The following is a 57014-nucleotide window of genomic DNA, read 5'->3' as shown; positions in this document are numbered from 1 at the left end:
CTGCTGGTGGCGCTGTTCTTCTACAAGATGCCGGTCGACCGCGCGCTGGCCTCCGTCGTCTACGGTTTCTTCTACGGCCTGTGGCCGATTGCGTGGATCATCATCGCCGCGGTCTTTGTCTATAAAATCTCGGTAAAGACCGGGCAGTTCGACATCATTCGTTCGTCGATTCTCTCCATCACCCCGGACCAGCGCTTGCAGATGCTGATTGTCGGCTTCTCCTTCGGGGCGTTCCTTGAAGGCGCGGCAGGATTCGGCGCACCGGTGGCGATCACCGCCGCGCTGCTGGTCGGGTTGGGCTTTAACCCGCTGTACGCCGCTGGCCTGTGCCTGATTGTGAACACCGCACCGGTGGCGTTTGGCGCGATGGGGATTCCGATTCTGGTGGCCGGACAGGTGACCGGGCTGGACAGCTTTGAGATCGGCCAGATGGTTGGCCGCCAGCTGCCGTTCCTGACCATTATCGTGCTGTTCTGGATCATGGCGATTATGGACGGCTGGCGCGGCGTGAAGGAGACCTGGCCTGCGGTGATGGTGGCAGGCGGTTCGTTCGCGATTGCCCAGTATCTCAGCTCAAACTTCCTCGGCCCGGAACTGCCGGACATCATCTCTTCCCTGGTGTCGCTGGTCTGTCTGACGCTGTTCCTGAAACGCTGGCAGCCGGTGCGTATCTTCCGCTTTGCGGACATGGGCGCGTCGCATGTGGATCAGACCCTCGCCCGCACGGGCTATACCGCAGGACAGATCGTCCGCGCATGGTCGCCGTTCCTGTTCCTGACCGCCACCGTGACGCTGTGGAGCATACCGCCGTTTAAAGCGATGTTCGCTCCCGGCGGCGCGCTGTACGACATGGTGATTAACATCTCCGTGCCGTTCCTCGACAAGATGGTTGCCCGCATGCCGCCGGTCGTGCACGACGCCACCCCGTATGCGGCAGTGTTTAAGTTTGACTGGTTCTCCGCCACCGGTACGGCCATCCTGTTTGCGGCACTCCTTTCCGTGGTGTGGCTGCGCATGAAGCCTGCCGCCGCGGTACAGACTTTTGCGGCAACGATTAAAGAGCTGATGCTGCCGATCTACTCCATCGGCATGGTGCTGGCGTTCGCGTTTATCTCGAACTACTCCGGCCTGTCGTCGACGCTGGCGTTAGCGCTGGCCCACACCGGCCACGCATTCACCTTCTTCTCGCCGTTCCTCGGCTGGCTGGGGGTGTTCCTGACGGGTTCAGATACCTCGTCTAACGCCCTGTTTGCCGCCCTGCAGGCGACGGCTGCGCAGCAGATTGGCGTGTCGGACGTGCTGCTGGTCGCCGCGAACACCACCGGCGGCGTGACCGGCAAAATGATCTCCCCGCAGTCCATCGCCATTGCCTGTGCGGCGGTGGGACTGGTGGGCAAAGAGTCGGACCTGTTCCGCTTTACCGTGAAACACAGCCTGATATTCACCTGCATGGTGGGCGTGATCACCACCCTGCAGGCCTATGTCTTAACCTGGATGATCCCATGATAGTGATGCCCAGACGCCTGTCCGACGAGATTGCCTCTCGCGTGCGGGCGCTGATTGAAGAACAACAGCTGGAAGCGGGCATGAAATTGCCCGCCGAGCGCCAGCTTGCCGCCCGGCTTGGCGTATCGCGTAACTCATTGCGCGAGGCGCTGGCGACGCTGGTCAGCGAAGGCGTACTGGTGAGCCGTCGCGGCGGCGGCACCTTTGTGCGCTGGCAGCATGACGACTGGTCCGAGCAAAACATCGTTCAGCCGCTGAAGACGCTGCTGGAAAACGATCCGGACTACAGCTTCGACATTCTTGAAGCGCGTCACGCCATCGAAACCAGTACCGCATGGCACGCAGCGATGCGGGCAACCGAAGCCGACAAAGAGAAGCTCAAAGCCTGCTTCGAAGCCACGCTGAGCAGCGACCCGGACATCGCCTCCCAGGCGGACGTGCGTTTCCATCTGGCAATCGCCGAGGCGTCGCACAACGTGGTGCTGCTCCAGACCATGCGCGGGTTCTTCGACCTGCTGCAATCCTCCGTGAAGCAGAGCCGCCAGCGCATGTATCTGGTCCCGCCGGTCTTTGCCCAGCTGACCGAACAGCACGAGGCGGTGCTCAACGCCATTCTGGCCGGCGATGCCGAAGCCGCGCGCAAGGCGATGATGGCGCATCTCGGCTTCGTGCACACCACCATTAAACGATTTGATGAAGACCAGGCCCGACAGGCGCGTATTACCCGTCTGCCTGGCGACAGTGATATTTCCAGGGAGAACAAAGCATGATTATTTCAGCAGCCAGTGACTATCGCGCCGCGGCGCAGCGCATTTTGCCGCCGTTCCTGTTCCACTACATCGACGGTGGGGCGTATGCCGAATACACCCTGCGCCGCAACGTGGAGGATCTGTCAGAAGTGGCCCTGCGCCAGCGCGTGCTGAAGAATATGTCTGACCTGAGCCTTGAGACGAAGCTGTTCAACGAAACGCTTTCCATGCCGGTAGCGCTCGCGCCTGTCGGCTTATGCGGCATGTACGCCCGCCGGGGCGAAGTGCAGGCCGCCGCCGCGGCAGATGCTAAAGGCATTCCGTTTACCCTCTCTACCGTCTCGGTCTGTCCGATTGAAGAGGTCGCCCCGACCCTCAAGCGCCCGATGTGGTTCCAGCTGTACGTCCTGCGCGATCGCGGCTTTATGCGTAACGCCCTGGAGCGCGCCAAAGCGGCGGGCTGCTCCACGCTGGTCTTTACAGTCGATATGCCCACGCCCGGCGCGCGCTACCGTGATGCCCACTCCGGCATGAGCGGCCCGAACGCCGCGATGCGCCGCTACTGGCAGGCGGTTACGCATCCGCAGTGGGCGTGGGATGTGGGTCTGAACGGCCGTCCGCACGATCTGGGGAATATCTCGGCCTACCTTGGCAAACCGACCGGGCTGGAGGATTACATCGGCTGGCTGGCGAACAATTTCGATCCGTCGATTTCATGGAAAGACCTGGAGTGGATCCGCGAATTCTGGGATGGCCCGATGGTGATCAAAGGGATCCTTGACCCGGAAGATGCCCGCGACGCGGTGCGCTTCGGCGCGGATGGAATTGTGGTCTCTAACCACGGCGGACGCCAGCTTGACGGCGTGCTCTCTTCCGCCCGCGCCCTGCCGGCCATTGCCGATGCGGTGAAAGGCGATATTGCCATTCTGGCCGACAGCGGCATCCGCAACGGGCTGGACGTGGTGCGCATGATTGCGCTGGGCGCAGACAGCGTGCTGCTGGGCCGCGCATATCTTTACGCCCTGGCGACGGCCGGTCAGGCGGGCGTGGCAAATCTGCTGAACCTGATCGAGAAAGAGATGAAGGTGGCGATGACCCTGACCGGCGCGAAGTCGATCAGTGAAATCAGCAAGGATTCGCTGGTGCAGGAGCTGAGTAAACTGCCGGCGGCGCTGGCTCCGCTGTCACATGGCGACGCGGCCTGATCCTCTCCCGTTACCCCACCTTTCCCATGCGTCCGATTTCCCCCTCGGGCGCTTTTTTTGTCGAAAATAACACCTGCGTAACATTCTGGATAAGAAAATTTGACACACCCCTCCCGTTCGCAATTGTATAGACAAGCAAATACAAGAACACAAAAACAACATCACATCGGAGGGGAGCGTATGACCTATTCAGGTAAGGTGGATATTCAGCAGGTGATCGACGAGAGTCCTTTTTCAGGGTTTCACTGGCTTCTTATCGTGCTGGGCTTTCTGGTTCTGGCGATCGATGGTTTTGATACGGCAGCGATGGGCTACATCGCGCCTACGCTGTCGGCGGAGTGGGGAATACATAAACAGGATTTGGGGCCGGTGCTGAGTGCGGCGCTGCTGGGGCTGTCGCTGGGAGCCCTTATTGCAGGTCCGGTATCGGACCGGATGGGACGCAAGCGCGTGCTGGTCTTCTCGTGCCTGTTCTTCGGCCTGGCGAGCCTGGGGACGGCCTGGGCGCAAAGCCTCAACACCCTGACGCTATGGCGCTTTCTGACGGGTCTCGGGCTCGGCGCCGCCATGCCTAACGCCATCACGCTGATCTCAGAGTTCGCCCCCCAGCGCTGCCGCGCCATGGCGATTAATACCATGTACTGCGGCTTCCCTCTGGGCGCAGCGGGCGGCGGGGCGATCTCTTCCTGGCTTATCCCTCACCACGGCTGGCGAAGCGTGCTGCTGACCGGCGCGATTGCACCGCTGATTTTAACCGTGCTGCTGGCGCTGCTGCTGCCGGAATCGGTGAAGTTTCTGGTGCAGCGCGGGAAAGACGTCGCGCAGGTTCGCCGCATTGCCAGCCGGTTCAGCCGCAGCACGCTGGAGAGCGTTACGGGCTTTTTCCTGGCGGAAGAGAAAGCCGCGTCTAAAAAAGGAAGCGTGGGGCAGCTGTTTTCCATGCCCTGGCTACCCGGCACCCTGATGCTGTGGGTGACTTATTTTATGGGGCTGGTGATTTACTACGTCCTGCTTAGCTGGATGCCGACGCTGATGCAGGGGATGGGTTATGCCCTGGCGGAATCCGCCTGGCTCACCTCGCTGTTTACCTTCGGCGGCACCGCAGGCATTCTGCTCGCGGGCTGGATGATGGACCGCTGGGAAGCGCACAAGGTGGTCGCAGGTGGTTTTGTGCTGACGATGGGCCTGATTCTTTTGCTTGGCCTTGAGCATAACCATATCGCCCTGTTTGGCGGGCTGATTTTCCTGATGGGGATCGCGATGAACGGCGCGCAGTCGGGCATGCAAACCCTGGCCGCCACCTTTTACCCTACCGAGTGCCGCGCGACGGGTATCGCCTGGATGCAGGGCATCGGCCGCTTTGGCGGCGTGGCGGGCACCATGACCAGCGCCCAGCTTCTTTCCATGCAGTGGCAGGCAGACAGTATTTTAATGATCCTCAGCGTGCCCGCTCTGGTGGCCGCTGCGGCAACCGTCTACAAAATGCTGTACAGCCGCTCGCAGGAACCCGGCGTCGCGTAGTTCCTCTCTTTTCTGCTATTCTGCCCCCGCAATTAAGGGGGCAGCATGCTTAACATCGTTTTATTCGAACCAGAAATTCCGCCGAACACCGGCAATATCATCCGCCTGTGCGCCAACACCGGTTTTCGTTTGCACATCATTGAGCCGATGGGCTTTACGTGGGACGACAAACGCCTGCGCCGCGCGGGGCTGGATTACCATGAATTTACCGCCGTGGTTCGCCATCACGATTACGCCGCGTTTCTGGAAGCAGAGAAGCCGCAGCGCATGTTCGCCCTGACCACCAAAGGCACGCCAGCGCACAGCGCCGTGAGCTATCAGGAGGGTGACTATCTGATGTTTGGCCCGGAAACCCGCGGCCTGCCGGCCACGATCCTGGATGCCCTGCCCGCTGAGCAGAAAATCCGTATTCCGATGATGCCGGACAGCCGCAGCATGAACCTGTCGAACGCGGTGTCGGTGGTGGTGTATGAAGCCTGGCGCCAGCTGGGTTACCCGGGCGCCATTCTCAGAAGTTAAATGCCGTCACCATACTCGAAGGTATGGTGAATGCCGTTGAAGTGCTGATCCATATCCATCGACGGCTTATCGCTGTCTGGCTTACCAACGATGCGCGCCGGTACGCCAGCGGCGGTGGTGTGCGGCGGCACGGGCTGGAGCACAACCGACCCCGCGCCAATCTTCGCGCCGCGCCCGACTTCGATATTGCCGAGGATTTTGGCGCCTGCGCCAATCATCACCCCTTCACGAATTTTCGGGTGGCGATCGCCGCTGGTTTTCCCGGTACCGCCCAGGGTAACGGATTGCAGGATCGACACATCGTCTTCAATCACCGCCGTTTCCCCGACAACGATCCCGGTGGCGTGGTCGAGCATGATCCCGCGGCCAATCTTCGCCGCCGGGTGAATATCAACCTGAAACGTCACGGAAACCTGGTTTTGCAGGAAGATCGCCAGCGCGCGGCGGCCTTCATTCCACAGCCAGTGGCCAATGCGGTACGCCTGCAGCGCGTGGAAGCCTTTCAGGTACAGCAGCGGTGTGGAGTATTTATCGACCGCCGGGTCACGGGTGCGCACGGCCTGGATATCACAGGCGGCAGAGGCGATCATTTCCGGGTCGGCGGCGTAGGCCTCTTCCACTACCTCACGAATGGCGATAGCAGGCATGATGGAGGAAGCCAGCTTATTGGCGAGCATATAGCTCAGCGCGCTGCCGAGATTTTCGTGCTTGAGTAGCGTCGCGTGATAGAAACTGGCCAGCATAGGCTCACAGTCCGCCAAAGCGCGGGCTTCGGCTTTAATGTTATTCCAGACGATATCCAGTTCTTCACACGGCATTGCTAACTCCAGACGATAGTTAATGACCAGCCAGTTCTGCGCTGGCTGGGTCATTCAGGTGACGATACTTCCCGGCTAATTGCTGCTGCGCTCGTCCTTGCGCGCACGACCTAATAGGGTCAATGCTGCCTCGCGCGCATTTTTTCCGCAATACAATACCTGATAAATTTCCTCGGTTATTGGCATTTCGACACCAAAACGGTGCGCCAACTCGCGGACTTCTTTGGTATTGCGGTAGCCTTCCACCACCTGTCCAATCTTCTCCTGCGCGCTTTTTACATCGCTGCCCTGTCCGAGCATCATGCCAAAGCGGCGGTTACGCGACTGGTTATCGGTACAGGTCAGCACCAGATCCCCCAGACCCGCCATCCCCATAAAGGTGGCCGGATCGGCACCCAGCGCTTCGCCCAGACGGGACATCTCGGTTAAGCCTCGGGTAATCAACGCCGTACGCGCGTTGGCGCCAAAGCCAATACCGTCAGACATCCCGGCCCCGATGGCAATCACGTTCTTCACCGCGCCGCCCAGCTGCACGCCGATAAAATCGGGGTTGCTGTAGACGCGGAAGCTCTTGCCGCAGTGCAGCAGTTGCTGGAGATCGTCGGAGAAAGCCTGATCGGTGGATGCCAGCGAGATCGCCGTCGGCAGGCCCGCAGCCAGCTCTTTGGCAAAGGTCGGCCCGGAGATGACCGCCAGCGGGATCTCATCCCCCAGCGCTTCGCGGGCAACGTCCTGCAGCAGACGTCCGGTTTCCGCTTCCAGCCCTTTGGTCGCCCAGACGATACGCGCATCCTGGCGCATCAGCGGCTTGATCTGATTCAGCACGTCGCCAAAGACATGGCTTGGCACCACAATCAAAATGTTGCGGCTGGCCGCCAGCGCGGTTGCAAGATCGCTTTCCAGGTGCAGGGTGTCAGGGAACGGAACGTCCGGGAGAAACGCCACATTGCAACGGTCGCGCTGCAGCGTGGCGATATGTTTTGGATCGTGGCCCCACAGGACCACGTCGTGACCATTTCTTGCCAGCGTGATGGCAAGAGCGGTGCCGTATGAGCCGGCACCGATCACAGTCATTGACGCATTAACAGTGCTCATCAGGCATCCTGATGTTGTTCGGCACCTTCGCCAGCCTGCTGCTGCAGATAGTTCATGAACAGCGCATCAAAGTTCACTGGCGCAAGGTTCAGTTGCGGGAATGTACCGCGAGAAACCAGGCTGGTGATGCATTCACGGGCATACGGGAACAGGATGTTCGGGCAGTATGCACCCAGGCAATGCGCCATCTGGTTGCCTTCGATGCCGCCGATGGAGAAGATACCGCCCTGCTGTACTTCGCACAGGAATGCAGTTTCTTCGCCCAGAGAGGCGGTCACGGTCACACGCAGTACGACTTCATACACGTCATCCGCCAGCTGGGTGGATGCGGTATCCAGATCAAGTTTAACCTCTGGCTGCCAGTCTTTCTGGAAAACGTGCGGCGCATTTGGCGCTTCGAAAGAGACATCCTTGGTGTAGATACGCTGGATCTGGAAAGTCATTTCGGTGTTGTTTTGTTCTGACATGGAAATACCCTTTTTAATTGTCCTAAAGTCTCTTAGCTCAGCAGCGGATCGAGTCCACCACGGGCGTCGAGCGCATACAAGTCATCACAGCCGCCAATGTGCTGCGCATCAATAAAAATCTGCGGAACCGTCGTACGACCACTACGTTGGATCATCTCTTCGCGTTTGATCGCGTCACCGTCAATCGGCAGTTCCTGGAACGTGACGCCTTTGCTGCTCAGCAGCGCTTTCGCACGGTGGCAGAACGGGCACGTCGCTTTGGTGTAGATCTCAATATTGGCCATGACTGAACTCCTTATTTACCGCGAACCAAAGGAAGATTTTCCCCGCTCCAGCCGGAAATCCCTTCTTTCAGTACCGTTACGTTTTCGAAGCCCGCTTTGTAAAGCGCGCTGGCAGATTCCTGCGCCTGCATACCGGTCGCATCCACAACGATAATGGGCTGGGCTTTGTGTTTCTCAAGCTCACCAACGTTGTTGGCTTTGATTTCAGCTGGCAACAGGTTGATTGCGCCGGCAATGTGACCTTTACGGAAATCGTCACGCTGACGCAGATCGACAACGACGGCATCTTCTTTGTTAATCAGACGCGTCGCTTCACCACGGGTGATAACCTTAATCTTAGACGTCAGGCTCTTAAATGTGGTGAACAGCACAGCAGCCAGCAGGCCAATCCACGCGATGCTCAGTACCGGATGGCGGCTAACGAATTGCATAATTTCTTGCATGGAGGGTAACTACTCCCGACTAAGTGATAAAAAAACCAGGACAGGAGTATACCTGTGCGTTCTGGCAAATACAGCCAGCGACCATAACCTAATCCATTTTCTGCGGCATGCCACCTAAAAAAATGCCTCAAAATGGTCCGGTCAGCATCTTGCCCCCGCGTTTTCTTTGATCTTCTGCGGCTATTTGATCGATTCAGCTGTAGTAAAATTACGCAAATTTTGACTCTTGAGCATGAGGTTGTTGCAATGTCGGTTTCTAAAAAACCTATGGTACTGGTGATTCTGGATGGCTATGGCTACCGTGAAGACAGCCAGGATAACGCTATTTTCAACGCAAAAACCCCGGTCATGGATGCACTGTGGGCAAAACGTCCGCATACCCTGATTGACGCATCCGGTCTGGAAGTGGGCCTGCCGGATCGCCAGATGGGCAACTCCGAAGTTGGCCACGTTAACCTCGGCGCGGGTCGTATCGTGTATCAGGATCTGACCCGTCTGGACGTCGAAATCAAAGAACGCACCTTCTTCGCTAACCCGGTTCTCTGCGGTGCGGTAGATAAAGCCGTTGCGGCAGGTAAAGCGGTGCATATCATGGGTCTGCTCTCCGCAGGCGGCGTGCACAGCCACGAAGATCACATCATGGCGATGGTTGAACTGGCCGCTGAACGCGGTGCGGAAAAAATCTACCTGCACGCCTTCCTGGACGGTCGAGACACGCCACCGCGCAGCGCAGAAGGGTCCCTGAAAGCTTTCGAAGACAAATTCGCTGCGCTGGGCAAAGGCCGCGTGGCCTCCATCATTGGCCGTTACTACGCTATGGACCGCGACAACCGCTGGGATCGCGTTGAACAGGCCTATGACCTGATGACTCTGGCAAAAGGGGAATTCCAGTTCCCGACTGCGGTTGAAGCGCTGGAAGCCGCTTACGCGCGTGATGAAAACGACGAATTCGTGAAAGCGAGCGTGATCCGCGCTGAAGGCCAGGCCGATGCCGCAATGGAAGATGGCGACGCGCTGATCTTCATGAACTTCCGCGCTGACCGCGCGCGCGAAATCACCCGTGCGTTCGTCAACAGCGACTTCGACGGTTTTGCCCGTAAGAAAGTGGTAAACATCGACTTCATCCAGCTGACCGAATACGCGGCAGACATCAAAGCGCCGTGCGCGTACCCACCAGCCTCGCTGGCTAACACCTTCGGCGAGTGGATGGCGAAGAACGACAAAACGCAGCTGCGTATTTCCGAAACGGAAAAATACGCGCACGTGACCTTCTTCTTTAACGGCGGCGTTGAAGAGCCGTTCAAAGGCGAAGAGCGCATTCTGATCAACTCGCCGAAAGTTGCGACTTACGATCTGCAGCCAGAGATGAGCTCTGCAGAATTGACTGAAAAACTGGTCGCGGCCATCGAAAGCGGCAAGTACGACACCATCATCTGTAACTACCCGAACGGCGACATGGTCGGCCATACCGGCGTAATGGAAGCGGCAGTGAAGGCGGTTGAAGCGCTGGACCACTGCGTTGAGCAGGTTGCGAAAGCGGTTGAGTCCGTTGGCGGCCAGCTGCTGATCACCGCTGACCACGGTAACGCCGAGCAGATGCGCGACCCGGCAACCGGTCAGGCGCACACCGCCCATACCAACCTGCCTGTTCCACTGATTTATGTGGGTGATAAATCACTGAAAGCAGTAGAAGGCGGCAAGCTTTCCGACATCGCGCCAACCATGTTGTCGCTGATGGGTATGCCGATCCCTGAAGAGATGACTGGTAAGCCGCTGTTCATCGTGGAATAATCGCTCCCCATGAGGGGAAAGGCGATTTTTTCAATCACATGGGTCGTGAAGCCGCTTAGGCTATCAGTCAGACCTCTGCTTTGCGCCAGCGCACTCAGCGCTGGCGTATTGCTGTGCGCCGCATCCGCCCATGCGGATGACCGCGACCAGCTGAAATCCATTCAGGCCGATATCGCCGCCAAAGAGCGTGCGGTACGCCAGCAGCAACAGCAGCGAGCCGCCCTGCTCGCCCAGCTTAAGCAGCAGGAAGAGGCCATCTCCGCTGCCGCACGTAAACTCCGTGAAACGCAAAACACCCTCACCCAGTTGAACAAACAGATCGACGAGATGAATGCGTCGATTGCCAAACTGGAGCGCCAGCGTGATGCGCAGGAGCGCAACCTCGCAGCACAGCTGGATGCCGCATTCCGTCAGGGTGAACACACTGGCCTTCAGCTGATCCTCAGCGGTGAAGAGAGCCAGCGCGGCCAACGTCTGCAGGCCTATTTCGGCTATCTGAACCAGGCGCGTCAGGAGACCATTGCACAGCTGAAGCAGACGCGTGAAGAGGTTTCCACCCAAAAAGCGGAGCTGGAAGAGAAGCAGAGCCAGCAGCAGACGTTGCTCTACGAACAAAAAGCGCAGCAGGCGAAACTTGAGCAGGCCCGTAACGAACGCAAGAAAACGCTGTCGGGTCTTGAGTCCTCCATTCAGGCAGGACAGAGCCAGCTGAGCGAAATGCGCGCCAACGAATCAAAACTGCGTAACAGCATTGCCCGTGCGGAAGCCGCAGCGAAGGCGCGCGCCGAAAAAGAGGCCCGCGAGGCGCAGGCGGTTCGCGACAAGCAGCAGGAAGCCTCCCGCAAGGGGACCACCTACAAGCCAAGCGAAAGCGAACGCTCCCTGATGTCGCGTACCGGCGGTCTGGGTTCCCCGCGCGGTCAGGCCTACTGGCCCGTTCGCGGCACTATTCTGCATCGCTATGGCGAACAGCTGCAGGGTGAGCTACGTTGGAAAGGGATCGTTATCGGTGCGTCTGAAGGTAGCGAAGTGAAAGCCATCGCCGATGGCCGCGTGATCCTGGCCGACTGGCTGCAGGGTTACGGACTGGTGGTGGTGGTCGAACACGGTAAAGGCGACATGAGTCTTTACGGCTACAACCAGAGCGCGCTGGTCAGCGTCGGCACCCAGGTGCGCGCCGGCCAACCCATCGCCCTTGTGGGCAGCAGTGGCGGTCAGGGCCGCCCGTCACTCTATTTCGAAATTCGTCGTCAGGGTCAGGCGGTCAATCCACAGCCGTGGTTGGGAAGATAAGTTTTGCTTCAATTTCGTCGAATGGTTCTCTTCGTCGTCAGCGCGCTGGCGCTGGCTGCACCGGTATACGCAGGTAAACTCGCCATCGTGATTGATGACTTCGGTTATCGTCCGCACTATGAAAATCAGGTGCTGGCGATGCCGTCAGCCATCTCCGTCGCCGTCCTGCCGAATGCGCCTCACGCGCATGAAATGGCCACCAAAGCGCACAATAGCGGCCACCAGGTCCTCATCCATCTTCCGATGGCACCGCTCAGCAAGCAGCCGCTGGAAAAAGACACCCTGCGCCCGGATATGAGCAGCGATGAGATCGAGCGCATCATCCGCGACGCCTACAACAAGGTGCCGTATGCCGTGGGTCTGAACAACCATATGGGCAGCGCGATGACCTCCAGCCTGTACGGTATGCTGAAGGTCATGCAGGCGCTGGAGCGTTACAATCTCTATTTCCTCGACAGCATGACCATTGGCAACAGCCAGGCGATGCGTGCCGCTCAGGGTACGGGGGTGAAGGTGATCAAGCGCAAAGTCTTCCTGGACGACTCCCAGAACGAAGCGGATATCCGCGTGCAGTTCAACCGCGCGGTACAGCTGGCGCGTCGTAACGGTTCGGCGATTGCCATCGGGCACCCGCATCCGTCTACCGTTCGCGTTTTGCAGCAAATGCTGCCGACCTTACCCGCCGATATCACCCTGGTACGCCCGAGCGATCTGCTCAATGAACCGCAGGTAGACACGTCTCGTCCAGAGAGCGCTCAACCTCCGGCAACGCAGCCGCGTAATCCGTTCCGCGGCGTGAAGAACTGCGCGCTGAAAAAGCCGCTCGAGCCGGTGCATGCAACCCGCTTCTTTACGGTCATCAGCGAAAGCGTGGGCCAGAGTACGCTGGTGCAGTACTTCCAGCACCAGTGGCAGGGATGGGGTAAAAAAGTCTCAGCGAACCAATCCCAGTGACAGGCGATTAAGGTAGAATGATGCCACAGCGACACAAAATTCTGCTCCTCGATACCGGTAAAGAGTGGGGAGGAGGCACCAACAGCATGCTCGAGCTTCTGAAGCGGATTAACCGCGAGAAGTTCGATATTACCTGTTGTTTTTACAGTGATTACAGCCGGGCCGAAGGACAAACCATCGGCCAGGTGTTGAACGGCATTGGCATCCCTTTAATTGTCATTCCGCAGCAAAAGCAGCCCGGATGGGCGAAGGTTGCAAAAGAGCTGGGCCGCAGCCTGCTGTTTTTCTCGCGCAGCGCCCGCAAGGCGTTTACCCGACATATTGACACGCTCTGGCGCATCCGGCCCAACGTCAGCAAGATCGAGACGATTTTTCGGGAAGGCGGTTTCGATACGCTGTACATGAACAACCAGCCGGGCTCTAACGAAGAGGGTTATCTGGCGGGCGCGAACCTGCATGCGCGGATAATTCAGCATTGCCGGATTGAACCGGTGCTGACCCCGCCGCTGGTGAAGCTGGTGAATGCCCACGCCACAAAAATCATCGCCGTCTCGCACGGCGTTGAACGCGTGCTTCTTCAGCATGGCGTCCGGCCCGAGCTGTGTACCACGGTCAACAACGCCATCGACATCCACCAGCCCTTGCCCGACCGACGCGCCATGCGCCAGCGTCTGAACATCGATGATGAGACGTTTGTGTTCGGCAGCATTGGGTCGCTTATCCCTCGCAAGTCCAACCACCACACTCTGGAGGCGCTGGCCCAGTTCAGCCAGAAGCATCCGCAGGCAAAATGGAAGATGGTGCTGGTCGGTGAAGGGGCTGAACGCGGCGCGCTGACAGCGCAGGCTGACGCGCTGGGGATTGCTGAGCACATCATTTTTACCGGTTTCCAGAACACGCCTTTTGACTATCTCGCCACCTTTGACGCGTTTATTCTGGCTTCGAAGAGCGAAGGTTTGCCCCGCGTCGTGCTGGAGGCAATGCTGCTGAATATCCCGGTGATTGGCTCAAAGGTAACCGGCACGGCAGAATTGATCGACCATGAGTCGACCGGGCTACTGTTCCCGTGGAGCGATGTGTCGCAACTTGCTCAACATCTGGATAATATCTGGCAGGATCCTGCTCTGCGCGCCCGGCTCGCCGCAGCCGCGCACCAGAATGTCTGCAACGTGTATGCCATTGAAAGCTATGTTAACGGTGTCGAGGCCGTTCTTGGCGCGCAATAACCAAACGAGAAGAACATGTTTAAATTCCTGAATGCTCGCTACCGCCACATTACCGGGCGTCATAACATTCCTTACGCTTCCCTTCCGGTCACGCGCGATCTCGTTGCGGTTGATTCCATCGTGATCCCTTGTACGGGCGCGGATTTCGTCGAAGAGGCGTTATTGTCAGCGACCTTTGCAGAGCGTTACGCCACCGACGTCAGCGAGATTGTTATCGTCAGCGATCAGCCTGAATCCGCTTTCGGCGAGCTTCCGCCAAAAACCCGCGTTGTGACCCTCACGCTGCCAAAACGTGAAGAGGGGTACCGCTATAAGCAAATCTACCTCAGCCGTCTGGTGAAGCTTAACGCTCCGCTTCAGGCGCGCGGAGAAGGCGTATTGATGATCGACTCCGATCTCAACCTGCTCAAGATGCCCCAGATCAACATGGCCGATATGCACATCTACTCCAGCTTCCGTCAGGGCAAAATGATTGCCAAGCTGGACGGCGCCCCCGCAGATAAAGTGCCGGCATATTACAAAGAAACGGTGCGCCCGTATCTGGTCGATCACGTTAACGGCGCGTTTCTTGCCGCAACCAAAAAGACCTGGCGTCGCATCTGCCCGCTGTGGCTGACGCTGTTCCAGGATACCTGGGAGCTGATGGACGACACGCAGCCGCCGACCGATCAGCTGCCGCTCGCTGCGCTGCTGGACATGCTGGATGTTAAAACGGTTAACCTGGGCGACTGGATGAACTGGCCGGTATCCAAGAAGATCGGCGGTCAGGAAGCCGTTGTGCCGAAAGAGGTGATTGGCGCGCACGGGGGTTTCCCGCTTTCCGAATGGCAGAAGTATCTGGAATCGCCGGATAACAAATTGCTGTTCAAAGGGCAGGACTATACCCGCAAGGTGCGCTACCTGACGGACGAAGAGAAAAAGAATCAGTAAAAAAGGGGCCTGAGGCCCCTTTTTGTTTACTTATCCCAGCTCAGGATCACTTTCCCTGACTGGCCGGAACGCATCGCGTCGAAGCCCTGCTGGAACTCATCGATGGAGAAACGGTGAGTGATAATCGGGGACAGATCCAGGCCGGACTGGATCAGCGCTGCCATCTTGTACCAGGTTTCGAACATCTCGCGGCCATAGATGCCTTTGATGAACAGCCCTTTGAAGATGACTTTGTTCCAGTCGATGGACATATCTGACGGCGGAATGCCCAGCATCGCGATACGGCCACCGTGGTTCATGGTGTCCAGCATGGTGCGGAACGCCGGCGGCGCGCCGGACATCTCCAGACCCACGTCAAAGCCTTCGGTCATGCCCAACTCTTCCATCACGTCGGTCAGGCTCTCTTTCGAGACATCCACCGCGCGGGTGACGCCCATTTTGCGCGCCAGCGACAGGCGGTATTCATTCACGTCGGTGATCACCACGTTGCGCGCGCCCACGTGCTTCGCCACGGCTGCCGCCATAATGCCGATTGGGCCGGCGCCGGAGACCAGCACGTCTTCACCTACCAGGTCGAAGGAGAGCGCGGTGTGTACCGCGTTGCCGAACGGGTCGAAGATAGAGGCCAAATCGTCAGAGATATTGTCCGGGATTTTGAAGGCGTTAAACGCCGGGATCACCAGGTATTCCGCGAAGCAGCCCGGACGGTTTACGCCCACGCCGACGGTGTTGCGGCACAGGTGCGTACGGCCACCGCGACAGTTACGGCAGTGACCGCAGGTAATATGGCCTTCACCAGAGACGCGATCGCCAATGCTAAAGCCTTTGACTTCCTGGCCGATGCCGACCACTTCACCAACATATTCGTGACCGACAACCATTGGGACAGGAATGGTTTTTTGCGACCACTGATCCCAGTTGTAGATGTGAACGTCAGTACCGCAGATGGCGGTTTTACGAATTTTGATCAGCAGATCGTTATGACCGACTTCCGGCTCCGGCACGTCGGTCATCCAAATCCCTTCTTCCGCTTTCAGTTTGGATAACGCTTTCATCACACGTCCTCAGGCAATTACGCCCAGCTGTTTGCCGATGCGGGTAAAGGCTTCCACCGCACGCTCAATTTGTTCAGGCGAATGCGCCGCAGACATCTGGGTGCGGATACGCGCCTGACCTTTTGGTACCACCGGGAAGAAGAACCCGGTGACGTAAATCCCTTCTTTCTGCAGCTCACGGGCAAACTGCTGCGCCACAACTGCGTCGCCCAGCATCACAGGAATGATCGCGTGGTCAGCGCCGGCCAGGGTGAACCCTGCGGCGCTCATTTTTTCACGGAACAGACGGGCGTTAGACCACAGACGGTCGCGCAGCTCAGCTCCGGACTCCACCATCTCCAGCACTTTGATAGAAGCGGCCACAATGGCTGGCGCCAGGGAGTTGGAGAACAGATACGGACGGGAGCGCTGACGCAGCCACTCAACCACCTCTTTGCGCGCAGCGGTATAGCCGCCGGACGCGCCACCGAGCGCTTTGCCCAGCGTACCGGTGATGATATCCACGCGGCCCATCACGTCGCAGTATTCGTGGGAACCTCGGCCGTTTTCGCCGACAAAACCGACCGCGTGAGAGTCATCCACCATCACCAGCGCGTCGTATTTATCCGCCAGGTCGCACACGCCTTTCAGGTTGGCGATCACGCCGTCCATGGAGAACACGCCGTCGGTCGCGATCAGTACGTGGCGGGCACCCGCTTCGCGTGCCTCTTTGAGCCGCGCTTCCAGCTCAACCATGTCGTTGTTGGCGTAGCGGAAACGCTTCGCTTTACACAGGCGAACACCGTCGATGATGGAGGCGTGGTTCAGGGCGTCGGAGATAATCGCATCTTCTGCGCCGAGCAGGGTTTCAAACAGACCGCCGTTGGCGTCGAAGCAGGAGGAGTACAGAATCGCGTCTTCCATTCCGAGGAAGTTTGCCAGCTTTTGCTCAAGCTGCTTGTGACTATCCTGGGTGCCGCAGATGAAGCGCACGGAGGCCATGCCGAAGCCGTGGGTGTCCATGCCGTTTTTCGCGGCGGCAATCAGCTCAGGGTGATTCGCAAGACCTAAGTAGTTGTTCGCGCAAAAGTTGATCACATGGCTGCCGTCGGCAACGGTGATGTCCGCCTGCTGGGCAGACGTGATAATACGCTCTTCTTTGAACAACCCTTCCGCACGAGCGGTGTCGAGGTCGCTGTTTAACTGTTTGTAAAAATCACCACGCATTGCAATTCTCCAGACTCGGCAAATTTTGGCACATATTACCCAAACCTATAGTTCATGACGAGATGACGCCGTATCTCTTCTCGTTTTTGCAGCATAAATCACGTGTACCCCTGCTGCATATCGGTGAATGGCTGAAGACCGGGCATTGTGATGATATGATATGAATATTAGCGTCCGGGATTGTCCCCGGGCTCAACACTTCAAAGGTTACAGTTATGATCATCGTTACCGGCGGCGCGGGCTTTATCGGCAGCAACATTATCAAGGCCCTCAATGATAAGGGCATCACCGACATTCTGGTGGTGGACAACCTGAAAGACGGCACCAAGTTCGTTAACCTGGTGGATCTGAACATCGCTGACTACATGGATAAAGAAGACTTCCTTATCCAGATTATGGCGGGTGAAGAGTTCGGCGAGATCGAAGCCATCTTCCACGAAGGTGCGTGCTCTTCCACCACCGAGTGGGACGGCAAGTACATGATGGATAACAACTATCAGTACTCTAAAGAGATCCTGCACTACTGCCTGGAGCGTGAAATTCCGTTCCTGTATGCCTCTTCCGCGGCAACCTACGGCGGGCGCACCTCGGACTTTATCGAATCCCGCGAATACGAGCAGCCGCTGAACGTCTACGGCTACTCCAAGTTCCTGTTTGACGAGTACGTGCGTCAGATCCTGCCGGAAGCGAACTCGCAGGTTGTCGGTTTCCGCTACTTCAACGTTTACGGGCCGCGCGAAGGACACAAGGGCAGCATGGCGAGCGTGGCGTTCCACCTGAACACCCAGCTGAATAATGGTGAAAGTCCAAAACTGTTCGAAGGCAGCGACGGCTTCAAGCGTGACTTCGTCTACGTAGGCGACGTTGCAGCCGTAAACCTGTGGTTCCTGGAAAACGGCGTCTCCGGCATTTTCAACCTCGGTACCGGCCGCGCAGAGTCCTTCCAGGCGGTGGCTGACGCCACGCTGGCGTACCATAAAAAAGGCAGCATCGAGTACATTCCGTTCCCGGATAAGCTGAAAGGCCGCTACCAGGCGTTCACGCAGGCCGACCTGACCAACCTGCGCGCCGCGGGCTACGACAAGCCGTTCAAGACCGTTGCCGAAGGCGTAACGGAATATATGGCCTGGCTGAACCGCGACGCGTAAGTATGAGAATTCTGGTGATCGGCCCGTCATGGGTGGGCGACATGATGATGTCGCAAAGTCTCTATCGCACGCTCAAGGCGCGTTATCCCCAGGCGATAATCGACGTGATGGCACCCGCCTGGTGCCGTCCGCTGTTGTCGCGTATGCCGGAAGTGAACGAGGCGATCCCGATGCCGCTCGGCCACGGGGCGCTGGAAATCGGCGAACGCCGCAAGCTCGGTCATAGCCTGCGCGAGAAGCGCTATGACCGAGCGTACGTGCTGCCAAACTCCTTTAAATCCGCCCTCGTACCTTTCTTTGCGGGCATTCCGCACCGTACCGGCTGGCGCGGCGAAATGCGCTACGGCCTGCTGAACGATGCCAGGGTGCTGGATAAAGAAGCCTGGCCGCTGATGGTGGAGCGCTACGTGGCGCTGGCCTACGACAAAGGCGTCATGCGCAGCGCGAAAGACCTGCCGCAGCCGCTGCTGTGGCCGCAGCTTCAGGTGAACGAGGGGGAGAAATCCCACACCTGCAACGCGTTTGGCATTTCGTCCGAACGCCCAATGATTGGCTTCTGCCCCGGCGCAGAATTTGGCCCGGCAAAACGCTGGCCGCACTACCACTACGCCGAACTGGCGAAACAGCTGATCGACGAGGGCTACCAGATCGTGCTGTTTGGCTCGGCGAAGGATCACGAGGCGGGCAACGAAATTCTCGCCACGCTGAGCACCGAGCAACAGGCCTGGTGCCGCAACCTGGCTGGAGAAACGCAGCTTGAGCAGGCCGTTATCCTGATTGCCGCCTGTAAGGCCGTGGTCAGCAATGACTCTGGCCTGATGCACGTCGCCGCCGCGCTGGATCGTCCGCTGGTTGCGCTGTATGGCCCAAGCAGCCCGGACTTCACGCCGCCGCTGTCGCACAAAGCGCGCGTAATCCGTTTGATCACCGGCTACCACAAGGTACGCAAAGGCGATGCCGCTGAAGGTTACCATCAGAGCCTGATCGACATAACGCCGCAACGCGTTCTCGAAGAGCTCAACGAACTGCTGTTGAGCGAAGAAGGATAACGGATGCGGGTATTGATCGTTAAAACCTCCTCAATGGGCGATGTTCTGCATACGCTGCCGTCGCTGACGGACGCGATGCAGTCCATTCCCGGCATCCGTTTTGACTGGGTGGTAGAAGAAGGCTTCGCGCAGATCCCCACCTGGCATGAAGCGGTTGACCGCGTGATCCCGGTCGCGATTCGCCGCTGGCGCAAAGCGTGGTTCTCCGCGCCGATTAAAGCCGAGCGTAAAGCCTTCCGTGAAACGGTGCAGGCGCAGCGTTACGACGCGATTATCGACGCGCAGGGGCTGGTGAAAAGCGCGGCGCTGGTCACGCGTCTGGCGCACGGCGTAAAACACGGCATGGACTGGCACACCGCCCGCGAACCGCTGGCGAGTCTGTTCTATAACCGCCGCCACCACATCGCAAAGCAGCAGCACGCCGTAGAACGCACCCGCGAGCTGTTTGCGAAAAGCCTCGGCTATGCGAAACCGGAAGCGCAGGGCGACTACGCCATTGCGCAGCACTTTTTGCGCAATACATATCCCTGTGCTCAGCCTTATCTTGTCTTTCTGCATGCCACAACGCGCGACGATAAGCACTGGCCGGAAACACACTGGCGAAGGCTGATTGAACTAATGCAACCCTCCGGTATCCATATTAAACTCCCGTGGGGCGCTGAGCATGAGCGGCAGCGTGCGGCGCGTCTGGCAGCAGGCTTTTCCCACGTCGAGGTGTTACCCAAACTCACGCTGGCGCAGGTTGCCGCAGAGCTGGCAGGCGCTAACGCCGTTGTTTCCGTGGATACGGGTTTAAGCCATTTAACCGCGGCGCTGGATCGCCCAAATATCACCCTTTTTGGCCCGACCGATCCCGGCCTGATCGGGGGCTATGGCAAAAACCAGCATCAGATGGTCAGCCCGACTCAGCAAACGAAGGATATCAGCGCAGATGCGATTTTTTCATTTTTACAGGGCAGCCGTTGGCTTTCCAACAGGGATATTTAACCCATGAGTTACGTATTTCTGCTGATTTTACTCTTTCCGGTGAAGCTTATCCGGAAGCTGTTTCGCAAGGATACAGGGAAAAATCTGGTCATTCAGACAGCCAAAATCGGTGATTTTGTTAATGCAACGCCCCTTCTGGGCTGGCTGCAAAAAAGCGACGTGCTGATCAGTCGCAGCGTGGGTGCGCTGGCGAAGCATGACGAGAATATCGAGCAGATCTACTTCATCGAACAGCATAAGCGCAATCTATGGCGTAAGCTCTGCTTCGCCTGCAGGATCATGAACCGTTACGACAATGTCTACCTGCTACAGCCGAATAGCGTAAATCTCTTTTTCGCCTCCGTTTGTAACGCCAAAAGCAAGCAATTTTTAAGCACGTACACGCGCAGGTGGTATCACGGGATTTTCTATGCAATGGCCGATGGTACCGTTGAACACGGCAGAAAAACGCTGTCGGTAACGAACTATCTTAAGCTGGCCGACCGTTCGTTGACGTGGCAGGACTCTCCCAAGCACGCCACAAAGCCACTATTTAAACCAGCGACCTACCCGGCAATTCTCGACAAACCTGATGTGATCCGCATCGGCATCAGCATTGCCGCAGGTAATAAAGCCAAAACGGTGCCGCCGGTCATCTGGAAGCGAATTATTGACCGTCTCGCCGACCTGCCCTGCGAGTTTCATGTGTTTGGCGCCCCTGATGAACAGTCGTGGTTGGACGATATCACCCGCGCTTACGGTGACATTCCTAACTTGATCAGTCTGATTGGGAAAATCACGCTGGAAGAACTCCCGTGGGCTATTTCAAAGATGGATTGCTATATCGCGTCTGATTCCGGGAATATTTACATTGCCGATGCAGTGGGTGTACCTGTCGTCATGTTGTTTGGCCCGTGCTGCCATTACGAACAACGCCCTCTCGGCAATGTTCTGTTGATTGGAAATGATGAAAATATTAATTCATACGTATTCGAAACGCGTTACTATTTCAGCCAACCGAAAGAAGAGCTGTTTGCCGTAAGTGAAACCGATCTGGATAAGATTGCGAGTTTATTAACGACCCTGAATAAAAACAAAAAAGAATCACTTGAGGCGTAAAATGGGATCTTTGACCAAGCAACTGTATCGATATACGCATAAGCGTAATATGCGACATAATGAGAATTTGTGGCCATTTATTAAATTGTCCCGCAATGAAACCGGTGAAATATGTGATTTAAAATATAAGGGGTTGGATATCAAACTGACCTATTTATCCTTACTTCATCATCGATTCAATGGTGAGATCCTGATTGCGGCGACAGGCCCCTCAATCAAACATATTGATTTTGCAAAATTGCCGGCATCGGTAGCGACCGCTGGCGTGAACGGCGCATGGCACCTTAATAATCAGCTCAACTTTAGTCTTTATTTCATTGTCGACATGACATTTATCGACCGCCAAACGGCGCTTTTGAAACAATTAACAGGCTGTAAAAATGTTATTTTATTTACTACCGTCATGGGGATCGTCAAGCTTATAAATCGTTTCTCCTACGAAAACATCCAGTGCGAAATTTGTATCATTGAAGATATTTGTTATGAGACCTACAAACCTTCAATCAAACAGGATAATCTGCGTCAAGCTTTAGCGGACACACCAGAAATTGTTTTCTCTGATACGCATCCTAATATTGCTTTTAGTCGTGATGTGCGACATGGTGTGGTGGATGCTGGCACCGTGATATATTGGGCGCTCCAGATAATTTACTTTCTGGGATTCAAAAAAATTCACATTGCTGGTCTTGATATGAATAATTTCAACCAGCCACGTTTCTATGAAAGCAACGATACGATGTTGCCCTCATTTCTTGAGGATAAAGTGCATAATACTGTGCTCCCCGCGCTAACGCTGGCAAGCAACATATTCAAAGATGATAATATTTCAGTTATCAACCTCTCTCCTCAAAGCGCTATCCCTGACTCCGTTTTTCCCAGAAAGGATTTTAGTGATGTCTTCAATTAATTTGCAACGCGGCCTGTTCTATCCTTTTGTGCTCTTTATGTTTTTGAGCATGATTTTTTGCGGAGTCTCACGAGTAAATATCTTATTCCATATCACGCTGGCTCTATTTATCATCACTATGATTATCAATAGTGAGACACGCATCCGTTTTATCAACGATCGTGACTTCCTTCCTGCACTGGGGATGACCGGTGCCTTTTTGCTCTACTTTTCACTCTCAAATTTGTGGGCGGAATCTTCACATCTTAGCTCAGCCATCAGCCATTCCTTTTATTTATTTATTTTCCTGTGCCTTTATCGTCAGTGTGAGTTACAGGAAAGAAAAAAATACATCATTGGCGCAACCTATTTCGGCATCGTGGCACTGACGATATTAACGCTGGTTTATGTCAATAAAGAGCAAATATTTCAAAACCGGCTAACGCATGCTTTCCCGTTCTCCCCGGATAATGTCATTGATCTTGGGGGATACATGGCGTTGGGTATTCTGTTGAGCGCCATTCTAGTTCGCGAAACGCGTAACTACTGGTTCTATATTCCCGTTCCCCTGCTGCTGGTCTGCTTGATTCTGACCCAAAGCCGAGGGCCTTTCCTTTCGATGATTGTCGCCGCTATCGTTGCGTTTCTGTGTAAACCGAAATGGAATTTTAAGCTGTTAGCGGGCTCGCTGATCGTATTGTTAGCTATTGGCTCCATCCTCTATTTCAGCGGCTTCTTCGATATATTCCTCAAACGCGCGGAAGAATCTTCCCGTGCAGGCTCTGTCCGTTTCGGCATCTGGCAGCATGCCTTTGAAATAGCGAAACAAAAAATGATTTTCGGCTGGGGTTTCAATAAAGAACTTGAATTCATTAACGGCTATGGTCAACCTGTTACCACAACGCATAGCCTTTATTTAGCGACCTTCCTGAAGGGGGGAGTAGTGGGACTTCTGCTGCTTTTGAGTATGGTTCTCTTTGCGGGCAGACAATGTCTTCGCCACCTTGCTGCTAATCACAAAGCAGAGATTGCGGTTATTGTCTTTGCGCTGATGTTCTATGTTACCCAGGGCATGTTTGTGATCAGCAATCCGCGAGAATACTGGGTGCTATTCTGGCTTCCACTTGCCATTATTTTCAGCACCCCGGTAAAAACCGCGCTGCAAAAATAATTCCAGAGGCGCCGATTAATCGGCGCTTTTTTTATGGGAATAAAACTCCGCCAGCGTCATCCCCACCGTCTTATCGGATAGCCAGCTAAAAAGCGCTTCTAAATCCTGATATAACCCTTCAATCGCCGCCTCATCTTTAAAGGTCGGACTTCCGCCTGGCATAAATTCAGACGAGTGAAGCATAAACTCCACATAATCCTGTCCCTGCGACAGGCATTGCTGCGCGACCTGAATCATCTGCGACGCATTGCCACCGGTCGGTCGTAGCCAGTTCACGGAAGGCGAGCGATATTTACCGCGAAGCCGATCGTATCCCTGTTTGATCGTGTTCAACCAGGCCGGATGTTTATACTGAATGCTCATCGGCACTTCGAGTAAGGGGCTATTTCCCGCCCGGGAAATAGTATCTAAATCCATAAAATAGGCGTGGTCGGGGAAATGCTGATAATCCGTTCCGCCATTGCCCTGCGGAGCACCTTTCGCATTGCGCCAGTTCACGCGTGGCGTCACGGAGCAATCAACCTGGTAGCCCAGTTCAACGAGCAATTTTGCATAGCGGCTATCAAATGCCCAACGCCCGGCGCGGTGGCTCAGCATTTTGGTCTGGAATGTCTCTTCCAGCAGACGGGTCATGAACAGCACTTTCTCACGCATCACCTCGTCTGAAAATTCAATCAGATACGGTTGCCAGCGCCAGTCATCTCCCGTGAGATCGTGCTCAGGTGGGCTATTCCATGCGTGAAGGTGCATACCCACCTCCCCCTGACCGCGAGCGATCGCGTCCCTGGCGAATTCAATGAAAACGGGCTCGATTGCCATCTCATAGTTTGTCAGCCATACGGGCTTAAAACCAAAACGCTCACAGAGGGCCTGGAACCGGGCCAGATAGCGCGCATTTTCCGTTTTAATGACGCGGTGATTCTGCCAGAGATTATCGCCCTCAGTATCAATCGTGATGATAAACGCTGGTTTTTTCATAATGAGTCCGCATGACAGGGAAGTTAGCGCTATGTTACGCACTCACCAAAGCCTGAGTAAACCCTTCCTGGGAAATTCCTGAGATTATGGAGAAAGAGTGCAAGTCGCTACCAGGTCTATTAGAATTGCCAACAGTACAACGCCGATAAGATGATGATGAATAACTTACCTGACACGCCTGATTTGCGCATTCTACTGATCAAACTCCGCCATCATGGCGATATGTTATTGACCACCCCCGTCATTGATTCATTACGTCAAAAATGGCCACAAGCGCAAATTGACGTGCTGTTGTATGAAGAAACGCGCGATATGCTCGCCGCGCACCCGACGATTGGCACTATTTATGGAATCGATCGTAAATGGAAGCAGCTGGGCACGCTAAAGCACCTTCAAAAGGAGTGGCAGCTGCTCTGCGCGTTACGAAAGCAACATTATCATCTGGTGATAAATCTTGCCGATCAGTGGCGTAGCGCTATCGTCACCCGTTTCACTGGTGCGCCGGTTCGCCTCGGATTCGCCTTTAACAAACGCAACAATTCATTCTGGCGTTTTTGTCATAGCGATTTAGTCTCTGTTGCAAATCACAAATCCCTGCACACTGTCGAACAAAATCTCTCCATTCTGTCACCATTACAGGTCGCACCTGAGCCAGCTGTTACCATGGCCTACAGCGCAGAAGACTGGCACCACGCCCACCAGCAGCTGGTGCAAAAAGGAGTGGGCGATAACTACATCGTCATTCAGCCGACATCACGCTGGTTCTTCAAATGCTGGGATGAAAGCAAAATGGCGCAAACCATCACCGCGCTGCAGCAGGATGGGCATACCGTTGTACTCACGGCCGGGCCGGATAAAAAAGAGCTGGCGATGATAGATCGCATACTCGCCGCCTCACCGAAAACGGGGGTCGTCTCGCTGGCGGGACAGCTAACGTTGCGCCAGCTGGCCTCACTCATCGACCACGCGTGTCTTTTTATTGGCGTTGACTCCGTTCCGATGCACATGGCCGCCGCGCTGCAGACGCCCTGCGTGGCGCTGTTTGGCCCTTCCAAACTGACGTTTTGGTCTCCATGGCAGGTCAACGGTGAAGTCATCTGGGCTGGCGACTACGGTCCCCTTCCCGATCCCGACGCTATTGATACCAAAACGAAAGAACGCTATCTCGACGCCATTCCTGTTGATGCTGTCGTCTCCGCTGCAAGGAGATATTTGTCATGAAACACCATCGTCTGGCGATTGTTCGCCAAAAGTATCGCCCTGATGGCGGAGCGGAGCGCTTCGTTTCACGTGCGCTCACCGCACTGAGCAATCAGAATCTTGAACTCAACGTCATTACGCGTGAATGGCAGGGCGAGAGACAGGACGACTGGCATATCCATATTTGCGACCCGCGCAAATGGGGCCGAATTAGCCGCGAACGCGGGTTTGCCCATGCTGCCCGCGCGCTGTGGCAGCAACAGCAGTTTGATATTGTGCAAAGCCACGAGCGGATTCCGGGCTGTGATATCTACCGCGCTGGCGATGGCGTCCATCGCCGCTGGCTGCTACAGCGTGCGCGCATCCTGCCCGCCTGGCGCGCGAAAATGCTGATGGTCGACCGCTATCACCGCTACGTGATGCACGCCGAGCGTGAAATGTACCAGGCGCCAGAGCTGAAAGCGGTTATCTGTAATGCGGAGATGATCAAACGCGAAATCGTCGAAGACTTTGATATTGACGCAAAAAAGATACATGTGATTTATAATTCAATTGATTCCAGCCGCTTCGTTCCGGCCCAGGAAGCACAGCGTGCCGCGCTGCGTCAGCAATTTGGTTTGCCAGCCGATGCCGTGGTGTTCTGTTTTGTAGGATCGGGATTTGAACGAAAAGGATTGGCCAGCGCCATACGCGCTATCGCAGGAACTTCAGCCTGGCTGATTGTGGTTGGACAGGATAAAGCAGAACATCGTTATCGTGACCTCGCCCGTTCATTGGGCTGCGAAGGGCAAATCCGTTTCCTGGGGATGCAGAAAGAAACGCTGCCTTTTTATCAGCTATCCGATGGTTTACTGTTGCCAACGCTGTATGATCCCTTTCCAAACGTCATTCTTGAAGCGATGGCCTGCGGCTTGCCCGTCATTACTTCAGAGAGTTGCGGAGGCGCTGAATTTATTCAGCAAGGCCAGAACGGATTTTATTGTGACGCCCTGGATATCAACACATTGAAGGAGGCAATTGCAGCCACTCCTTCTCTGGGAAAAAATAACACGATGGGGCAAGCGGCACGTGAACGGGTAAAAGACGCCACCCCCGAAAAACTGTCAAGTCAGCTTATTTCGCTTTATCAAAAATTACTGGATTAAAAATGCGCATCCTAATGATTATTGATGGTTTACCCGGTGGGGGAGCTGAAAAAACAGTTCTTACACTTTCCAGCGGATTAACGGAAATGGGGCATCAGGTCTCCCTTTTCTCTCTGCGGAAAGTGTGTGATTACGCCATCCCGGAAGGCATTGATTATCAGGTGGTCCAGGATACCTGCAAAAAACCGTGGCGCAAGTTGACGGAGATCCCACGCCGAGCCCGCCTGCTGGATCAGGCCATTGAGCGGGCTGAGCGCAGCGGAAAATTTGACGTTGTGTTCTCTCATCTGCACAAAACTGACCGCATTGTGGCGCACTGCCGCGCGCTGGAGCGTGAAAAAGTCTGGTTCTGCGTGCATGGCATGTTCTCTTTCTCCTATCTTCGCCATCGCAGCGGGCTGTCGCGCTGGTTTAAGCATCTTAAAATTCGTCATACCTACGAAAACCGAAACGTTGTCGCCGTCTCAGGCGCCGTGCTGAAAGACCTTTCCGAGACCCTGGCTCTGAAACTCCGGCGTAAAGCGGTTATCCACAATCCTTTTGATATCCCTGAAATTCAGCGTCTGGCGGATGCCCCCTTCGAGATGCAAGGGAAGGATTACATCATCCATGTCGGCCGCTTCCATGAACACAAACGCCACGACCGTCTTTTACGCGCGTTCGCACAGAGCCAGCTCGACACTACGCTTGTCATGATGGGCAATGGTTCCGAAGCCAAAATTCAAAAGCTCAAACAGCTTGCCCGCGACCTGGGTATTGAAGACAAGACGGTTTTCCGTCCCTTCGACTCCAATCCCTACCCCTGGATTAAAGGGGCACGCCTCTTAGTGTTAAGTTCTGACTGCGAAGGTTTTGGTAATGTGCTGGTGGAATCCATTATCTGCCAGACGCCACCGGTCAGTACCAATTGTCCGGGTGGTCCCGCAGAAATTCTCACCGGCGCCTTAGCGCGCGGGCTGGCAGAGCTAAATGACGCGTCACTGGCAAAAACCATGGTAGATATTTATACCGCCCCGCCGGTCGTTGGCGATGCAACGATTGCGTCGTTCGGTATCAATGCCATTTGCCAGCAGTACATTGCTTTGGTCGACAATCAAAAATAATCAGGTTTCTTATGCAAAATTCAGCGCCATTGTTAAGCGTGGTGGTTGCCGTTTATAACGGCGAAGCTTTTCTGGATCAGTTCTTTACCTGCCTTGTGAATCAACGCATCGACAGCATGGAAGTCATTATTGTCAATGATGGCTCAACTGACCGCTCGATGCAGATCGTCGAAAGCTGGCGTGAAAAACTGCCGCAGATGCAGGTGATTGAACAGCAAAACCAGGGCGTTTCCATTGCGCGAAATACCGGCCTGGCCGTTGCAACCGGTCAGTATCTCTCTTTCCCGGATATTGATGACGTCTTCAAACCTGGCATGTACCAGCGTCTGCTGGATATGGCCGTCACGCAGGATCTGGATGTCGCCACCTGCAACGGCAACTACGTCTGGGAAAATGATAAGAAACCGTCTCGACCTATCTTCCCCGAGGATAAACTCGCCTCAACGGGCGTTATGACGGGCCCGGCATGGTTAAAGATGGCGCTGGATTCACGTAAGTTCCTGCACGTGACCTGGCTTAATATCTATCGCCACGATTTTATTCGTAAACACAGTTTCCATTTCGAACCCGGGCTGCGCCATCAGGATATCCCGTGGACCACCGAGGTGCTGCTTGCCGCAGAGCGCGTTCAGTACACCAGTGAACGCTTTTATGACTACTACATTCACTCTGCCTCGGTATCGCATACGCCGGATAATGACGACACGCTGATCCGCTCCGCTCGCCACTACATGAAAATCCTGCAGATGCTTGATGCCATTAACCAGCGTTACCCGGATAAAGTGAAAAATATCCCCGCCTGCCACTGGCAAATCGCCAAAGAGGGGCTGGGGATCATTCATACCTTCGACAACATGAAGGATGAGACAAAGAAAACAATGATTATCAAAGAGTTCTTCGACACCGGGATCTGGAAGCTTATCTGGAAAAGTGCCAAAAGCCCGCGTTTGCGCTGGCGCCTGGGCCGTCGCTACTTCCGTTTAAAACGGTATCTGGCATAAGAGATAGCTTTACCTGGCTTAAATGCTTAGAATTTGCCCGCCGAAACTAAAAAGACGGATAATCGCTTGGAATTGTTGTATACCGCCCTGCTCTATATCATTCAGCCACTGGTGTGGCTGAGACTGTTGCTTCGTAGCCGTAAAGCGCCTGCGTATCGTAAACGCTGGGCTGAACGCTATGGCTTTTGCCGCAATAAAGTCGCCCCGGACGGTATTTTGCTGCATTCCGTTTCTGTCGGTGAAACGCTAGCGGCGATCCCGCTGGTTCGCGCTCTGCGCCACCGCTACCCGTCTCTGCCGATTACCGTCACCACCATGACGCCAACCGGCTCAGAGCGCGCGTTATCCGCGTTTGGCAAAGACGTTCATCACGTCTACCTCCCTTACGATCTGCCCTGCGCTATGAATCGTTTTCTGAACACCGTTCGCCCGAAGCTGGTGATCGTGATGGAAACCGAGCTGTGGCCGAACATGATTTCCGCTCTGCACGCCCGTAAAATTCCGCTGGTGATTGCCAACGCGCGCCTTTCAGAGCGCTCGGCGAAAGGCTACGGCAAGCTGGGCAAATTTATGCGCCGCCTGCTGAGCAAAATCACGCTGATTGCCGCGCAGAACGAAGAAGACGCGGCGCGCTTTATCTCCCTGGGCCTGAAGCGCAACCAGCTTGCCGTGACCGGCAGCCTGAAATTCGATATTTCCGTTACCCCTGAACTGGCCGCCCGCGCCATCACGCTGCGCCGCCAGTGGGCTCCGCGTCGCCAGGTCTGGATAGCGACCAGTACTCATGAGGGCGAAGAGGCGATTATCCTGCAGGCGCACCGTAAGCTGCTGGAAACCTTCCCGGACCTACTGCTGATTCTGGTGCCTCGTCACCCCGAACGTTTTAAAGATGCCCGCGAAATGGTGCAGAAAGGCGGCTTCAGCTTCACCCTGCGCAGCAGCGGAGAGATCCCTTCCGGCAGTACCCAGGTGGTGATTGGCGATACGATGGGCGAACTGATGCTGCTCTACGGCATTGCTGACCTCGCCTTTGTTGGCGGCAGCCTGGTGGAGCGCGGAGGCCATAACCCGCTGGAGCCGGCAGCCCACGCCATTCCTGTGCTGATGGGTCCACACACGTTTAACTTCAAAGATATCTGCGCTAAATTGCAGCAGGCCGATGGTTTAATTACCGTGACCGATGCGGACTCGGTCGTCAAAGAAGTATCGACCCTTCTGACGGATGAAGATTACCGCCTGTGGTACGGTCGCCACGCCGTCGAAGTGCTGCACCAGAACCAGGGCGCACTCACCCGTCTGCTGCAGCTTCTGCAACCTTATCTGCCTCAGCGGAGCCACTAATGTCTACGCGTCTGTCGGTCGTCATGATCGCCAAAAACGCCGCCGACCTGCTTCCGGACTGCCTGGCCTCCGTCGCCTGGGCTGACGAAATTGTTATCCTCGACTCCGGAAGCACGGACAACACGGTGGACATCGCCCGGGCTGCGGGCGCAAAAGTCTTTACCGATACCGACTGGCAGGGCTACGGCATTCAGCGCCAGCGCGCGCAGGGTCACGCCACGGGCGATTATGTGCTGATGATCGACACCGACGAGCGCGTCACCCCGGAACTCCAGCAGGCCATTCAGGCGGTGCTTTCCTCACCCCAGCCTGGCGCCGTATACAGCATCGCGCGTCGCAACTACTTCCTTGGCCGCTTCATGCGCCACAGTGGCTGGTATCCGGATCGCGTAATGCGCCTCTACGAGCGCGGGCGCTTTCAGTACAACGACAATCTTGTCCATGAGTCACTGGCCTGCGACGGCGCCCAGGTCATCCCCCTGACGGGTGATTTGCTGCATCTGACCTGCCGTGATTTCGCCAGCTTCCAGCAAAAGCAGCTCAACTATGCCACCGCATGGGCGCAGGAACGCCACCAGCGCGGCAAGAAGGCCTCGCTGACAGGAATCTTCACCCACACGCTGGGCGCGTTTCTGAAAACGCTGCTGCTGCGCGGCGGCGTGCTGGATGGTAAGCAGGGCTGGTTACTGGCGGTAGTGAATGCCCAGTATACTTTCAACAAATACACCGAGCTGTGGGCGCTCTGCCGCGGCTACTCAGAGAAAACGTGAGCCATGAGCACAAAAGCGATTTATCCGGGTACCTTCGATCCGATCACTAACGGTCATCTTGACATCATTACCCGTGCAGCGTGCATGTTCGACAAGGTGATCCTGGCGATTGCCGCCAGCCCCAGCAAAAAGCCGATGTTTGATCTCAACGAGCGCGTGCAACTTGCCACCGACGCCATTTCGCACCTGCCGAATGTTGAAGTTGTCGGGTTCAGCGATCTGATGGCGAACTTCGCCCGCGCCCAGCAGGCCAATATTCTGATTCGTGGCCTGCGCGCGGTGGCAGACTTCGAGTATGAGATGCAGCTGGCGCACATGAACCGCCACCTGATGCCGGAGCTGGAAAGCGTATTCCTGATGCCGTCAAAAGAGTGGTCGTTTATCTCGTCCACGCTGGTAAAAGAGGTGGCGCGCCATCACGGGGACGTTACCCATTTCCTGCCGGATAACGTCCACCAGGCGCTGATGGAAAAGCTAAAGTAGTTCTATTTCTGACACTGGCGGCAGTAGAACGTGGCGCGCTGGGCGTGCTTCGTGGCAATAATCGGCGTCCCGCATGCCCTGCATGGCTCGCCCTTACGGCCATACACCTGCAGCTCCTGGGCAAAATAGCCTGGTTTACCGTCGCTTTGCAGAAAATCCTTCAGGGTGGTCCCGCCTTGCTCAATCGAGCGCAGCAGCACTGCTTTAATGACCCGAACCAGCAGCTCACACTCCTGCGCGGACAGCGACGAGGCCAGCCGATCGGGATGGATCCCGGCCGCGAACAGCGATTCACTGGCGTAAATATTCCCCACGCCGACCACCAGCTTATTATCCATCAGCCAGGGCTTGATCGGGGTCTTTTTCTTCGCGCACTTCTCTTTCAGGTAGTCCGCATTAAACGCGTCTGAAAGCGGCTCAGGGCCCAGATGCGCCAGCACGTTGTGTCCTTCCAGCTCCTTCGTCCACAGCCACGCGCCAAAGCGCCGCGGATCGGTGTAGCGGAGCACTTTGCCGTTGCTCATTACCAGGTCAACGTGATCGTGTTTTTCCGCAGGCAATTCTTCGGTCAAGATGCGCAGGCTCCCGGACATCCCAAGATGGATAATGATCCAGCCGTCAGGCAGCTCCAGCAGCAGGTATTTCGCGCGGCGCTGCACGCTAAGGACGGGTTTGTCGCTTAACGCGTGGATCTCATCGGACACCGGCCAGCGCAGTCGTCCATTGCGAACGACGGCATGAAGAATAGTCGCGCCGACCAGATGGGGCTCAATGCCGCGACGGCTGGTCTCTACCTCAGGTAATTCAGGCATGGTTCCTCCGTTGAGATGCAGAATGCAAAAAACCCCGCAGTTGCGGGGTTTTTCAATACAAGGAGGCTAAAATTATTTGATTTTAGCTTCTTTGTACAGTACGTGCTGGCGTACAACTGGATCGAATTTTTTCAGTTCCAGTTTTTCCGGCTTAGTACGTTTGTTCTTCGTGGTGGTGTAGAAGTGACCTGTACCAGCAGAAGAAACCAGCTTGATTTTCTCGCGAATACCTTTAGCCATGATTTATTTCCTCTTTAAGTACTTAGTACTTTTCGCCACGGGCACGCAGTTCAGACAGAACTGTATCGATGCCTTTCTTATCGATTACACGCATACCTTTAGCAGATACACGCAGGGTGACAAAACGCTTCTCGCTCTCAACCCAGAAACGGTGAGAGTGCAGGTTCGGCAGGAAACGGCGTTTAGTCGCGTTCAGTGCGTGGGAACGGTTGTTACCGGTCACCGGACGCTTGCCAGTAACTTGGCAGACTCGGGACATGTCTATTCTCCAAAAATCAAATTAGCTCGAGCTTCGTATGGGGTATCGGCGCCTCGTCAGGCTTTACAGCCCGGTCATCGCGTAGTTCTAAGTGAACTCTCGATTGCCAGGCCCAAATGCCAAACCCGAGATTCTCAAAGGTGGCGTAGTATACGCTGACTCGGCGGTGTGCTCAAGTCCCGAACAGACAAAGATCCCGATGGATCGCGAGAAATAGCCTAAATCCAGCCATGTTCTGCAAAAGAAATGTACTCGCCGCGGCCAATTATCAGATGGTCCAGAACACGAATGTCCATGAATTGACAGCATTTGATAATGCGTTCGGTGATTTCTTTGTCAGCTCTGCTCGGTTCTGCACAGCCAGAGGGGTGATTATGCGCGAGGATCACCCCCGCTGCATTCACTTTTATCGCTTCACGCACAATTTCACGCGGATGTACCTCAACGTGGCTCAGTGTACCCGAAAACAGGCGGCTGTGCTTCAGTACCCGGTTCCTGTTGTCGAGAAAGATCACCATAAAGATCTCCCGCTCCAGACCAGATAGCTGGCTTTGCAAAAATTCGCGGGTCATGTCAGGGGTAAGGATCGGATCTTGCTCCTCCATCTGTACGTTATAAAATCGCCGGGCAAGTTCAGCAATACCCCGTAACTGGGCATACTTCGCGACGCCAATGCCTTCTACGTGCGTAAACGCCTCCAGTTCGGCTGTCAGCAAACCATGTAGTGAACCAAAATGGTCTATCAGATTTTTCGCCAGCGTAAATACCGTTTTTCCCTTCGTACCTGTACGTAAAAAGAGCGCCAGCAGCTCCTCGTCTTTTAATAACGCGACGCCATGACGCAGCATTTTTTCGCGCGGTAGCAGCAGTTCAGTCTCTTCCATGCCCGGCCTCCTTCTGTTTGCCATTATGCTGCCACAGGCAAATCCGGGGCTCGACGCTGAGGTTTCGTTCTTGCGTAGCGCCTCGCAAAGTGCATAAAGGACTTCATCACCCCCTATTTGGGATTGTGGTAAAATGCCCGCTCTCTGGTGAAACCCAACAGGAAAGAATCATGATGAGCCTGGCCGGTAAAAAAATCGTTCTTGGCGTGAGCGGCGGCATTGCTGCTTATAAAGCGCCGGAGCTGGTGCGTCGTCTGCGCGAGCGCGGGGCGGACGTGCGGGTCGCGATAACCGAAGGCGGTAAAGCCTTTATCACCCCTCTGAGCCTGCAGGCGGTTTCAGGATACCCGGTATCTGACAGCCTGCTCGATCCGGCCGCTGAAGCCGCGATGGGGCATATTGAGCTTGGGAAATGGGCCGATCTGGTGATTCTTGCCCCTGCCACGGCAGATTTAATTGCCCGCGTGGCGGCCGGTATGGCGAACGATCTGGTTTCGACCATTTGCCTCGCGACGCCTGCGCCCGTCGCCGTTGTGCCCGCCATGAACCAGCAGATGTACCGCAATGCCGCCACCCAGCATAATCTGGAGACGCTGGCTTCGCGCGGCCTGCTTGTCTGGGGCCCGGACAGCGGCAGCCAGGCCTGCGGCGACGTTGGCCCGGGGCGTATGCTCGACCCGTTGACGATTGTGGATATGGCCGCCGCCCATTTTTCACCTGTCAACGACCTGCAACATCTCAACATCATGATTACCGCGGGCCCGACGCGCGAGCCGCTGGACCCGGTGCGTTACATCACCAACCACAGCTCCGGCAAAATGGGCTTTGCAATTGCTGCCGCAGCGGCAAAACGCGGTGCTAACGTCACGCTGGTCAGCGGCCCGGTCTCGTTACCTACGCCACCTTTTGTACAGCGTATTAATGTTACCACCGCGCTGGAGATGGAAGCCGCCGTGCAGGCTCATGCGCAACGCCAGCAGATTTTTATCGGCTGTGCGGCCGTGGCAGACTATCGCGCCGAGACCATCGCCGAGTCTAAAATCAAAAAGCAAGGCGATGAATTAACACTGAAAATGGTGAAAAACCCGGACATTGTTGCCGGTGTCGCCGCATTAAAAAGCCATCGTCCTTACGTTGTTGGATTTGCCGCAGAAACGAATAATGTGGAAGAATATGCCCGGCAAAAACGTACCCGCAAAAACCTCGATTTAATTTGCGCGAACGACGTATCGCTGGCCACGCAAGGATTTAATAGCGACAGCAACGCACTGCACCTTTTCTGGCAGGATGGAGATAAAATCTTACCGCTTGAGCGCAAGGAACTCCTGGGCCAACAATTACTGGACGAGATCGTTACCCGTTATGATGAAAAAAATCGACGTTAAGATTCTGGACCCGCGTGTTGGCGAGCAATTCCCGCTGCCAACCTATGCCACCTCCGGCTCTGCCGGACTTGACCTGCGCGCCTGTCTCGATGACGCCGTAGAACTGGCTCCCGGTGCCACTACCCTGATCCCGACTGGCCTGGCGATCCACATTGCAGACCCGTCTCTGGCGGCAGTCATCCTGCCGCGCTCGGGTCTGGGCCATAAGCACGGCGTAGTGCTGGGTAACCTGGTCGGCCTGATCGACTCCGACTACCAGGGTCAGCTGATGGTGTCCGTCTGGAACCGTGGTCAGGACAGCTTCACCATTGAACCTGGCGAGCGTATCGCGCAGATGGTTTTTGTACCGGTGGTACAGGCAGAATTTAACCTGGTGGCAGACTTTGATGCCACCGACCGTGGCGAAGGCGGCTTCGGCCATTCCGGGCGCAAATAACCGCCCGACACACGTATCTCGCAGCGCCATAACGCAATAACAAACCGCAAACGTCAGTTTGCGGTCGCTGTGTGGATGCCAGCCTGGCAAGTGCTTATTTTCAGGGGTATTTTGTAACATGGCAGAAAAACAAACCGCGAAAAGGAATCGTCGCGAAGAAATACTTCAATCTCTGGCTCTGATGCTTGAATCCAGCGATGGCAGTCAACGCATCACCACCGCCAAACTGGCCGCCTCTGTAGGCGTGTCTGAGGCGGCGCTGTATCGTCATTTCCCCAGCAAAACAAAAATGTTCGACAGCCTGATCGAGTTTATTGAAGACAGTCTGATCACGCGCATTAACCTGATTCTGAAAGATGAAAAAGATACCACCGCGCGTCTTCGTCTGATTGTGCTGTTAATTCTGGGCTTTGGGGAGCGCAATCCGGGTTTAACCCGTATCCTGACCGGCCACGCGCTGATGTTTGAGCAGGACAGGCTGCAGGGCCGCATCAATCAGCTTTTTGAGCGTATTGAAGCACAGCTGCGCCAGGTGCTGCGCGAGAAGAAAATGCGTGAAGGCGAAGGATACAATACGGATGAGACATTGCTGGCAAGCCAGATACTGGCGTTTTGTGAAGGCATGCTCTCCCGCTTTGTGCGCAGCGAATTCAAATACCGACCAACGGACGATTTTGACGCCCGCTGGCCGTTAGTGGCAGCGCAGCTGCAGTAGCACCGCAGGCCCGGTAAGCGTAGCGCCGCCGGGCATTTTAATTACACGCCAAACTCTTCGCGATACGCCCGCACCGCCGCCAGGTGATCCGCCATCTCTGGCTTCTCTTCCAGATACGCAATCAGGTCTTTCAGGGTGATGATAGAGGTCACTTTGCAGCTGTAATCACGCTCTACTTCCTGGATAGCAGAGATATCGCCGCGACCGCGCTCCTGACGATCAAGAGAAATCAGCACGCCAGCCAGCGTCGCACCGTTGGCCTGGATAATCTCCATAGATTCACGGATCGCGGTGCCTGCGGTAATCACGTCGTCGACCAGCATCACGCGGCCCTGCAGCGCGCTGCCCACAAGATTACCGCCTTCACCGTGGGTTTTGGCCTCTTTGCGGTTAAAGCAGTACGGCACATCACGGTCATGGTGCTCCGCCAGCGCCACCGCCGTGGTGGTTGCAATCGGAATGCCCTTGTACGCAGGGCCAAACAGCAGGTCGAAATCAATCCCGGAATCCACCAGCGCTTCGGCATAGAAGCGGCCTAACAGTGCCAGATCGCGCCCGGTATTAAACAGCCCGGCGTTGAAGAAATACGGGCTCTTACGCCCGGATTTCAGCGTAAATTCGCCAAACTTAAGTACCTGTTTATTAATCGCAAACTCAATAAACTGGCGCTGATACGATTTCATGGATTCGCTCCTTTGGTTTTTTCTGTCTTACAGGCAAAAAAAAGGCGACTCATTGGTCGCCTTTAAAATCAATTTTCTAACGCCGCTTTTTGCGTCGTTACAATGGATTCGATTCCCCCTCGGGCCAACGCCAGCAGGGAGAGAAGTTCTTCATGGGTGAACGGCTCACCTTCCGCCGTCCCCTGCACCTCAATGATGCGACCATCTTCGGTCATCACCACGTTCATGTCGGTCTCGGCGGCAGAATCTTCAACGTATTCCAGATCGCAAAGCGCTTCACCATTAACGATCCCCACGGAAACCGCCGCGACCATCCCTTTCATAGGGTTGGTTTTCAGCTTACCGGCTGCAACCAGCTTGTTCAGGGCATCGGCCAGCGCCACACAGGCACCGGTAATGGACGCGGTACGCGTGCCGCCATCTGCCTGAATCACGTCGCAGTCCAGGGTAATAGTGAATTCACCGAGGATTTTCAGGTCAACGGCGGCGCGCAGCGCACGTGCGATCAGGCGCTGGATTTCCATGGTACGTCCACCCTGCTTACCCTTTGCCGCTTCACGGGCGTTACGGGTATGGGTCGCGCGCGGCAGCATGCCGTACTCGGCGGTGATCCAGCCCTGGCCCTGACCCTTCAGAAAGCGCGGAACACCTTCTTCGATGGACGCGGTGCAAAGCACTTTGGTGTCACCAAACTCAACCAGCACGGAGCCTTCAGCGTGTTTTGTATAGTTACGGGTCAGGGTGACGGGACGCACCTGATTGGCGCTACGACCTGATGGACGCATGATGGATTCTCCGGCTTGAAACGAATGTGGCTGCGCATTATACGGATAAAGGACGCTTATTCCTATCCTGAGAAGCCCCCGAAAGCTATAATCCCCCCATCTCTCCTTTAAAAACGGGAATGTCTATGATCCGCAGTATGACCGCCTACGCCCGGCGTGAAATCAAGGGTAGCTGGGGTAGCGCTACCTGGGAAATGCGTTCGGTAAACCAGCGCTATCTGGAAACATATTTCCGTATGCCGGAACAGTTCCGCAGCCTTGAACCTGTGGTGCGCGAGCGTATCCGTACGCGTCTGACCCGCGGGAAAGTGGAATGCAACCTGCGCTTTGAGCCCGATGCCAGCGCACAGGGCGAGCTGATCCTCAACGAAAAACTGGCGAAACAGCTCGTGAATGCGGCGAACTGGGTCAAAATGCAGAGCGATGAAGGCGAAATCAACCCGGTTGATATTCTGCGCTGGCCTGGCGTCATGGCCGCCGGCGAGCAGGATCTGGACGCGATTGCCGCAGAAATTCTGGCAGCCCTCGACGGCACGCTGGATGACTTTATCGTTGCCCGCGAAACCGAAGGTCAGGCGCTGAAAGCGATGATTGAGCAGCGCCTTGAAGGCGTCAGCGCTGAAGTGGCGAAGGTTCGCGCCCATATGCCGGAAGTGCTGCAGTGGCAGCGCGAGCGTCTGGTCGCCAAGCTGGAAGAAGCGGAAGTTCAGCTGGAAAACACCCGTCTGGAACAAGAGCTGGTGCTGATGGCGCAGCGTATCGATGTTGCTGAAGAGCTGGACCGTCTGGAAGCGCACGTTAAAGAGACCTACAACATCCTGAAGAAGAAGGAAGCGGTGGGCCGCCGTCTGGACTTTATGATGCAGGAGTTCAACCGCGAGTCGAACACTTTGGCGTCTAAGTCTATCAACGCTGAAGTGACCAACTCAGCGATTGAACTCAAGGTTCTGATTGAGCAGATGCGCGAGCAGATCCAGAATATTGAGTAATCGCTTTTTGGATGGTGTCGGCTGACGCCATCCATTATTATTTCTAATCCGAATTCCCGCCTCTTTTCAAATTCAGCAGCCAAGTATCAAAGATATTCAACATGCATTGATTAAATTTTATAGGTGAAACCCAATCGCCTTAGAAAATCTCAATCGTGATCTTGCGCACAAATCGCTAACCTTTCCGCGTTCACACCGGAGGGTATATGCTGCTTCACATTCTTTATCTTATTGGTATCACCGCCGAAGCCATGACTGGCGCTCTCGCCGCCGGGCGTCGCCGGATGGACACCTTCGGCGTGATCATTATTGCCACTGCAACCGCGCTGGGCGGCGGTTCCGTGCGCGATATCCTGCTTGGCCATTACCCGCTCGGCTGGGTGAAACATCCTGAGTATGTGGTTATCGTCGCAACGGCTGCCGTATTAACCACCATCGTGGCACCCGTTATGCCGCACCTTCGCCGCCTGTTCCTGGTGCTTGACGCGCTGGGGCTGATCGTCTTTTCTATCATCGGCGCGCAAATCGCGCTCGATATGGGGGAAGGTCCGGTTATCGCTACCATTGCCGCCGTGGTCACGGGCGTTTTCGGCGGCGTGCTGCGCGATATGTTCTGCAAACGCATTCCTCTGGTCTTCCAAAAAGAGCTGTATGCTGGCATCTCCTTCGCCGCAGCGGTGCTCTACATTGCCCTGCAGCATTACGTTTCAAACCACGACGTGGTGGTCATCTCCACGCTGCTGTTTGGCTTTACGGCCCGCATGCTGGCGCTGCGTCTGAAGCTCGGATTGCCCGTGTTTCACTATAAGCACAGCGCCCACTGATCTCAGAACCCATTGATGTGCTGCTGAGCAAGCCACCTGACCAGCACATCGATCTCTGGCGCGTGCAGCCAGGCAACGATTTGCCGCGCCTTCTCCGCTCCCGTACCCGGCAAGGCCTGCCAGGCCTTTTCACTGCGTTCGCTCATCTTCTGCCACGACACATCTTCCAACGCCTTCAGCGAGGCCTGTGGCAGCGGAACACCCAGCGCCATAATCCAGCGGATAAAAGGCTGCTCATGCACCTGATTAAAGCGATGCCAGAGCGCCAGCCCGCGTGCGGCAGAGAATCCCGGCGTCGACTGCAGTTGCTCCTGCGTTAATAGCAGCCACGAAAAGAGGTGTTCAAAATGATGCGCCTGCCAGAGTGTGCGCCAGCCTGACTCACCTAATCCTTCAATGTTGAATACCTGCTTTGAACTGAGCCACGTCAGCCGGGCAAAGAACTGTTCCATACACTCCGGCGAGGCATAAAAGCAACTCAGGGAGTGATAACGCGAGGCCGGAGGCTCAGGTTTTTGTCTTTCCGCCCCTCGCCAGACCACCTTATCAAACCGGGGGATACCCTGCCCTGCCAGGCTGACCTGGATCTGATCGCCCGGGGCAATATCCAGCCTCTGCCAGCGCCCAACCGAACCGAGACTCACTCGCTGCACCCGTTTATCGTCCAACTGCACAGGCTCAAGTGCCGCCACGACAGAAATTTTGCCCGTGCGCCCCACGGAAAAAAGAATATTCCTGACCTCTGCGACCTGTGCCGCAGGCGAATATTTCCACGCGATAATCCAGTTGCCTTCGCCGGGCAGCCAACTCTCCCCTGTAGGTGGCTCCGCAGACCGAACCACTATGCCATCCGTGGCAAAGGGCAATGCCGTGTTTTGCCAGGCCAAACGCTGTTTTTCAACAGCATCAACCGCTTGTACGGGCAACGTATAGCGCGCCGTCAGGGAAAAGCCTGCGCTGGACAGCTCAGACAGCCTGTTTTCCATTCCCTTCGGTCCATCCGGCCAGGCCCAGATAAATATTCCTGTCTGGCTCAAAAGCGCGTTGTCCTTTTGTCGCATCATCGCGCCCGCCACTTTTGCGCGAGCATTCATTCCGCCCATCTGCCGCTGGACGTGGTTTTCGCGTAGCCAGAAAAGCTCCCCCTGTAAGACGCTGTTTGCAAGCGCGCCGGATACCTCCTTGGGTACGGACGGGATCAAACGCACGCGGGCGGTCCAGTCCTCGCCTTTTAACCCATTACCACGGCTGATGGCCCGCGCTAGCTTTCCGTTGCGATACACCAGCGTCACCGCCACGCCATCGACTTTTGGCTGCATCCAGAGATTTTTCCGGCCGTGCATCCAGTGACCCAGCGCTTCTTTGCTGGCTGCTTTACGTACCCCCGTATGGGCAACAGGATGTTTTACGTTTCCCTCCAGCGCAGGAAGGGCGCTCTCAGCAAAATCGTTGCCGAAACAGCGCTGCCACTGGGTTAAACGGCCGTTGAGCTGGTCATACACTTCGTCACTGACCTCGCTCACCCCCAGCTTCCAGTAAGCCTCATCCCAGCGTTTGATTTGTGCACTTAATGACGCAATCTCTTTTTCGGCTTTTGCCTGTGACCACACCGGGCACACCGCCGCCCCGTAACCACACCACAACAGCATTAACCCGCTTATCCACCGCCACATCGCTATCCCTCCTTTGCAATGCAGGAGGTATAACCTGACGTGAGAAACGACGCTAATAGCAACCTTTCACGTTGCGAGGCGCTATCCAGCGTTAATTTTTATTGCTGCAAACCGCAGATAAAACCTGAAAACGGTACGCAAAATTCAATAATCCAGGGGAAAAAGTGTGACAAAGGCTACGTCACACAGCGGCGACGTGTATAATAAGCCCGTATGTAGGACTTCTTCGTTAACACATACAAAAGACTCTCATGGCTCAAGGCACGCTTTATATTGTTTCTGCCCCTAGCGGCGCGGGTAAATCCAGCCTTATTCAGGCACTGTTAAAAACCCAACCGTTGTACGACACACAGGTTTCTGTTTCTCACACCACGCGAGCGCCGCGTCCGGGTGAAGTGCACGGTGAACACTATTTCTTTGTGGATCACGACGAGTTCAGAGCGATGATCGGCAGAGATGCGTTTCTTGAACACGCAGAAGTGTTCGGTAACTACTACGGCACCTCGCGTGAAACCATTGAGCAGGTTCTGGCGACGGGCGTGAATGTGTTCCTCGACATCGACTGGCAGGGCGCACAGCAAATTCGCAAGAAAATGCCTGATTCGCGCAGTATCTTTATTTTACCGCCGTCGAAGGATGAGCTGGATCGCCGCCTGCGTGGCCGCGGTCAGGACAGTGAAGAAGTCATCGCAAAGCGTATGGAACAGGCAGTTGCAGAAATGAGCCATTACGCGGAATATGATTACCTTATTGTGAATGATGATTTTGATGCCGCGCTGAGCGATCTCAAAACCATTCTTCGCGCAGAACGACTGCGTATGAGCCGCCAGAAGCAGCGACATGACGCATTAATCACCAAACTGTTGGCAGACTGAACCCACTTTCAGTATCATGCCCAGTCATTTCTTCACCTGTGGAGCATTTTAAGTATGGCACGCGTAACTGTTCAGGACGCTGTAGAGAAAATTGGTAACCGTTTTGACCTGGTGCTGGTCGCCGCGCGTCGCGCTCGTCAGATGCAGGTAGGCGGTAAAGATCCGCTGGTACCGGAAGAAAACGATAAAACCACCGTTATTGCACTTCGCGAAATCGAAGAAGGTCTGATCAACAACCAGATCCTCGACGTGCGTGAGCGCCAGGAGCAGCAAGAGCAGGAAGCCGCAGAACTGCAGGCCGTAACCGCCATTGCTGAAGGTCGTCGTTAATTAAACCTGCGGGTCGCCCTTGTATCTGTTTGAAAGCCTGAATCAACTGATTCAAACCTATCTGCCTGAAGACCAAATTAAGCGTCTTCAGCAGGCGTATCTCGTTGCACGTGACGCTCACGAGGGCCAGACACGTTCAAGCGGTGAACCCTACATCACGCATCCGGTTGCGGTAGCCTGTATTCTGGCCGAGATGAAACTCGACTACGAAACGCTGATGGCCGCCCTGCTGCACGACGTGATCGAAGATACCCCTGCCACCTACCAGGATATGGAACAGCTGTTTGGCAAAAGCGTTGCCGAGCTGGTGGAAGGGGTCTCTAAGCTTGATAAGCTGAAATTCCGCGACAAGAAAGAGGCGCAAGCCGAAAACTTCCGCAAGATGATTATGGCGATGGTGCAGGATATCCGCGTCATTCTCATCAAACTCGCTGACCGTACCCACAACATGCGCACGCTGGGCTCACTTCGCCCGGATAAACGTCGCCGCATTGCCCGTGAAACCCTCGAAATTTACAGTCCGCTGGCGCACCGTTTAGGTATCCACCACATCAAAACCGAGCTGGAAGAGCTGGGCTTTGAAGCGTTGTACCCGAACCGCTATCGCGTGATTAAAGAGGTGGTGAAAGCCGCACGCGGTAACCGTAAAGAGATGATTCAAAAGATCCTCTCTGAAATTGAAGGGCGTTTGCAGGAAGCGGGAATCCCGTGCCGCGTCAGCGGTCGCGAAAAACATCTTTACTCCATCTACTGCAAAATGGTGCTCAAAGAGCAGCGTTTTCACTCGATCATGGATATCTACGCGTTCCGCGTAATCGTCCACGACTCTGACACCTGCTACCGCGTGCTGGGGCAGATGCACAGCCTCTATAAACCGCGCCCGGGGCGCATGAAAGATTACATCGCCATTCCGAAAGCGAACGGCTATCAATCTTTGCATACCTCGATGATCGGTCCGCACGGCGTGCCTGTTGAAGTGCAGATCCGCACCGAAGACATGGACCAGATGGCAGAGATGGGTGTAGCCGCACACTGGGCTTACAAAGAGCACGGTGGCGAAAGCAGCACCACCGCGCAAATCCGCGCCCAGCGCTGGATGCAGAGCCTGCTGGAGCTTCAGCAGAGTGCGGGTAGCTCGTTCGAATTTATCGAGAGCGTTAAATCCGATCTCTTCCCGGATGAGATTTACGTTTTCACCCCAGAAGGCCGCATTGTCGAACTGCCTGCGGGCGCAACGCCGGTCGACTTCGCCTACGCCGTGCATACCGATATCGGGCACGCCTGCGTGGGCGCGCGCGTCGACAGACAGCCTTACCCGCTGTCTCAGCCGCTCTCCAGCGGCCAGACGGTCGAAATTATTACCGCGCCGGGCGCACGTCCGAACGCGGCCTGGCTGAACTTTGTCGTGAGTTCCAAAGCGCGCGCCAAAATTCGTCAGCTGTTGAAAAACCTCAAGCGCGATGACTCCGTCAGCCTGGGGCGTCGCCTGCTCAACCACGCGTTGGGCGGCAGCCGCAAGCTGGCTGAGATCCCACCGGAACATATTCAGCGTGAACTCGACCGTATGAAGCTCACGTCTCTGGACGATCTGCTGGCGGAAATTGGTCTGGGTAACGCGATGAGCGTCGTGGTAGCGAAAAACCTGCAGCAGGGCGAAGCGACGCCATCTGCTCCAGGCGCATCCGGCCATGCTCATCTGCCGATCAAAGGCGCGGACGGGGTGCTGATCACCTTCGCAAAATGTTGCCGTCCAATCCCTGGCGACCCGATTATTGCGCACGTCAGTCCGGGCAAAGGGCTGGTTATCCACCATGAATCCTGTCGTAACATTCGCGGCTACCAGAAAGAAGCCGAGAAGTTTATGGCGGTCGAGTGGGATAAAGAGACGGCGCAGGAATTTATCACCGAAATTAAGGTGGATATGTTCAACCACCAGGGTGCCCTGGCGAACCTGACGGCAGCCATCAACACGGCCTCGTCCAACATTCAGAGCCTGAATACGGAAGAAAAAGACGGCCGCGTCTATAGCGCCTTTATTCGTCTGACCGCTCGCGACCGCGTGCATCTGGCGAACATTATGCGCAAGATCCGCGTCATGCCGGACGTGATTAAAGTCACCCGAAACCGAAACTAGGTTTATGAATTCACAACGTTATGCCCGTATCTGCGAAATGCTCGCCAGACGCCAGCCTGACCTGACGGTCTGCATGGAGCAGGTGCATAAACCTCATAACGTCTCTGCCATCGTCCGTACCGCAGATGCCGTCGGCGTGCATGAAGTGCACGCCGTCTGGCCGGGTCACCGGATGCGAACCATGGTCTCTGCTGCGGCAGGCAGTAACAGCTGGGTATCCGTCAAATCTCACCAGACGATTGGCGATGCCGTATCGCATCTGAAAGGACGCGGGATGCAGATCCTGGCGACAAACCTGTCCGATAAGGCCGTGGATTTCCGCGAGATCGACTATACCCGCCCGACCTGCATTTTGATGGGTCAGGAGAAAACCGGGATCTCCCAGGAAGCGCTGGATCTGGCGGATCGGGACATCATCATTCCGATGATCGGCATGGTCCAGTCCCTTAACGTCTCCGTGGCATCCGCGCTCATTCTGTATGAAGCGCAGCGCCAGCGTCAGAACGCCGGGATGTACGAGCGCAGCAACAGCATGCTGCCGGAAGAAGAACAGCAGCGCCTGCTGTTTGAAGGTGGCTATCCGGTGCTGGCACGCGTTGCGAAGCAGAAAAAATTGCCTTACCCCCACGTCAACGCGCAGGGCGAAATTGAAGCCGATGCCGAGTGGTGGGCCACCATGCAGTACGCCGGGTAACCTATGAAAGGCCGCCTGCTGGATGCTATCCCGCTCAACAGCCTGACGGGCGTGGGCGCGGCGCAAAGCAATAAGCTGGCAAAAATTGGCCTGCACACCGTGCAGGATCTCCTGCTTCATCTCCCCCTGCGTTACGAAGACCGCACTCAGCTCTACAAGATTGGCGACCTGCTTCCCGCCATTTACGCCACCGTTGAAGGCGAAGTCCTTAACTGCAATATCACTTTCGGCGGACGCCGGATGATGACCTGTCAGATCAGCGACGGCACCGGCATCCTCACCATGCGTTTCTTCAACTTCAGCGCGGCGATGAAGAACAGCCTGGCGACCGGCCGCAGAGTGCTGGCCTATGGCGAAGCCAAACGCGGGAAATACGGCGCAGAGATGATCCACCCGGAGTACCGCGTGCAGGGCGATCTCAGCACGCCGGAACTGCAGGAGACGCTCACTCCGGTTTACCCGACGACCGAAGGCATTAAGCAGGCGACGCTGCGTAAGCTCACCGATCAGGCCCTGGAACTGCTCGATACCTGCGCCATTACCGAGCTGCTGCCGCCAGAACTGGCTCAGGGGATGATGAGCCTGCCCGAGGCGCTGCGCACCCTGCACCGCCCGCCGCCAACGCTGCAGCTCAGCGATTTAGAAAGCGGTAAACACCCCGCCCAACGGCGTCTTATCCTTGAGGAATTACTGGCGCATAACCTGAGCATGCTGGCGCTGCGCGCCGGCGCGCAGCGTTTCCACGCTCAGCCGTTAAGCCCGAATGATGTGCTCAAAGATAAGCTGCTGGCCTCGCTGCCCTTTAAGCCCACCGGCGCGCAGGCGCGCGTCACCGCCGAGATTGAGCGCGACATGGCGCTCGACGTGCCGATGATGCGCCTGGTGCAGGGCGACGTAGGTTCAGGTAAAACGCTGGTTGCCGCCCTGGCCGCCTTGCGCGCCATCGCCCACGGCAAACAGGTCGCCCTGATGGCGCCGACAGAGCTGCTGGCCGAGCAGCACGCCAATAATTTCCGCGCCTGGTTCGCACCGCTCGGGATTGAGGTGGGCTGGCTCGCCGGAAAGCAAAAAGGCAAAGCGCGTCTTGCGCAGCAGGAAGCCATCGCCAGCGGCCAGGTGCAGATGATTGTCGGCACACACGCTATCTTTCAGGAGCAGGTGCAGTTTAACGGCCTCGCGCTGGTGATTATCGACGAGCAGCACCGCTTCGGCGTGCATCAGCGTCTGGCGCTGTGGGAAAAAGGGCTGCAGCAGGGCTTCCACCCGCATCAGCTGATCATGACCGCCACGCCGATCCCGCGTACCCTGGCGATGACGGCTTACGCCGATCTGGATACCTCTACCATCGACGAACTGCCGCCGGGCCGAACGCCGGTGACGACAGTCGCCATACCGGATACGCGCCGCAGCGACATCATTGACCGCGTGCGCAACGCCTGCACCCATGAAGGGCGCCAGGCCTACTGGGTCTGTACCCTGATTGAAGAGTCTGAACTGCTGGAAGCCCAGGCCGCCGAAGCGACGTGGGAAGAGCTCAAGCTGGCACTGCCCGAGCTGAACGTTGGCCTGGTTCACGGCCGCATGAAGCCTGCCGAGAAGCAGGCGGTGATGCAATCCTTCAAACAGGGGGAACTGCATTTACTGGTCGCCACGACGGTTATTGAAGTGGGGGTGGACGTCCCGAACTCCAGCCTGATGATTATCGAAAACCCGGAACGTCTGGGGCTTGCCCAGCTCCACCAGCTGCGCGGGCGCGTTGGCCGCGGCGCGGTAGCGTCTCACTGCGTGCTGCTTTACAAAGCACCGCTTTCAAAAACCGCCCAGATGCGACTGCAGGTGCTGCGCGACAGCAACGACGGCTTTGTGATTGCGCAAAAAGACCTGGAGATACGCGGCCCGGGCGAACTACTGGGCACGCGCCAGACGGGAAATGCTGAATTTAAAGTGGCGGATTTACTGCGCGATCAGGCCATGATCCCCGAAGTTCAGCGCCTTGCGCGCCATATTCATGAACGCTACCCCGAACAGGCGGCAGCGTTAATTGAGCGCTGGATGCCGGAAACCGAACGGTATTCCAACGCCTGATCTCAGGCAAATATCGGCAGCATCAGGTACAGCTTGATCACCAGCGCGTTGACGATATCAATGAAGAATGCGCCGACCATCGGGACCACCAGAAACGCCATATGCGATGGCCCGAACCGTTCGGTGATCGCCTGCATGTTGGCGATAGCCGTTGGGGTAGCCCCCAGACCAAACCCGCAGTGACCGGCCGCCAGCACCGCCGCATCATAGTTTTTCCCCATCATGCGCCAGGTCACGAACATGGCATACAGCGCCATAAACAGCGCCTGCACCGCCAAAATCGCCACCATCGGCAGCGCCAGCGAGGCCAGCTCCCACAGCTTCAGGCTCATCAGCGCCATCGCCAGGAACAGCGACAGGCAGACGTTGCCGAGCACCGATACCGCCCGTTCAAACACGCGGTAGAAGCCCATCAGCGCCAGACCGTTGCTCAGGATCACCCCGATAAACAGCACGCAGACAAACGTCGGCAGTTCAAACGCGGTACCCGCCAGCCATTGCGCAACCACTTTGCCCACGGTCAGGCAGATGGCAATCATCGCGATGGTTTCAATCATCACCAGCGAGGTGATGCTGCGTCCAACGTCCGGTTTTTCAAACGCGGTCGGCACCATTTCATCGTCCGGTCTGCCATTCGGCGTGGTGGAGTGCTTCACCAGATAACGCGCTACCGGGCCGCCAATCAGGCCCCCCAGTACCAGGCCAAAGGTCGCGCAGGCCATCGCCACTTCCGTCGCGTTTTCAAAACCGTAGCGTTCGATGAACAGCTTGCTCCACGCCGCGCCGGTGCCGTGACCGCCCGAAAGGGTAATCGACCCCGCCAGCAGCCCCATCAGCGGATCCAGCCCCAGCAGCGTTGCCATACCGATGCCAATCGCATTTTGCATCAGCAGCAGCCCCACCACCACAATCAGAAACACGCCGAGCACCTTACCGCCCGAGCGCAAGCTCGCCAGGTTGGCGTTCAGGCCGATGGTGGCAAAGAAAGCCAGCATCAGCGGGTCTTTCAGGGACATATCAAAATCAATTTCCCAGCCCATGCTTTTTTTCAGTATCAGCAAGGCCAGCGCCACCAGCAGACCGCCGGCGACAGGTTCAGGAATAGTGTATTTTTTCAGAAAGGAAACGCTGTGGACCAGCTTGCGACCAAGCAGAAGAACCAGCGTTGCGGCAACAAGGGTCGACAACGTATCGAGATGAATCATAAAAGGCTCCTGTTATGCGCGTATTCCATACACACGCGGCGTTATCCTGGGCCGGTTTGCGCTCGTCATGAGCCCCCGGCGCAAAAAGTGTAATTTTTTTTTCCGATAGGTTGTAAAAAACCTGCTCACAGCGGCAGATTTTCTTCCTTTTTTTTGCTGGCAATCGTTTGCTTTTACCAGGTGGTCAGATAAAATGCCCGCTTTTCCACCGTGGGATTGCCGCCGATGTCCGTTAACACCATAGAATCGCCAGATGCGCAACCGATTGCGCAGAAGCAAAATAGCGAACTGATTTACCGCCTTGAAGACCGACCGCCGCTGCCGCAGACGCTTTTTGCCGCCTGCCAGCATCTTCTGGCAATGTTTGTTGCGGTGATCACCCCGGCGCTGCTGATTTGCCAGGCGCTCGGTTTACCGGCGCAGGACACGCAGCACATTATCAGTATGTCTCTGTTCGCCTCCGGCGTGGCCTCCATTATTCAAATTAAAGCCTGGGGCCCGGTGGGGTCTGGGCTACTGTCGATTCAGGGCACCAGCTTTAACTTCGTGGCGCCGCTGATCATGGGCGGTACGGCGCTGAAAACCGGCGGTGCGGATGTTCCGACCATGATGGCGGCGCTGTTCGGCACCCTAATGCTGGCAAGCTGCACGGAGATGGTCATCTCCCGCGTGCTGCACCTGGCTCGCCGTGTAATCACCCCGCTGGTTTCCGGCGTGGTGGTGATGATTATCGGCCTGTCGCTGATTCAGGTGGGCCTCACCTCCATCGGTGGCGGCTACGCGGCAATGAGCGACCACACCTTCGGCGCGCCGAAAAACCTGCTGCTGGCGGGCGTGGTGCTGGCGATCATCATTCTGCTTAACCGTCAGCGTAACCCTTACCTGCGCGTGGCCTCGCTGGTGATCGCCATGGCAGCGGGCTATCTGCTGGCGTGGGCGCTGGGGATGCTGCCGGAGAACACCGCGCCGACCAACAGCGCGCTGATCACCGTCCCAACGCCGCTTTATTACGGCCTGGGCATAGACTGGGGTCTGCTCCTGCCGCTGATGCTGGTGTTTATGATTACTTCTCTGGAGACCATCGGTGATATCACCGCTACCTCCGACGTCTCTGAGCAGCCGGTTTCCGGCCCGCTGTACATGAAGCGTCTGAAAGGCGGCGTACTGGCGAACGGCCTGAACTCGTTTGTCTCTGCGGTATTTAATACCTTCCCGAACTCCTGCTTCGGCCAGAACAACGGTGTGATCCAGCTGACTGGCGTGGCCAGCCGCTACGTTGGTTTCGTGGTGGCGCTGATGCTGATCGTCCTCGGCCTGTTCCCGGCGGTGAGCGGCTTTGTGCAGCACATTCCTGAGCCGGTGCTGGGCGGCGCAACGCTGGTGATGTTTGGGACTATCGCGGCCTCCGGCGTGCGTATCGTCTCCCGCGAGCCGCTGAACCGTCGCGCGATCATGATTATCGCGGTGTCGCTGGCCGTTGGTCTGGGTGTTTCCCAGCAGCCGCTGATCCTGCAGTTTGCGCCGGACTGGGTTAAAAACCTGCTCTCTTCCGGCATTGCCGCGGGCGGTATCACCGCTATCGTGCTGAACCTCGTTTTCCCGCCTGAGAAGAACTGATCTCCCTCACGGCAGGCAGTCAATGCCTGCCGTGACATCTAATTACACCATTCCCGCCTTGAGCATTGCGCATAAATCGTGCATAACTCCCTTATGTTCGTTTCGCGGGATGGAAGACCATGAAATTTATTGGAAAGCTACTCGTCTATCTTCTGGTAGCCCTGCTTATTGTGCTGCTGGCGCTCTATATTTTGCTCCAGACCCGCTGGGGGGCGGCGCAGGTCAGCAGCTGGATTACGGTGAATACCGACTACGAACTCAGTTTCGACAAGATGAATCACCGCTTTTCATCGCCTTCCCACCTCATTCTGGAAAATGTCACCTTTGGGCGGGACGGTAAACCCGCCACATTAGTTGCCAAAAAAGTCGATATTGGCCTGAGCAGCCGTCAGATCACTGCTCCGCTGCACATGGGCACTATCACCCTGTTCGACGGCACGCTGAATCTCTCGCCTCAAACAGCGCCGCTGCCCTTCCAGGCCGATCGTCTGCAGCTGAACAACATGGCCTTTAACAGCCCGAATACTGAATGGGATCTGAGCGCACAGAAGGTCACGGGCGGCGTCAGCCCATGGCAGCCAGAAGCCGGGAACGTGCTGGGTAAAAACGCAAAGATCCAGATGAGCGCCGGCTCGCTGACCCTGAACGGCGTACCGGCCACCAACGTGCTAATCGACGGCCAGTTGAACGGCAAGGAGGTGGTGCTGAACACCATTGGTGCCGATATGGCCCGTGGCTCGCTCACCGGCTCCGCCCTGCGTAACGCTGACGGAAGCTGGATAATCGACACCATGCGCCTGAACGAGATCCGCCTGCAGAGCGACAAAACGCTGAAAGCATCCTTCGCGCCGCTGGCTACCATCCCCTCCCTGCAAATTGGCCGTCTGGAGGTCACCGATGCCCGCCTGCAAGGCCCGGACTGGGCGGTGACCGATCTCGACTTAAGCCTGCGCAACCTGACTCTCAGCAAAGGCGACTGGCAGAGCCAGGAAGGTCGCCTGTCCATGAACGCCAGCGAGTTTATCTTCGGCTCGCTGCATCTGTTTGACCCGATCCTGAATGCGGAGTTTTCCCCGCAGGGCATAGCGCTGCGTCAGTTCACCTCCCGCTGGGAAGGCGGTATGGTGCGCACGTCCGGCAACTGGCTGCGCGACGGTAAAGCGCTGGTTCTGGACGATGTTGCCATCGCCGGGCTGGAGTACACCCTTCCTGAAAACTGGAAAACGCTGTGGATGGAGCCGCTGCCGGAATGGCTGAACAGCGTCACGCTGCAAAAATTTGGCCTGAGCCGCAACCTGGTGATCGACATCGATCCCGCCTTCCCGTGGCAGATCACCTCCCTGGACGGCTACGGCGCAAACCTGCAGCTGGCGAAAGATCGCCAGTGGGGCGTCTGGGGCGGCAGCGCAACATTAAACGGTGCGGCGGCGACCTTTAACCGCGTCGACGTGCGCCGTCCGTCGCTGGCGCTGAATGCCAACGCCGCCACGGTGAACATTAGCGACCTGAGCGCGTTTACCGAGAAAGGTATTCTGGAAGCCACGGCGACGGTTTCACAGCTCCCGCAGCGGCAGACCACGGTGAGCCTGAACGGGCGCGGCGTACCGCTCAACGTGCTGCAGCAGTGGGGCTGGCCTGCGTTACCGATTACGGGCGACGGCAATATTCAGATGACCGCCAGCGGCAGCGTGCAGGCCAGTGCGCCACTGAAGCCAACGGTGAATGGGAAGCTAAGCGCGGTGAATATGGATAAGCAGCAGGTTGAGCAGACGATGACGGGCGGCGTGGTTGCAACGCCTGTGCAATAAAGTTTTTGATGTTTGTTCCCTCTCCCTGTGGGAGAGGGTCACGGTGAGGGCATCAGAGCGCATAATTACCTTAGGCCCGGTAAGCGAAGCGCCACCGGGCATTTTCCACCTCAGAGCTGAACCACCACCTCATCCCCCTCCGCTTTCACCACCACACCCCTCTCGCTGCCCGCGTGCGAGCCGCCTTTCACGCCACTCACCTTCTGCACGTTGCGCAAGCACACCGACCAGTTTTTCGCATCACCCGCGCCGGTAAAGGTCACAATGTCGCCCCGACGTGACGCCTTCAGCGTAAATGCCACAGACCCGTCCGGCGCAGGCACTTCGCTCACCGCCGCTGCGCCATCCTCCAGGTTAAACAGCTGGAAGGCCGTCCCCTCGTTCCAGGCGTAGTCCGGCTTCTGGTTATTGTTACCGAGCGCCAGCAGCGTGTTGTCGCGCACGTAGACCGGCAGGCTCATAAAATCGTGCTGCTGCTTATGCCAGCGGCTGCCATGGATTTCGTCGTTGTGCCACAGGTGCGTCCAGCGGCCTTCCGGCAGGTAGAACTGCACGTCCCCCGCCTCGGAGAACACCGGCGCCACCATCATGGAATCCCCCAGCATGTACTGACGGTCGAGGTAATCGCACGCCGGATCGTCCGGGAACTCCAGCATCATCGCGCGCAGCATCGGCGTGCCGAACTCGCGGGCCAGCGCCGCCTGACGGTACAGGTACGGCATCAGCTGACACTTCAGCTGCGTGAAGTGGCGCACCACGTCGCAGGACTCGTCATCGTACGCCCACGGCACGCGGTAGGATTTGCTGCCGTGCAGGCGGCTGTGGCTGGAGAACAGCCCGAACGCGCACCAGCGTTTATAGACGTGCGCCGGAGCGGTGTTTTCGAACCCGCCAATATCGTGGCTCCAGAACCCGAAGCCGGACAGGCCAATCGACAGCCCACCGCGCAGGCTTTCCGCCATCGACTCGTAGTTGGCGTAGCAGTCGCCGCCCCAGTGTACAGGGAACTGCTGCGCCCCAACGGACGCCGAGCGGGCAAACAGCACCGCCTCCTCTTCGCCGACGGTCTCTTTCAGCACGTTCCACACCAGTTCGTTATAAATGTAGGCGTAGTGGTTGTGCATCTTCTGCGGATCGGACCCGTCGAACCACTGCACGTCCGTCGGGATACGCTCGCCGAAGTCGGTCTTGAAGCAGTCGACGCCGATATCCACCAGGCCTTTCAGCTTGTCGGCATACCACCGGCACGCGTCCGGATTGGTGAAGTCGTAAATCGCCAGCCCCGGCTGCCATTTGTCCCACTGCCACAGGGAGCCGTCCGGACGCTTGAGCAGATAGCCCTTCGCTTTCAGCTCGCGGAAAATCGGGGATTTCTGGCCGATATACGGGTTGATCCACACGCAGACCTTCAGCCCTTTCTCTTTCAGGCGGCGGATCATCCCTTCCGGATCCGGGAAGGTTACCGGGTCCCACTCGAAGTCGCACCACTGGAAGGCCTTCATCCAGAAGCAGTCGAAGTGGAACACATGCAGCGGCAGGTCGCGCTCGGCCATGCCGTCGATAAAGCTGTTCACCGTCGCTTCATCGTAGTTGGTGGTGAACGAGGTGGTCAGCCACAGGCCGAAGGACCACGCAGGCGGCAGCGCCGGGCGCCCGGTGAAGCGGGTATAGCGGTTTAATACCTCTTTTGGCGTCGGGCCGTCGATCACGAAATACTCGAGATATTCCCCTTCGACGCTGAACTGCACTTTAGAGACCTTCTCGGAGCCGACTTCAAACGAGACGTTTTCCGGATGATTCACCAGCACGCCGTAGCCGCGGTTGGTCAGGTAGAACGGGATATTTTTGTAGGATTGCTCGGTGCTGGTGCCGCCGTCGCGGTTCCAGGTTTCGACCGTCTGGCCGTTGCGCACCAGCGCGGTAAAGCGCTCGCCCAGGCCGTAGACTGTTTCCCCCACGCCCAGATCCAGACGCTCGAACACGTAATTACGGTCGGTGTTACTGTCCTGCACGTAGCCGTTGTTTTTCAGCTGGCTGCCGGTAATGCGCTGGCCGTTGCGCAGGAAATCCAGCGCCCAGAACTCGCCTTTGGTGACGCGCACGCTGACGCTGCCGCTTTTCAGCTCGGCAAATTCGGCGTTGTTTTCAATCTCGACCTTCACGTCTTTCAGAACGTTCAGCGGATAGTGCGGACCGTTGTTCAGCGCGCCCTGGAAGTGCTCGATGCGCACCCCGACAATCCCTTCCTGCGGGGAAAACAGACGCACCGTGAACATCAACGTGTCGAGCTGCCAGGTGCGCTCACGCACGTCGCGCGGCGCAACATACACCACCAGGTCATTGCCCTGCTGCTCCACCTCGAACACCTGAACCGGATAGGTCACGTTCAGGCCCGGTTGAATAAGCCAGTTTCCATCACTGATTTTCATGCTTTCGTCCTCTTAGTTCTGCAATTCTTTACTGACCGGCAGGTTTTCAAAATCCTGCTGATTGCGGCGCGCGCCCTGCGCCAGCTCACCCAGGATTTTGGTCAGGAAGGGGGTTTTCAGCGTGTAGTAGCGTTTGGCGATAATGGCGCTCAGCACGTAGCAGATCGCCGGCGCCAGCGTAAACAGGCCGATAATGATGCTGATGGTCGCGCTGTTCTGGGTTTTGGCCGCCGCGTCGTAGCCGCCGCCTGCCAGCATCCAGCCGATCATCGCCCCGCCCAGCGCCAGGCCGAGCTTCAGCACGAACAGCGTGCCCGCAAAGCTGATGCCGGTCAGGCGTTTGCCGTTGGTCCATTCGCCGTAGTCGACGGTATCGGACATCATTACCCACTGGATTGGCGTCACCAGCTGGTGCAGCACGCCGATAACGAAGATAAAGGCGAACATCAGCACCGTGGCGTGCATCGGGACGAAGAACATCGCCACGCTGACCACCGCCAGCACGGCGTTGGTCCACCAGAAGATGCTGACCTTGCACTTCCAGTCGGTGAGCGGTTTCGCCAGCGCGGAGCCGATCAGATTGCCGACGCAGTAGGTGGTGAGGAATGCGACGAACACTTCCGGCGAGCCCATTATCCAGGTGCAGTAGTACATCATCGCCCCGCCGCGCACGCAGACGGCGAGGATATTGAGGATGGTCAGCACGCCGACGATGCGCCACTGGTCGTTTTGCCAGATATCGCGCAGGTCTTCCCGCATGGAGGTGGTGCTCGGCGGCACCTGGATGCGCTCTTTGGTGGTGAAGAAGCAGAACGCCAGCATCAGGAACGCGACCACCGACAGCACGGCGATCCCGCCCTGGAAGCCGAACGCCTTATCTTCGCCGCCAATCAGCTTCACCAGCGGCATCATCAGCACCGTGGAGAGCATGCCACCCGCCGTCGCCAGCACGAAGCGCCAGGACTGAAGGGAGATACGCTGCGTCGGGTCGCTGGTGATTACCCCGCCCAGCGCGCAGTACGGGATGTTGACCACGGTATAGAGCAGGGTCAGCAGCGTGTAGGTAATTGCCGCGTAAACCATTTTGCCGTTGAGGCTGAGGTCCGGCGTGGTGTAGGCCAGCACGCAGACGATGCCGAACGGGATGGCACCGAACAAAATCCACGGTCGGAACTTGCCCCAGCGGCTGCGGGTGCGGTCGGCGATCAGCCCCATGCACGGGTCGGAGATTGCATCCAGCGCACGGGCCAGCAGGAACATGGTGCCGACAAACCCGGCGGGAATGCCGAAAATATCGGTGTAGAAAAACATCATATAAAGCATAACGTTATCAAAAATGATGTGGCTGGCGGCGTCACCCATGCCATAGCCAATCTTCTCTTTTACTGACAATACTTCGCTCATATTTTTTATCCTTCACGCTGTAGGGGGCGCTGAGACCAGTTGCATTGGTTTTAAACCATTGTTTCAACGGCGGGTATTGCGTTTTCTGGTTAGCAGATTACGTTTCTTGTTTTTTGTGATCGCGATAAATGTTGGAGAGCACAAAAGGCTAACCTGAGGATTTTCTTAGGAATTAGCTGAAACAGGGGGGTACAGGTCAAAAGAGAGGTGAAAAAAGTGGTGTGGGGTATGTGGTAAATGCCTGAAAGTAGCTATAATGCGCCCCGCCTCCATGTAGCAATGCAGGCGCGGAAGATCGTCATCTCCGGTGAGGTGGCTGGACTTCAAATCCAGTTGGGGGCGCCAGCGTTCCCGGGCAGGTTCGACTCCTGTGATCTTCCGCCAAAAATGCCATGCTCACTTCTCAAATCATCCAATTTCCTTTTGTAAAAGGGTTGAGTTGATCTCTCTTCTTAATGTAAAACAAAGTATCAGAATAATAGATCTGAATCATAACCAGTGGTCCTACTCACAGCTAAACCCCTCAAGCAATGATAAAGGAATAAGAATGGATGAGATTGATTTTTCTTGTGAAATGGATTTTCACGTTGAACTTAAAATTTATGATAAATACTTATTCGGAAAGTTAATTTTTCCAAAAGAAAGACCAGCTTATCTTGAGTTGATTGTAAACGATATGTTTCTATCACTAAATAATGAATGTAATGAAACTATCGCGTGTAAATGTGGAAATGATATCTACACATTAATGGGATGTAATAAAATTGGCACAAAAATATTCCCTAAATTCATTATTAAAAACAAACCTGTCGATTTAACGACTTTCGATAAAATAGAAATAAGCATCGACCAGTTAAATATAATTCTTCACGATGGTTATTTCAGTAACAAATTTGAAGAAGATACTTTTATTAGTCCAATAAATCAATCTAACTTCGAGGTGGATGTAACCGATAGCGATTCAATAAAATCAGTATCTGATGAATGGATTAGCTGGTCAAGCATTTCCCATGAGAAAGATGTTGTAACAAGACTTACTCAAAGACATATTATAAGCATAAAGGCTAAACACAGTTTGAATTACGAGGAAGTGATAAAAGAGTCTCGCCACATATGCTTATTATTTACACTTTTAACATTGATACAGCTTCACATAAATTTCGCGTGGATTGTCCATAAGAACAAACGTTATGGTATCTACTTTCCATCGATAAAAGAAAGCTCAATCAAAAAAAATTGAATGGTATCATTCAATTATTAACTTGAAACAGATCGATTCGGATACCTGGTTTAATATCATTAACAACTCATATAAAAACATAAACT

The 57014-nt window shown here is 56.1% G+C and carries 54 protein-coding genes and 1 tRNA gene (1 of these 55 cut by a window edge); 37 read left to right on the top strand and 18 right to left on the bottom strand.

Annotated features, from left to right (window positions below):
- From lldP to trmL, 5 genes are all read left to right on the top strand, one after another.
- Positions 1 to 1506 carry the 3' portion of an L-lactate permease gene (gene lldP, locus INF73_RS05995; RefSeq protein ID WP_193541763.1) on the top strand. 150 nt of this gene lie to the left of the window's left edge, so the window shows 1506 of its 1656 coding nt (coding positions 151–1656); the start codon falls outside the window, past its left edge; it ends in the stop codon at positions 1504 to 1506.
- A complete protein-coding gene (lldR, locus tag INF73_RS05990; RefSeq protein WP_045260049.1) occupies positions 1503 to 2276 on the top strand; it encodes a transcriptional regulator LldR in 774 nt (257 codons plus the stop codon). Before lldP ends, lldR begins: the two co-directional genes overlap by 4 nt.
- On the top strand, positions 2273 to 3460 hold the full coding sequence (gene lldD / locus INF73_RS05985) for a quinone-dependent L-lactate dehydrogenase (protein ID WP_045630252.1): 1188 nt from the start codon (positions 2273 to 2275) through the stop codon (positions 3458 to 3460). The genes lldR and lldD overlap by 4 nt, the downstream gene beginning before the upstream one ends.
- Positions 3461 to 3640: 180 nt before the next feature.
- Positions 3641 to 4981: an aromatic acid/H+ symport family MFS transporter gene (locus tag INF73_RS05980; protein ID WP_028015040.1), complete on the top strand. Its 1341-nt coding sequence runs from the start codon at positions 3641 to 3643 to the stop codon at positions 4979 to 4981.
- A gap of 45 nt (positions 4982 to 5026) precedes the next feature.
- Positions 5027 to 5500: a tRNA (uridine(34)/cytosine(34)/5-carboxymethylaminomethyluridine(34)-2'-O)-methyltransferase TrmL gene (trmL, locus tag INF73_RS05975; protein ID WP_028015039.1), complete on the top strand. Its 474-nt coding sequence runs from the start codon at positions 5027 to 5029 to the stop codon at positions 5498 to 5500.
- On the opposite strand, the gene cysE is transcribed toward trmL, so the two are convergent.
- The 5 genes from cysE to INF73_RS05950 all read right to left on the bottom strand — a co-directional run bounded on the left by cysE (position 5497) and on the right by INF73_RS05950 (position 8607).
- Complete coding sequence (cysE, locus tag INF73_RS05970; protein ID WP_008502718.1) at positions 5497 to 6318, bottom strand: serine O-acetyltransferase; 822 nt, start codon at positions 6316 to 6318, stop codon at positions 5497 to 5499. The genes trmL and cysE overlap by 4 nt on opposite strands.
- Before the next feature lie 75 nt (positions 6319 to 6393).
- Positions 6394 to 7413, bottom strand: a complete 1020-nt coding sequence (gpsA, locus tag INF73_RS05965) for an NAD(P)H-dependent glycerol-3-phosphate dehydrogenase (protein WP_193541761.1) — start codon at positions 7411 to 7413, stop codon at positions 6394 to 6396.
- Complete coding sequence (secB, locus tag INF73_RS05960; RefSeq protein WP_003860835.1) at positions 7413 to 7880, bottom strand: protein-export chaperone SecB; 468 nt, start codon at positions 7878 to 7880, stop codon at positions 7413 to 7415. The genes gpsA and secB overlap by 1 nt, the downstream gene beginning before the upstream one ends.
- Positions 7881 to 7912: 32 nt before the next feature.
- Positions 7913 to 8164: a glutaredoxin 3 gene (grxC, locus tag INF73_RS05955; protein WP_028015037.1), complete on the bottom strand. Its 252-nt coding sequence runs from the start codon at positions 8162 to 8164 to the stop codon at positions 7913 to 7915.
- Between the two features lie 11 nt (positions 8165 to 8175).
- Complete coding sequence (locus INF73_RS05950; RefSeq protein WP_014882007.1) at positions 8176 to 8607, bottom strand: rhodanese-like domain-containing protein; 432 nt, start codon at positions 8605 to 8607, stop codon at positions 8176 to 8178.
- 246 nt (positions 8608 to 8853) lie between these two features.
- Between INF73_RS05950 and gpmM the strand changes: the two genes are divergently transcribed.
- The 5 genes from gpmM to INF73_RS05925 are packed head-to-tail and all read left to right on the top strand — an operon-like array spanning position 8854 to position 14801.
- A complete protein-coding gene (gpmM, locus tag INF73_RS05945; protein WP_028015036.1) occupies positions 8854 to 10398 on the top strand; it encodes a 2,3-bisphosphoglycerate-independent phosphoglycerate mutase in 1545 nt (514 codons plus the stop codon).
- Positions 10399 to 10431: 33 nt separating this feature from the next.
- Positions 10432 to 11691: a murein hydrolase activator EnvC gene (envC, locus tag INF73_RS05940; RefSeq protein ID WP_235428248.1), complete on the top strand. Its 1260-nt coding sequence runs from the start codon at positions 10432 to 10434 to the stop codon at positions 11689 to 11691.
- A gap of 3 nt (positions 11692 to 11694) precedes the next feature.
- Entirely contained in the window at positions 11695 to 12645 is a 951-nt protein-coding gene (locus tag INF73_RS05935; protein ID WP_028015034.1) for a divergent polysaccharide deacetylase family protein, read from the top strand.
- 20 nt (positions 12646 to 12665) lie between these two features.
- A complete protein-coding gene (locus tag INF73_RS05930; RefSeq protein WP_193541783.1) occupies positions 12666 to 13871 on the top strand; it encodes a glycosyltransferase in 1206 nt (401 codons plus the stop codon).
- 15 nt (positions 13872 to 13886) lie between these two features.
- The gene (locus INF73_RS05925) at positions 13887 to 14801 is read left to right on the top strand and encodes a hypothetical protein (protein ID WP_150145128.1); all 915 of its coding nucleotides are present in this window, start codon (positions 13887 to 13889) and stop codon (positions 14799 to 14801) included.
- A gap of 26 nt (positions 14802 to 14827) precedes the next feature.
- On the opposite strand, the gene tdh is transcribed toward INF73_RS05925, so the two are convergent.
- Together tdh and kbl are read right to left on the bottom strand one after the other, a co-directional pair.
- Entirely contained in the window at positions 14828 to 15856 is a 1029-nt protein-coding gene (tdh, locus tag INF73_RS05920) for an L-threonine 3-dehydrogenase (RefSeq protein WP_006812404.1), read from the bottom strand.
- Positions 15857 to 15865: 9 nt separating this feature from the next.
- A complete protein-coding gene (gene kbl, locus INF73_RS05915) occupies positions 15866 to 17062 on the bottom strand; it encodes a glycine C-acetyltransferase (protein WP_045630245.1) in 1197 nt (398 codons plus the stop codon).
- Between the two features lie 215 nt (positions 17063 to 17277).
- Here kbl and rfaD point away from each other — a divergent pair, with 215 nt between their 5' ends.
- The 6 genes from rfaD to INF73_RS05885 are packed head-to-tail and all read left to right on the top strand — an operon-like array spanning position 17278 to position 23401.
- A complete protein-coding gene (gene rfaD / locus INF73_RS05910; RefSeq protein ID WP_048958488.1) occupies positions 17278 to 18210 on the top strand; it encodes an ADP-glyceromanno-heptose 6-epimerase in 933 nt (310 codons plus the stop codon).
- Positions 18211 to 18212: 2 nt separating this feature from the next.
- Positions 18213 to 19259 (top strand): ADP-heptose--LPS heptosyltransferase RfaF, encoded by a 1047-nt coding sequence (gene rfaF, locus INF73_RS05905; RefSeq protein WP_193541759.1) that lies wholly within the window; start codon positions 18213 to 18215, stop codon positions 19257 to 19259.
- A 3-nt stretch (positions 19260 to 19262) separates the two neighbouring features.
- A complete protein-coding gene (gene rfaC, locus INF73_RS05900) occupies positions 19263 to 20246 on the top strand; it encodes a lipopolysaccharide heptosyltransferase RfaC (protein WP_193541757.1) in 984 nt (327 codons plus the stop codon).
- 3 nt (positions 20247 to 20249) lie between these two features.
- Positions 20250 to 21344 carry a glycosyltransferase family 9 protein gene (locus INF73_RS05895; protein WP_063943279.1) on the top strand — a complete coding sequence of 365 codons (1095 nt, stop codon included), beginning with the start codon at positions 20250 to 20252 and terminating at the stop codon, positions 21342 to 21344.
- 1 nt (position 21345) lies between these two features.
- On the top strand, positions 21346 to 22251 hold the full coding sequence (locus INF73_RS05890; RefSeq protein WP_063943281.1) for a hypothetical protein: 906 nt from the start codon (positions 21346 to 21348) through the stop codon (positions 22249 to 22251).
- Positions 22238 to 23401, top strand: a complete 1164-nt coding sequence (locus INF73_RS05885; RefSeq protein WP_069733356.1) for an O-antigen ligase — start codon at positions 22238 to 22240, stop codon at positions 23399 to 23401. Before INF73_RS05890 ends, INF73_RS05885 begins: the two co-directional genes overlap by 14 nt.
- A 15-nt stretch (positions 23402 to 23416) precedes the next feature.
- Here the strand turns inward: INF73_RS05885 and INF73_RS05880 are convergent, their stop codons facing one another.
- Positions 23417 to 24379: a polysaccharide deacetylase family protein gene (locus INF73_RS05880; protein WP_193541755.1), complete on the bottom strand. Its 963-nt coding sequence runs from the start codon at positions 24377 to 24379 to the stop codon at positions 23417 to 23419.
- Positions 24380 to 24529: 150 nt separating this feature from the next.
- On the opposite strand from INF73_RS05880, the gene rfaQ reads away from it, so the two are divergent.
- The 7 genes from rfaQ to coaD all read left to right on the top strand — a co-directional run bounded on the left by rfaQ (position 24530) and on the right by coaD (position 31422).
- Positions 24530 to 25600, top strand: a complete 1071-nt coding sequence (rfaQ, locus tag INF73_RS05875; protein ID WP_193541753.1) for a putative lipopolysaccharide heptosyltransferase III — start codon at positions 24530 to 24532, stop codon at positions 25598 to 25600.
- Complete coding sequence (locus INF73_RS05870) at positions 25597 to 26724, top strand: glycosyltransferase family 4 protein (RefSeq protein ID WP_041911666.1); 1128 nt, start codon at positions 25597 to 25599, stop codon at positions 26722 to 26724. Before rfaQ ends, INF73_RS05870 begins: the two co-directional genes overlap by 4 nt.
- A 2-nt stretch (positions 26725 to 26726) precedes the next feature.
- A complete protein-coding gene (locus INF73_RS05865; RefSeq protein ID WP_193541751.1) occupies positions 26727 to 27827 on the top strand; it encodes a glycosyltransferase in 1101 nt (366 codons plus the stop codon).
- 11 nt (positions 27828 to 27838) lie between these two features.
- Complete coding sequence (locus tag INF73_RS05860) at positions 27839 to 28828, top strand: glycosyltransferase (RefSeq protein WP_028015021.1); 990 nt, start codon at positions 27839 to 27841, stop codon at positions 28826 to 28828.
- A gap of 66 nt (positions 28829 to 28894) precedes the next feature.
- A complete protein-coding gene (waaA, locus tag INF73_RS05855; RefSeq protein ID WP_028015020.1) occupies positions 28895 to 30169 on the top strand; it encodes a lipid IV(A) 3-deoxy-D-manno-octulosonic acid transferase in 1275 nt (424 codons plus the stop codon).
- Positions 30169 to 30939: a glycosyltransferase family 2 protein gene (locus INF73_RS05850; protein ID WP_041911668.1), complete on the top strand. Its 771-nt coding sequence runs from the start codon at positions 30169 to 30171 to the stop codon at positions 30937 to 30939. Before waaA ends, INF73_RS05850 begins: the two co-directional genes overlap by 1 nt.
- A gap of 3 nt (positions 30940 to 30942) precedes the next feature.
- A complete protein-coding gene (coaD, locus tag INF73_RS05845; RefSeq protein WP_025758454.1) occupies positions 30943 to 31422 on the top strand; it encodes a pantetheine-phosphate adenylyltransferase in 480 nt (159 codons plus the stop codon).
- 2 nt (positions 31423 to 31424) lie between these two features.
- On the opposite strand, the gene mutM is transcribed toward coaD, so the two are convergent.
- The 4 genes from mutM to radC form a co-directional block, all read right to left on the bottom strand.
- A complete protein-coding gene (gene mutM / locus INF73_RS05840) occupies positions 31425 to 32234 on the bottom strand; it encodes a bifunctional DNA-formamidopyrimidine glycosylase/DNA-(apurinic or apyrimidinic site) lyase (protein ID WP_028015018.1) in 810 nt (269 codons plus the stop codon).
- Between the two features lie 72 nt (positions 32235 to 32306).
- On the bottom strand, positions 32307 to 32474 hold the full coding sequence (gene rpmG / locus INF73_RS05835; protein ID WP_003024094.1) for a 50S ribosomal protein L33: 168 nt from the start codon (positions 32472 to 32474) through the stop codon (positions 32307 to 32309).
- A gap of 22 nt (positions 32475 to 32496) precedes the next feature.
- Entirely contained in the window at positions 32497 to 32733 is a 237-nt protein-coding gene (gene rpmB / locus INF73_RS05830) for a 50S ribosomal protein L28 (protein ID WP_002436699.1), read from the bottom strand.
- Between the two features lie 218 nt (positions 32734 to 32951).
- Positions 32952 to 33617: a DNA repair protein RadC gene (gene radC / locus INF73_RS05825; protein ID WP_028015017.1), complete on the bottom strand. Its 666-nt coding sequence runs from the start codon at positions 33615 to 33617 to the stop codon at positions 32952 to 32954.
- Between the two features lie 173 nt (positions 33618 to 33790).
- On the opposite strand from radC, the gene coaBC reads away from it, so the two are divergent.
- From coaBC to slmA, 3 genes are all read left to right on the top strand, one after another.
- Positions 33791 to 35002, top strand: coding sequence for a bifunctional phosphopantothenoylcysteine decarboxylase/phosphopantothenate--cysteine ligase CoaBC (gene coaBC, locus INF73_RS05820; protein WP_028015016.1), 1212 nt, complete (start codon positions 33791 to 33793; stop codon positions 35000 to 35002).
- Entirely contained in the window at positions 34980 to 35438 is a 459-nt protein-coding gene (gene dut / locus INF73_RS05815; RefSeq protein ID WP_015570042.1) for a dUTP diphosphatase, read from the top strand. Before coaBC ends, dut begins: the two co-directional genes overlap by 23 nt.
- 118 nt (positions 35439 to 35556) lie before the next feature.
- The gene (gene slmA / locus INF73_RS05810; protein ID WP_028015015.1) at positions 35557 to 36153 is read left to right on the top strand and encodes a nucleoid occlusion factor SlmA; all 597 of its coding nucleotides are present in this window, start codon (positions 35557 to 35559) and stop codon (positions 36151 to 36153) included.
- A 41-nt stretch (positions 36154 to 36194) separates the two neighbouring features.
- Here the strand turns inward: slmA and pyrE are convergent, their stop codons facing one another.
- Positions 36195 to 36836, bottom strand: coding sequence for an orotate phosphoribosyltransferase (gene pyrE, locus INF73_RS05805; protein WP_041911672.1), 642 nt, complete (start codon positions 36834 to 36836; stop codon positions 36195 to 36197).
- Positions 36837 to 36904: 68 nt separating this feature from the next.
- Positions 36905 to 37621 (bottom strand): ribonuclease PH, encoded by a 717-nt coding sequence (rph, locus tag INF73_RS05800; RefSeq protein WP_010426431.1) that lies wholly within the window; start codon positions 37619 to 37621, stop codon positions 36905 to 36907.
- 125 nt (positions 37622 to 37746) lie between these two features.
- On the opposite strand from rph, the gene INF73_RS05795 reads away from it, so the two are divergent.
- Together INF73_RS05795 and INF73_RS05790 are read left to right on the top strand one after the other, a co-directional pair.
- Positions 37747 to 38610, top strand: coding sequence for a YicC/YloC family endoribonuclease (locus INF73_RS05795; protein WP_028015013.1), 864 nt, complete (start codon positions 37747 to 37749; stop codon positions 38608 to 38610).
- Positions 38611 to 38816: 206 nt separating this feature from the next.
- Positions 38817 to 39434 carry a trimeric intracellular cation channel family protein gene (locus tag INF73_RS05790; RefSeq protein WP_193541750.1) on the top strand — a complete coding sequence of 206 codons (618 nt, stop codon included), beginning with the start codon at positions 38817 to 38819 and terminating at the stop codon, positions 39432 to 39434.
- A gap of 2 nt (positions 39435 to 39436) precedes the next feature.
- Here INF73_RS05790 and ligB read toward each other — a convergent pair whose 3' ends face one another.
- The gene (ligB, locus tag INF73_RS05785) at positions 39437 to 41107 is read right to left on the bottom strand and encodes an NAD-dependent DNA ligase LigB (protein ID WP_193541748.1); all 1671 of its coding nucleotides are present in this window, start codon (positions 41105 to 41107) and stop codon (positions 39437 to 39439) included.
- A gap of 251 nt (positions 41108 to 41358) precedes the next feature.
- Here ligB and gmk point away from each other — a divergent pair, with 251 nt between their 5' ends.
- From gmk to recG, 5 genes are read left to right on the top strand one after another with little or no spacing between them, the layout of a single operon-like run.
- Positions 41359 to 41982 carry a guanylate kinase gene (gene gmk / locus INF73_RS05780; RefSeq protein WP_010426438.1) on the top strand — a complete coding sequence of 208 codons (624 nt, stop codon included), beginning with the start codon at positions 41359 to 41361 and terminating at the stop codon, positions 41980 to 41982.
- A gap of 54 nt (positions 41983 to 42036) precedes the next feature.
- Positions 42037 to 42312 (top strand): DNA-directed RNA polymerase subunit omega, encoded by a 276-nt coding sequence (gene rpoZ / locus INF73_RS05775; protein WP_000135058.1) that lies wholly within the window; start codon positions 42037 to 42039, stop codon positions 42310 to 42312.
- A 19-nt stretch (positions 42313 to 42331) separates the two neighbouring features.
- On the top strand, positions 42332 to 44446 hold the full coding sequence (spoT, locus tag INF73_RS05770; protein ID WP_028015011.1) for a bifunctional GTP diphosphokinase/guanosine-3',5'-bis pyrophosphate 3'-pyrophosphohydrolase: 2115 nt from the start codon (positions 42332 to 42334) through the stop codon (positions 44444 to 44446).
- 4 nt (positions 44447 to 44450) lie between these two features.
- Positions 44451 to 45140, top strand: a complete 690-nt coding sequence (gene trmH / locus INF73_RS05765; RefSeq protein ID WP_028015010.1) for a tRNA (guanosine(18)-2'-O)-methyltransferase TrmH — start codon at positions 44451 to 44453, stop codon at positions 45138 to 45140.
- Positions 45141 to 45143: 3 nt separating this feature from the next.
- A complete protein-coding gene (gene recG / locus INF73_RS05760) occupies positions 45144 to 47225 on the top strand; it encodes an ATP-dependent DNA helicase RecG (protein WP_048958508.1) in 2082 nt (693 codons plus the stop codon).
- A gap of 2 nt (positions 47226 to 47227) precedes the next feature.
- Here recG and gltS read toward each other — a convergent pair whose 3' ends face one another.
- Positions 47228 to 48430, bottom strand: coding sequence for a sodium/glutamate symporter (gltS, locus tag INF73_RS05755; RefSeq protein ID WP_047366905.1), 1203 nt, complete (start codon positions 48428 to 48430; stop codon positions 47228 to 47230).
- A gap of 225 nt (positions 48431 to 48655) precedes the next feature.
- Here gltS and xanP point away from each other — a divergent pair, with 225 nt between their 5' ends.
- Both xanP and INF73_RS05745 read left to right on the top strand, forming a co-directional pair.
- Positions 48656 to 50047, top strand: a complete 1392-nt coding sequence (gene xanP / locus INF73_RS05750; RefSeq protein WP_193541746.1) for a xanthine/proton symporter XanP — start codon at positions 48656 to 48658, stop codon at positions 50045 to 50047.
- Positions 50048 to 50166: 119 nt separating this feature from the next.
- Positions 50167 to 51855 (top strand): AsmA family protein, encoded by a 1689-nt coding sequence (locus INF73_RS05745; protein ID WP_193541744.1) that lies wholly within the window; start codon positions 50167 to 50169, stop codon positions 51853 to 51855.
- A gap of 110 nt (positions 51856 to 51965) precedes the next feature.
- Here INF73_RS05745 and yicI read toward each other — a convergent pair whose 3' ends face one another.
- Together yicI and INF73_RS05735 are read right to left on the bottom strand one after the other, a co-directional pair.
- Positions 51966 to 54284: an alpha-xylosidase gene (yicI, locus tag INF73_RS05740; protein ID WP_193541742.1), complete on the bottom strand. Its 2319-nt coding sequence runs from the start codon at positions 54282 to 54284 to the stop codon at positions 51966 to 51968.
- A gap of 12 nt (positions 54285 to 54296) precedes the next feature.
- Entirely contained in the window at positions 54297 to 55688 is a 1392-nt protein-coding gene (locus INF73_RS05735) for a glycoside-pentoside-hexuronide family transporter (RefSeq protein ID WP_193541740.1), read from the bottom strand.
- Positions 55689 to 55977: 289 nt separating this feature from the next.
- On the opposite strand from INF73_RS05735, the gene INF73_RS05730 reads away from it, so the two are divergent.
- A tRNA-Sec gene (locus INF73_RS05730) sits at positions 55978 to 56072 on the top strand.
- Positions 56073 to 56235: 163 nt separating this feature from the next.
- The gene (locus INF73_RS05725; RefSeq protein ID WP_193547288.1) at positions 56236 to 56928 is read left to right on the top strand and encodes a hypothetical protein; all 693 of its coding nucleotides are present in this window, start codon (positions 56236 to 56238) and stop codon (positions 56926 to 56928) included.
- The last annotated feature ends 86 nt before the right edge of the window (positions 56929 to 57014 follow it).

It is taken from the genome of Enterobacter cloacae complex sp. P6RS (assembly GCF_014982245.1).
Taxonomy (GTDB): Bacteria; Pseudomonadota; Gammaproteobacteria; order Enterobacterales; family Enterobacteriaceae; genus Enterobacter; species Enterobacter bugandensis.
The sequence above is the reverse complement of the archived record's forward strand: the minus strand, read 5'-3'. Positions and strand labels throughout refer to the sequence as shown.

What these genes read in the sequence shown, in the direction of transcription:
- lldR (WP_045260049.1), top strand. Translation starts at nt 1,503, where the DNA reads ATGATAGTGATGCCCAGACGCCTGTCCGACGAGATTGCCTCTCGCGTG.
- lldD (WP_045630252.1), top strand. Translation starts at nt 2,273, where the DNA reads ATGATTATTTCAGCAGCCAGTGACTATCGCGCCGCGGCGCAGCGCATT.
- INF73_RS05980 (WP_028015040.1), top strand. Translation starts at nt 3,641, where the DNA reads ATGACCTATTCAGGTAAGGTGGATATTCAGCAGGTGATCGACGAGAGT.
- trmL (WP_028015039.1), top strand. Translation starts at nt 5,027, where the DNA reads ATGCTTAACATCGTTTTATTCGAACCAGAAATTCCGCCGAACACCGGC.
- cysE (WP_008502718.1), bottom strand. Translation starts at nt 6,318, where the DNA reads ATGCCGTGTGAAGAACTGGATATCGTCTGGAATAACATTAAAGCCGAA.
- gpsA (WP_193541761.1), bottom strand. Translation starts at nt 7,413, where the DNA reads ATGAGCACTGTTAATGCGTCAATGACTGTGATCGGTGCCGGCTCATAC.
- secB (WP_003860835.1), bottom strand. Translation starts at nt 7,880, where the DNA reads ATGTCAGAACAAAACAACACCGAAATGACTTTCCAGATCCAGCGTATC.
- grxC (WP_028015037.1), bottom strand. Translation starts at nt 8,164, where the DNA reads ATGGCCAATATTGAGATCTACACCAAAGCGACGTGCCCGTTCTGCCAC.
- INF73_RS05950 (WP_014882007.1), bottom strand. Translation starts at nt 8,607, where the DNA reads ATGCAAGAAATTATGCAATTCGTTAGCCGCCATCCGGTACTGAGCATC.
- gpmM (WP_028015036.1), top strand. Translation starts at nt 8,854, where the DNA reads ATGTCGGTTTCTAAAAAACCTATGGTACTGGTGATTCTGGATGGCTAT.
- INF73_RS05930 (WP_193541783.1), top strand. Translation starts at nt 12,666, where the DNA reads ATGCCACAGCGACACAAAATTCTGCTCCTCGATACCGGTAAAGAGTGG.
- INF73_RS05925 (WP_150145128.1), top strand. Translation starts at nt 13,887, where the DNA reads ATGTTTAAATTCCTGAATGCTCGCTACCGCCACATTACCGGGCGTCAT.
- tdh (WP_006812404.1), bottom strand. Translation starts at nt 15,856, where the DNA reads ATGAAAGCGTTATCCAAACTGAAAGCGGAAGAAGGGATTTGGATGACC.
- kbl (WP_045630245.1), bottom strand. Translation starts at nt 17,062, where the DNA reads ATGCGTGGTGATTTTTACAAACAGTTAAACAGCGACCTCGACACCGCT.
- rfaD (WP_048958488.1), top strand. Translation starts at nt 17,278, where the DNA reads ATGATCATCGTTACCGGCGGCGCGGGCTTTATCGGCAGCAACATTATC.
- rfaF (WP_193541759.1), top strand. Translation starts at nt 18,213, where the DNA reads ATGAGAATTCTGGTGATCGGCCCGTCATGGGTGGGCGACATGATGATG.
- rfaC (WP_193541757.1), top strand. Translation starts at nt 19,263, where the DNA reads ATGCGGGTATTGATCGTTAAAACCTCCTCAATGGGCGATGTTCTGCAT.
- INF73_RS05895 (WP_063943279.1), top strand. Translation starts at nt 20,250, where the DNA reads ATGAGTTACGTATTTCTGCTGATTTTACTCTTTCCGGTGAAGCTTATC.
- INF73_RS05890 (WP_063943281.1), top strand. Translation starts at nt 21,346, where the DNA reads ATGGGATCTTTGACCAAGCAACTGTATCGATATACGCATAAGCGTAAT.
- INF73_RS05885 (WP_069733356.1), top strand. Translation starts at nt 22,238, where the DNA reads ATGTCTTCAATTAATTTGCAACGCGGCCTGTTCTATCCTTTTGTGCTC.
- INF73_RS05880 (WP_193541755.1), bottom strand. Translation starts at nt 24,379, where the DNA reads ATGAAAAAACCAGCGTTTATCATCACGATTGATACTGAGGGCGATAAT.
- rfaQ (WP_193541753.1), top strand. Translation starts at nt 24,530, where the DNA reads ATGATGATGAATAACTTACCTGACACGCCTGATTTGCGCATTCTACTG.
- INF73_RS05870 (WP_041911666.1), top strand. Translation starts at nt 25,597, where the DNA reads ATGAAACACCATCGTCTGGCGATTGTTCGCCAAAAGTATCGCCCTGAT.
- INF73_RS05865 (WP_193541751.1), top strand. Translation starts at nt 26,727, where the DNA reads ATGCGCATCCTAATGATTATTGATGGTTTACCCGGTGGGGGAGCTGAA.
- INF73_RS05860 (WP_028015021.1), top strand. Translation starts at nt 27,839, where the DNA reads ATGCAAAATTCAGCGCCATTGTTAAGCGTGGTGGTTGCCGTTTATAAC.
- INF73_RS05850 (WP_041911668.1), top strand. Translation starts at nt 30,169, where the DNA reads ATGTCTACGCGTCTGTCGGTCGTCATGATCGCCAAAAACGCCGCCGAC.
- coaD (WP_025758454.1), top strand. Translation starts at nt 30,943, where the DNA reads ATGAGCACAAAAGCGATTTATCCGGGTACCTTCGATCCGATCACTAAC.
- mutM (WP_028015018.1), bottom strand. Translation starts at nt 32,234, where the DNA reads ATGCCTGAATTACCTGAGGTAGAGACCAGCCGTCGCGGCATTGAGCCC.
- rpmG (WP_003024094.1), bottom strand. Translation starts at nt 32,474, where the DNA reads ATGGCTAAAGGTATTCGCGAGAAAATCAAGCTGGTTTCTTCTGCTGGT.
- rpmB (WP_002436699.1), bottom strand. Translation starts at nt 32,733, where the DNA reads ATGTCCCGAGTCTGCCAAGTTACTGGCAAGCGTCCGGTGACCGGTAAC.
- radC (WP_028015017.1), bottom strand. Translation starts at nt 33,617, where the DNA reads ATGGAAGAGACTGAACTGCTGCTACCGCGCGAAAAAATGCTGCGTCAT.
- coaBC (WP_028015016.1), top strand. Translation starts at nt 33,791, where the DNA reads ATGAGCCTGGCCGGTAAAAAAATCGTTCTTGGCGTGAGCGGCGGCATT.
- dut (WP_015570042.1), top strand. Translation starts at nt 34,980, where the DNA reads ATGATGAAAAAAATCGACGTTAAGATTCTGGACCCGCGTGTTGGCGAG.
- slmA (WP_028015015.1), top strand. Translation starts at nt 35,557, where the DNA reads ATGGCAGAAAAACAAACCGCGAAAAGGAATCGTCGCGAAGAAATACTT.
- pyrE (WP_041911672.1), bottom strand. Translation starts at nt 36,836, where the DNA reads ATGAAATCGTATCAGCGCCAGTTTATTGAGTTTGCGATTAATAAACAG.
- rph (WP_010426431.1), bottom strand. Translation starts at nt 37,621, where the DNA reads ATGCGTCCATCAGGTCGTAGCGCCAATCAGGTGCGTCCCGTCACCCTG.
- INF73_RS05795 (WP_028015013.1), top strand. Translation starts at nt 37,747, where the DNA reads ATGATCCGCAGTATGACCGCCTACGCCCGGCGTGAAATCAAGGGTAGC.
- INF73_RS05790 (WP_193541750.1), top strand. Translation starts at nt 38,817, where the DNA reads ATGCTGCTTCACATTCTTTATCTTATTGGTATCACCGCCGAAGCCATG.
- ligB (WP_193541748.1), bottom strand. Translation starts at nt 41,107, where the DNA reads ATGTGGCGGTGGATAAGCGGGTTAATGCTGTTGTGGTGTGGTTACGGG.
- gmk (WP_010426438.1), top strand. Translation starts at nt 41,359, where the DNA reads ATGGCTCAAGGCACGCTTTATATTGTTTCTGCCCCTAGCGGCGCGGGT.
- rpoZ (WP_000135058.1), top strand. Translation starts at nt 42,037, where the DNA reads ATGGCACGCGTAACTGTTCAGGACGCTGTAGAGAAAATTGGTAACCGT.
- trmH (WP_028015010.1), top strand. Translation starts at nt 44,451, where the DNA reads ATGAATTCACAACGTTATGCCCGTATCTGCGAAATGCTCGCCAGACGC.
- recG (WP_048958508.1), top strand. Translation starts at nt 45,144, where the DNA reads ATGAAAGGCCGCCTGCTGGATGCTATCCCGCTCAACAGCCTGACGGGC.
- gltS (WP_047366905.1), bottom strand. Translation starts at nt 48,430, where the DNA reads ATGATTCATCTCGATACGTTGTCGACCCTTGTTGCCGCAACGCTGGTT.
- xanP (WP_193541746.1), top strand. Translation starts at nt 48,656, where the DNA reads ATGTCCGTTAACACCATAGAATCGCCAGATGCGCAACCGATTGCGCAG.
- INF73_RS05745 (WP_193541744.1), top strand. Translation starts at nt 50,167, where the DNA reads ATGAAATTTATTGGAAAGCTACTCGTCTATCTTCTGGTAGCCCTGCTT.
- yicI (WP_193541742.1), bottom strand. Translation starts at nt 54,284, where the DNA reads ATGAAAATCAGTGATGGAAACTGGCTTATTCAACCGGGCCTGAACGTG.
- INF73_RS05735 (WP_193541740.1), bottom strand. Translation starts at nt 55,688, where the DNA reads ATGAGCGAAGTATTGTCAGTAAAAGAGAAGATTGGCTATGGCATGGGT.
- INF73_RS05725 (WP_193547288.1), top strand. Translation starts at nt 56,236, where the DNA reads ATGGATGAGATTGATTTTTCTTGTGAAATGGATTTTCACGTTGAACTT.